The 57,671-nt window shown below is 40.2% G+C and carries 53 protein-coding genes (2 of these 53 cut by a window edge); 38 read left to right on the top strand and 15 right to left on the bottom strand.

The features are described 5' to 3' along the window. On the bottom strand, positions 1-148 hold the beginning of the coding sequence (gene betI / locus MSG95_RS06790; protein WP_004703204.1) for a transcriptional regulator BetI. Its footprint begins 476 nt before the window's first position; 148 of the gene's 624 nt are visible here — the first part of the coding sequence; it begins with the start codon at positions 146-148; its stop codon lies off the left edge, out of view. 264 nt (positions 149-412) lie between these two features. On the opposite strand from betI, the gene MSG95_RS06785 reads away from it, so the two are divergent. The 4 genes from MSG95_RS06785 (at position 413) to MSG95_RS06770 (ending at position 5,620) form a co-directional block, all read left to right on the top strand. Continuing rightward, on the top strand, positions 413-2,035 hold the full coding sequence (locus MSG95_RS06785; protein ID WP_324624927.1) for a BCCT family transporter: 1,623 nt from the start codon (positions 413-415) through the stop codon (positions 2,033-2,035). Positions 2,036-2,152: 117 nt separating this feature from the next. After that, positions 2,153-4,219, top strand: coding sequence for a choline transporter (locus MSG95_RS06780; protein WP_324624926.1), 2,067 nt, complete (start codon positions 2,153-2,155; stop codon positions 4,217-4,219). Between the two features lie 11 nt (positions 4,220-4,230). Next, positions 4,231-4,845 carry a MarC family protein gene (locus MSG95_RS06775; protein WP_004703201.1) on the top strand — a complete coding sequence of 205 codons (615 nt, stop codon included), beginning with the start codon at positions 4,231-4,233 and terminating at the stop codon, positions 4,843-4,845. Between the two features lie 259 nt (positions 4,846-5,104). Next, positions 5,105-5,620, top strand: a complete 516-nt coding sequence (locus tag MSG95_RS06770; protein ID WP_004703199.1) for an acyl-CoA thioesterase — start codon at positions 5,105-5,107, stop codon at positions 5,618-5,620. Positions 5,621-5,747: 127 nt separating this feature from the next. Here MSG95_RS06770 and MSG95_RS06765 read toward each other — a convergent pair whose 3' ends face one another. After that, positions 5,748-5,942, bottom strand: a complete 195-nt coding sequence (locus MSG95_RS06765) for a hypothetical protein (protein WP_324624737.1) — start codon at positions 5,940-5,942, stop codon at positions 5,748-5,750. Between the two features lie 501 nt (positions 5,943-6,443). On the opposite strand from MSG95_RS06765, the gene MSG95_RS06760 reads away from it, so the two are divergent. Further along, positions 6,444-7,442, top strand: coding sequence for a GTP-binding protein (locus tag MSG95_RS06760; RefSeq protein WP_324624736.1), 999 nt, complete (start codon positions 6,444-6,446; stop codon positions 7,440-7,442). A 42-nt stretch (positions 7,443-7,484) separates the two neighbouring features. Here the strand turns inward: MSG95_RS06760 and dctA are convergent, their stop codons facing one another. Then, entirely contained in the window at positions 7,485-8,747 is a 1,263-nt protein-coding gene (gene dctA / locus MSG95_RS06755; protein ID WP_039254131.1) for a C4-dicarboxylate transporter DctA, read from the bottom strand. A 190-nt stretch (positions 8,748-8,937) separates the two neighbouring features. Here dctA and MSG95_RS06750 point away from each other — a divergent pair, with 190 nt between their 5' ends. The 5 genes from MSG95_RS06750 (at position 8,938) to pgaD (ending at position 13,904) form a co-directional block, all read left to right on the top strand. Next, a complete protein-coding gene (locus tag MSG95_RS06750) occupies positions 8,938-9,468 on the top strand; it encodes a YaeQ family protein (RefSeq protein WP_039254128.1) in 531 nt (176 codons plus the stop codon). Between the two features lie 87 nt (positions 9,469-9,555). Further along, positions 9,556-9,897: an FKBP-type peptidyl-prolyl cis-trans isomerase gene (locus MSG95_RS06745; RefSeq protein WP_004703189.1), complete on the top strand. Its 342-nt coding sequence runs from the start codon at positions 9,556-9,558 to the stop codon at positions 9,895-9,897. A gap of 236 nt (positions 9,898-10,133) precedes the next feature. Beyond that, entirely contained in the window at positions 10,134-12,128 is a 1,995-nt protein-coding gene (pgaB, locus tag MSG95_RS06740) for a poly-beta-1,6-N-acetyl-D-glucosamine N-deacetylase PgaB (protein WP_324624735.1), read from the top strand. 13 nt (positions 12,129-12,141) lie between these two features. Continuing rightward, positions 12,142-13,398 carry a poly-beta-1,6-N-acetyl-D-glucosamine synthase gene (pgaC, locus tag MSG95_RS06735; protein WP_004703185.1) on the top strand — a complete coding sequence of 419 codons (1,257 nt, stop codon included), beginning with the start codon at positions 12,142-12,144 and terminating at the stop codon, positions 13,396-13,398. Positions 13,399-13,484: 86 nt separating this feature from the next. Then, positions 13,485-13,904 (top strand): poly-beta-1,6-N-acetyl-D-glucosamine biosynthesis protein PgaD, encoded by a 420-nt coding sequence (pgaD, locus tag MSG95_RS06730; protein ID WP_324624734.1) that lies wholly within the window; start codon positions 13,485-13,487, stop codon positions 13,902-13,904. 103 nt (positions 13,905-14,007) lie between these two features. Here the strand turns inward: pgaD and MSG95_RS06725 are convergent, their stop codons facing one another. After that, positions 14,008-14,796 carry a crotonase/enoyl-CoA hydratase family protein gene (locus tag MSG95_RS06725; protein WP_324624733.1) on the bottom strand — a complete coding sequence of 263 codons (789 nt, stop codon included), beginning with the start codon at positions 14,794-14,796 and terminating at the stop codon, positions 14,008-14,010. 158 nt (positions 14,797-14,954) lie between these two features. Then, positions 14,955-15,899, bottom strand: coding sequence for a DMT family transporter (locus MSG95_RS06720; RefSeq protein ID WP_191010964.1), 945 nt, complete (start codon positions 15,897-15,899; stop codon positions 14,955-14,957). 406 nt (positions 15,900-16,305) lie between these two features. Between MSG95_RS06720 and pnuC the strand changes: the two genes are divergently transcribed. Genes pnuC through MSG95_RS06700 form a run of 4 tightly spaced genes read left to right on the top strand, consistent with a single transcriptional unit; the run spans position 16,306 to position 18,353 of the window. After that, the gene (gene pnuC / locus MSG95_RS06715) at positions 16,306-16,896 is read left to right on the top strand and encodes a nicotinamide riboside transporter PnuC (RefSeq protein ID WP_288101780.1); all 591 of its coding nucleotides are present in this window, start codon (positions 16,306-16,308) and stop codon (positions 16,894-16,896) included. Positions 16,897-16,942: 46 nt separating this feature from the next. Continuing rightward, entirely contained in the window at positions 16,943-17,542 is a 600-nt protein-coding gene (locus tag MSG95_RS06710) for a hypothetical protein (protein WP_324624732.1), read from the top strand. A 21-nt stretch (positions 17,543-17,563) separates the two neighbouring features. After that, positions 17,564-18,031, top strand: a complete 468-nt coding sequence (locus MSG95_RS06705) for a hypothetical protein (RefSeq protein WP_324624731.1) — start codon at positions 17,564-17,566, stop codon at positions 18,029-18,031. Between the two features lie 22 nt (positions 18,032-18,053). Beyond that, positions 18,054-18,353 (top strand): hypothetical protein, encoded by a 300-nt coding sequence (locus MSG95_RS06700; RefSeq protein ID WP_151684662.1) that lies wholly within the window; start codon positions 18,054-18,056, stop codon positions 18,351-18,353. A gap of 42 nt (positions 18,354-18,395) precedes the next feature. Here the strand turns inward: MSG95_RS06700 and MSG95_RS06695 are convergent, their stop codons facing one another. After that, positions 18,396-19,208: an IclR family transcriptional regulator gene (locus MSG95_RS06695; RefSeq protein ID WP_324624730.1), complete on the bottom strand. Its 813-nt coding sequence runs from the start codon at positions 19,206-19,208 to the stop codon at positions 18,396-18,398. A gap of 273 nt (positions 19,209-19,481) precedes the next feature. Between MSG95_RS06695 and MSG95_RS06690 the strand changes: the two genes are divergently transcribed. The 14 genes from MSG95_RS06690 to MSG95_RS06625 all read left to right on the top strand — a co-directional run bounded on the left by MSG95_RS06690 (position 19,482) and on the right by MSG95_RS06625 (position 32,938). After that, a complete protein-coding gene (locus MSG95_RS06690; protein WP_000118513.1) occupies positions 19,482-19,787 on the top strand; it encodes a non-heme iron oxygenase ferredoxin subunit in 306 nt (101 codons plus the stop codon). A gap of 27 nt (positions 19,788-19,814) precedes the next feature. After that, the gene (locus MSG95_RS06685; protein WP_049065224.1) at positions 19,815-20,114 is read left to right on the top strand and encodes a recombinase-like helix-turn-helix domain-containing protein; all 300 of its coding nucleotides are present in this window, start codon (positions 19,815-19,817) and stop codon (positions 20,112-20,114) included. A gap of 16 nt (positions 20,115-20,130) precedes the next feature. Next, complete coding sequence (locus tag MSG95_RS06680; protein ID WP_004703167.1) at positions 20,131-21,198, top strand: aromatic ring-hydroxylating oxygenase subunit alpha; 1,068 nt, start codon at positions 20,131-20,133, stop codon at positions 21,196-21,198. Next, positions 21,191-21,955 (top strand): SDR family oxidoreductase, encoded by a 765-nt coding sequence (locus MSG95_RS06675; RefSeq protein WP_192836544.1) that lies wholly within the window; start codon positions 21,191-21,193, stop codon positions 21,953-21,955. Before MSG95_RS06680 ends, MSG95_RS06675 begins: the two co-directional genes overlap by 8 nt. Before the next feature lie 11 nt (positions 21,956-21,966). Further along, positions 21,967-22,896 (top strand): VOC family protein, encoded by a 930-nt coding sequence (locus MSG95_RS06670; RefSeq protein WP_324644996.1) that lies wholly within the window; start codon positions 21,967-21,969, stop codon positions 22,894-22,896. Positions 22,897-22,924: 28 nt separating this feature from the next. Further along, positions 22,925-24,136, top strand: coding sequence for an NAD(P)/FAD-dependent oxidoreductase (locus tag MSG95_RS06665; RefSeq protein WP_324624728.1), 1,212 nt, complete (start codon positions 22,925-22,927; stop codon positions 24,134-24,136). A gap of 42 nt (positions 24,137-24,178) precedes the next feature. Next, the gene (locus MSG95_RS06660; protein WP_019456954.1) at positions 24,179-25,402 is read left to right on the top strand and encodes an MFS transporter; all 1,224 of its coding nucleotides are present in this window, start codon (positions 24,179-24,181) and stop codon (positions 25,400-25,402) included. Between the two features lie 23 nt (positions 25,403-25,425). Then, entirely contained in the window at positions 25,426-25,947 is a 522-nt protein-coding gene (locus MSG95_RS06655) for a cupin domain-containing protein (protein ID WP_019456955.1), read from the top strand. Positions 25,948-25,983: 36 nt separating this feature from the next. After that, complete coding sequence (locus MSG95_RS06650; protein ID WP_324624727.1) at positions 25,984-26,808, top strand: alpha/beta hydrolase; 825 nt, start codon at positions 25,984-25,986, stop codon at positions 26,806-26,808. A gap of 15 nt (positions 26,809-26,823) precedes the next feature. Continuing rightward, positions 26,824-27,618 (top strand): SDR family oxidoreductase, encoded by a 795-nt coding sequence (locus MSG95_RS06645; protein WP_324624726.1) that lies wholly within the window; start codon positions 26,824-26,826, stop codon positions 27,616-27,618. A 15-nt stretch (positions 27,619-27,633) separates the two neighbouring features. Next, positions 27,634-28,425, top strand: a complete 792-nt coding sequence (locus MSG95_RS06640; RefSeq protein WP_191000569.1) for an aspartate dehydrogenase — start codon at positions 27,634-27,636, stop codon at positions 28,423-28,425. A gap of 13 nt (positions 28,426-28,438) precedes the next feature. Further along, positions 28,439-29,905 carry an aldehyde dehydrogenase gene (locus tag MSG95_RS06635; protein WP_324624725.1) on the top strand — a complete coding sequence of 489 codons (1,467 nt, stop codon included), beginning with the start codon at positions 28,439-28,441 and terminating at the stop codon, positions 29,903-29,905. Between the two features lie 40 nt (positions 29,906-29,945). Further along, positions 29,946-31,586, top strand: a complete 1,641-nt coding sequence (locus tag MSG95_RS06630) for a thiamine pyrophosphate-binding protein (RefSeq protein ID WP_324624724.1) — start codon at positions 29,946-29,948, stop codon at positions 31,584-31,586. Positions 31,587-31,741: 155 nt separating this feature from the next. After that, positions 31,742-32,938, top strand: a complete 1,197-nt coding sequence (locus MSG95_RS06625; RefSeq protein ID WP_324644994.1) for a hypothetical protein — start codon at positions 31,742-31,744, stop codon at positions 32,936-32,938. 61 nt (positions 32,939-32,999) lie between these two features. Here MSG95_RS06625 and MSG95_RS06620 read toward each other — a convergent pair whose 3' ends face one another. Further along, positions 33,000-34,298, bottom strand: coding sequence for an MFS transporter (locus MSG95_RS06620; RefSeq protein WP_324624722.1), 1,299 nt, complete (start codon positions 34,296-34,298; stop codon positions 33,000-33,002). Positions 34,299-34,535: 237 nt separating this feature from the next. Between MSG95_RS06620 and def the strand changes: the two genes are divergently transcribed. Both def and MSG95_RS06610 read left to right on the top strand, forming a co-directional pair. Next, positions 34,536-35,018, top strand: a complete 483-nt coding sequence (gene def / locus MSG95_RS06615; protein WP_100290610.1) for a peptide deformylase — start codon at positions 34,536-34,538, stop codon at positions 35,016-35,018. 178 nt (positions 35,019-35,196) lie between these two features. Beyond that, positions 35,197-36,519 (top strand): glutaminase, encoded by a 1,323-nt coding sequence (locus MSG95_RS06610; protein WP_100290611.1) that lies wholly within the window; start codon positions 35,197-35,199, stop codon positions 36,517-36,519. On the opposite strand, the gene MSG95_RS06605 is transcribed toward MSG95_RS06610, so the two are convergent. Then, entirely contained in the window at positions 36,486-37,274 is a 789-nt protein-coding gene (locus MSG95_RS06605; protein WP_077170099.1) for an AraC family transcriptional regulator, read from the bottom strand. The genes MSG95_RS06610 and MSG95_RS06605 overlap by 34 nt on opposite strands. Positions 37,275-37,379: 105 nt before the next feature. On the opposite strand from MSG95_RS06605, the gene MSG95_RS06600 reads away from it, so the two are divergent. After that, entirely contained in the window at positions 37,380-38,600 is a 1,221-nt protein-coding gene (locus MSG95_RS06600; protein ID WP_324624721.1) for an MFS transporter, read from the top strand. A 68-nt stretch (positions 38,601-38,668) separates the two neighbouring features. Here MSG95_RS06600 and MSG95_RS06595 read toward each other — a convergent pair whose 3' ends face one another. Then, entirely contained in the window at positions 38,669-39,814 is a 1,146-nt protein-coding gene (locus tag MSG95_RS06595; RefSeq protein WP_324624720.1) for an aldose epimerase family protein, read from the bottom strand. A 192-nt stretch (positions 39,815-40,006) separates the two neighbouring features. On the opposite strand from MSG95_RS06595, the gene MSG95_RS06590 reads away from it, so the two are divergent. Further along, positions 40,007-40,453, top strand: a complete 447-nt coding sequence (locus MSG95_RS06590; RefSeq protein ID WP_324624719.1) for a hypothetical protein — start codon at positions 40,007-40,009, stop codon at positions 40,451-40,453. Positions 40,454-40,467: 14 nt separating this feature from the next. Here the strand turns inward: MSG95_RS06590 and MSG95_RS06585 are convergent, their stop codons facing one another. Continuing rightward, the gene (locus tag MSG95_RS06585; RefSeq protein ID WP_081037658.1) at positions 40,468-41,343 is read right to left on the bottom strand and encodes a LysR substrate-binding domain-containing protein; all 876 of its coding nucleotides are present in this window, start codon (positions 41,341-41,343) and stop codon (positions 40,468-40,470) included. A gap of 184 nt (positions 41,344-41,527) precedes the next feature. On the opposite strand from MSG95_RS06585, the gene MSG95_RS06580 reads away from it, so the two are divergent. From MSG95_RS06580 to MSG95_RS06565, 4 genes are all read left to right on the top strand, one after another. Further along, on the top strand, positions 41,528-42,277 hold the full coding sequence (locus MSG95_RS06580) for an SDR family NAD(P)-dependent oxidoreductase (RefSeq protein ID WP_174744430.1): 750 nt from the start codon (positions 41,528-41,530) through the stop codon (positions 42,275-42,277). A 77-nt stretch (positions 42,278-42,354) separates the two neighbouring features. Further along, positions 42,355-43,656, top strand: a complete 1,302-nt coding sequence (locus MSG95_RS06575) for an MFS transporter (protein ID WP_324624738.1) — start codon at positions 42,355-42,357, stop codon at positions 43,654-43,656. Between the two features lie 20 nt (positions 43,657-43,676). Beyond that, the gene (locus tag MSG95_RS06570) at positions 43,677-44,522 is read left to right on the top strand and encodes a transketolase (protein WP_239967642.1); all 846 of its coding nucleotides are present in this window, start codon (positions 43,677-43,679) and stop codon (positions 44,520-44,522) included. Positions 44,523-44,532: 10 nt separating this feature from the next. Beyond that, the gene (locus MSG95_RS06565; protein WP_324624718.1) at positions 44,533-45,537 is read left to right on the top strand and encodes a transketolase family protein; all 1,005 of its coding nucleotides are present in this window, start codon (positions 44,533-44,535) and stop codon (positions 45,535-45,537) included. Positions 45,538-45,616: 79 nt separating this feature from the next. On the opposite strand, the gene metH is transcribed toward MSG95_RS06565, so the two are convergent. Continuing rightward, positions 45,617-49,303: a methionine synthase gene (gene metH / locus MSG95_RS06560; protein ID WP_324624717.1), complete on the bottom strand. Its 3,687-nt coding sequence runs from the start codon at positions 49,301-49,303 to the stop codon at positions 45,617-45,619. A gap of 465 nt (positions 49,304-49,768) precedes the next feature. On the opposite strand from metH, the gene MSG95_RS06555 reads away from it, so the two are divergent. After that, positions 49,769-51,400 carry an inorganic phosphate transporter gene (locus tag MSG95_RS06555; protein ID WP_004703132.1) on the top strand — a complete coding sequence of 544 codons (1,632 nt, stop codon included), beginning with the start codon at positions 49,769-49,771 and terminating at the stop codon, positions 51,398-51,400. A gap of 162 nt (positions 51,401-51,562) precedes the next feature. Beyond that, complete coding sequence (locus MSG95_RS06550) at positions 51,563-52,897, top strand: D-serine ammonia-lyase (protein ID WP_324624716.1); 1,335 nt, start codon at positions 51,563-51,565, stop codon at positions 52,895-52,897. Between the two features lie 46 nt (positions 52,898-52,943). On the opposite strand, the gene MSG95_RS06545 is transcribed toward MSG95_RS06550, so the two are convergent. From MSG95_RS06545 to MSG95_RS06530, 4 genes are all read right to left on the bottom strand, one after another. Then, positions 52,944-54,491 (bottom strand): hypothetical protein, encoded by a 1,548-nt coding sequence (locus tag MSG95_RS06545; RefSeq protein ID WP_324624715.1) that lies wholly within the window; start codon positions 54,489-54,491, stop codon positions 52,944-52,946. 540 nt (positions 54,492-55,031) lie between these two features. Continuing rightward, entirely contained in the window at positions 55,032-55,196 is a 165-nt protein-coding gene (locus MSG95_RS06540; protein ID WP_077163536.1) for a hypothetical protein, read from the bottom strand. Between the two features lie 116 nt (positions 55,197-55,312). Next, the gene (locus MSG95_RS06535; protein ID WP_213033540.1) at positions 55,313-56,320 is read right to left on the bottom strand and encodes a formylglycine-generating enzyme family protein; all 1,008 of its coding nucleotides are present in this window, start codon (positions 56,318-56,320) and stop codon (positions 55,313-55,315) included. Continuing rightward, a protein-coding gene (locus MSG95_RS06530) for an arylsulfatase (protein ID WP_077164795.1) crosses the window boundary here: on the bottom strand, positions 56,317-57,671 show its 3' portion. Its footprint extends 322 nt past the window's final position; only the last 1,355 of its 1,677 coding nucleotides appear in the window; its start codon lies off the right edge, out of view; the stop codon is at positions 56,317-56,319. The genes MSG95_RS06535 and MSG95_RS06530 overlap by 4 nt, the downstream gene beginning before the upstream one ends.

The raw sequence follows: 57,671 nt of genomic DNA, 5'->3' as shown, positions 1-57,671 counted from the left end.
GGCTAACAATGCCGGTCGACAGCTCGGCTTTTTTTGCAATTTGTGCAATGGTGGTATTGGATAACCCCACTTCATAAATTACGTCTAGTGCAGCGTTCATAATCTCTTCACGGCGCACATGCTCTGGTTTTACTCTGCGTTTTGTCATGATTTTCCACATCAGCACTTTTATGGGTGCTTTAAATTCAGCATGTTAACTTGCAGAGCATCATAGCACTTTTTTTATCATACTTGTTATTGATTGAACGTTCAATCAATAACAAGTATGATGTGTAAAAATCAATGAATTTTTGAATCTGACTTCGGGGAAGAAGAGATAGAATCGAAAGTTCTTAGGGATAGGATGATGCGCATAAGTCCAGTACTTATCACGTTATTTTAGAAAAATACACCGATTGCAAGGAGCAATAAGATGGTGTTGAAAAGTGATAAATATTCTTCAGACCATATTCGGTTAAATCGTTTCGTATTTTGGAGTTCGGCAGTCAGTATCGGTATTTTTGGCCTGTTATTTGTACTGTTTCCGCAAAAAAGTCAGTTTTGGCTGACCTATGTACAAGAGCAAGTAAACCACTTTTTCGGGTGGTATTACATGTTGGTGATTGTGCTGTGTTTAGGCTTTGTGGCTTGGCTTGCCTTCTCAAAAGTAGGGCAGATTCCTTTAGGAAAAGACCATGACAAACCTGAGTTTGGCTATTTGGCTTGGACCTCAATGCTGTTTTCAGCAGGGATTGGTATTGCGCTACTTTATTATGGTGTTGCTGAACCTGTTGACCATTTTTTAAGGCCACCCGAAGGTGAGGCAGGAACCATTCAGGCTGCTCGAAATGCCATGACCTATAGCTTTTTGCACTGGGGTATTCATGGCTGGGTGCTTTACGCTTTGCTCGGTGTGACTTTAGGTTACTTTGCTTTTAGACAAGATTTACCGCTTGCATTGCGCTCGGCTCTCTATCCAATTTTCGGAGAGCGGGTTCATGGCTTGGTGGGGGATTTTGTCGATGGCTTTGGTATTTTAGCGACTGTCATTTCGCTCGTGACCAACTTAGGTATTGGTGCTTTAGTGTTGGTTTCAGGTATTTGTTATTTAATTCCTGAAATACCGCATAGCTCTGCAACCTTAATTACAGCTGTTCTCGTTATGATGAGTGTTGCGACCATCACAACAGTAGTTGGTATTGAAAAAGGTCTGGCATGGTTATCGCGTATTAATTTGCGTTTGCTCTATGCTTTACTTTTATTTGTATTTTTAACAGGACCGACTAACCATTTGTTAAATGGCCTTGTGCAAAATACGGGCGATTACCTTAATAATTTTATGGGTAAAAGTTTTGATATGTATTTATACAACCAAAAAGCCAGTGGCTGGTTCGGTTCATGGACTGTGTTTTATTGGGCATGGTGGATTGCTTGGGCACCTTTTGTAGGAATGTTTATTGCCCGCATTTCGAAAGGCCGAACCATTCGTGAAGTGGTGTTGGGTGTATGTCTGATTCCACTCGGCTTTACACTGGCTTGGATTTCAGTTTTTGGAAACACTGCAATTTACTTAATTCTCAATCAAAAACATAAAGTTTTAGGAGATATGGTTTTAAGTGATCCAGCATTGTCATTATTTAAATTACTCGAATATCTCCCGTTTAATCCGTATATTGCGGGGATTGTTGTTGTAATTTGTTTCGTTTTATTTTTGACCCCTGTTGGCTCTGGTACACTAATGATCGCCAATTTGTCCTCGAAAGGGGGCACCAGTGATAGTGATTCACCGATCTGGTTACGCATCTTTTGGTCTGTGGTCATCACCATTGTCAGTATCGGTTTACTCTTAGCCGGTAGTTTCAACTCCATGCAAAGTGCAGTGGTGTTATGTGGTTTACCATTTTCTGTAATTATTTTGCTTTATATGTTTGGTTTAGCCAAAGCCTTAAAGCAAGATGAGTTTGACCCGAATGTTGCGAAAAAGCAGTTAGCTATTTCAAAAGACATTTCTATTCCATCGAATTGTGACCAGAACAAAGTAACCGAGGTTTCATAATCTTGGTTCATCACATTTATTTATATTTTTTTGCGTTCAAAGCAGTCTTTTCATTATGGTTAAATAGTGAAAAGACTAAATTGAATATTTTATTTTCTTCTATTCCTTGAGGATTGTATGGCAACAGATAATCCAAGAGCAGTTGATGATTTAACATTATCTAAATCTAAAAAAGACCCGCTTAATCGTGTGGTTTTTTATATTTCAGCTCTAATTATTTTAATCTTTTCTCTCGTTACTTTTTTGTTTAACGATTTTGCAAATCGAACAATTAACACCGTACTTGCGTGGGTAACGTCAACTTTCGGCTGGTATTACTTACTGGCTGCAACACTGTATATGGTGTTTGTTATTTTCATTGCCTGTTCCAGATATGGTGAAATTAAACTTGGCCCTAAACACTCAAAGCCTGAGTTTAGTCTACTGAGTTGGTCTGCCATGCTGTTTTCAGCAGGTATTGGTATCGATTTAATGTTCTTCTCGGTGGCCGAGCCATTATCTCATTATATGCAACCGCCTGTTGGCGTAGGCCAGACCTATGAAGCTGCACGCCAAAGTATGGTGTGGACTCTATTTCACTATGGTTTGACCGGATGGTGTATGTATGCCTTGATTGGTATGGCACTTGGCTATTTCAGTTATCGCTATAACTTACCGCTGACCATTCGTTCCGCACTTTACCCGATTTTCGGGAACAGGATTAATGGGGCCATTGGCCATAGTGTGGATACTGCCGCAGTCATCGGGACAATTTTTGGTATTGCGACCACCTGCGGGATTGGCGTAGTACAGCTGAACTATGGTTTACATGTTTTATTAGGACTGCCAGAGAATATCTGGATGCAGTTTGCACTGATTGCCATTGCAGTGGGTATTAGTATTATTTCAGTGACATCTGGGGTGAATAAGGGCCTTCGGATTTTGTCCGAAATCAATATTTATGTATCAATTGGTCTTTTGCTGTTTATTTTGTTCTTAGGTAATACCGAGTTTTTACTTAATGCTTTGGTACAAAATATTGGCGACTATTTAACTCGATTCCCGACCTTAGCACTTCAAAGTTTTGCTTTTGAGCAACCTAAAGATTGGATGAGCAGTTGGACCTTGTTCTTCTGGGCATGGTGGATTGCTTGGTCTCCATTTGTAGGACTCTTTTTGGCACGTATCTCAAGAGGGCGTACCATTCGGGAGTTCGTGTGCGGGACTTTAATTATTCCTTTATTATTTACCTTAACGTGGTTATCCATTTTTGGTAATAGCGCATTGCACAGCGTGATTTTTGAAGGTAACCAAACTTTGGCTGCAACGGTACTATCAAATCCTGCCCATGGTTTTTATGACCTGTTAGCGCAGTATCCGGGTTTTACCTTTATTGCTTCAATCGCAACGGTGACAGGTCTTTTATTCTATGTGACTTCTGCCGATTCAGGGGCATTAGTTTTGGGTAATTTCACGACCAAGCTCACCCATATTGATAATGATGCACCACGTTGGTTAAGCGTGTTCTGGGCAATTGCCATTGGCTTATTAACTCTTGCTATGCTGATGACCAACGGGATTACTACTTTGCAAAATGCCACCATTATTATGGGACTACCGTTTAGTTTTGTGATGTTCCTAGTCATGGCAGGTCTTTATAAGTCACTCAGACTTGAGGACTACAGGCACGCGAGCCGGAGTATGAACGCGGCACCTGTGGTAGGTAACGTCGATATTCTGAACTGGAAAAAGCGTTTGACCCGAGTGATGCACCATCCGGGAACGACTGAAACTAAACGTATGTTAGATGATGTTTGTTATCCGGCGGTTCAAGCCGTGGCTGATGAGCTGATTAAGCAAGGCATGAATGTCGATGTACAGCAAACGCCTCTTGAAGATGAAGAAGCGCTTTATCACCTCGATATCACCATTCATTTGGAAGAAGAGCAAAACTTCGTTTATCAGATCTGGCCAGTTCGTTATACCGCGCCTAACTTTAGTCAGCGTGTAAAACGAGGCAAGCAGTTCTATTACCGTCTCGAAACCTATCTTTATGAAGGTTCTCAAGACAACGACCTTGTTGGTTACAGTAAAGAACAGGTCATTAATGACATTTTAGATAAATATGAAAGACATATGACCTTCTTACATATCAATCGTATTAGCCCTGGAAATCGACCATTGTTCCCAGATCCACAAGCTTAAGAGGAAAATGCATGGCTTCTCCTTATCTACATTCTTTTGCTTTATTTTTCTCATTGCTCAATCCATTTTTAATGAGCATTTATATGATTGGCCTAATCCGCCATTCAGAAGCTAAGGTGTTTAATAAAGCACTGATTCAGGGAAGTTTGATTGCTTTTATTGTATTCATGCTGTTTGCATGGGGCGGTGAAACAATTTTTAGTAAATATCTGAATGTACGTTTTGAAGCCTTTCAGATTTTTGGCGGCCTGATCTTTTTGGTGATTGGTTATCGTTATGTGTTTCAGGGTGCCGATACCATTGGTGAAATGCGCGGTGCTCCTGAGCATTTAGCTGGAACCATCGCTATGCCATTTATGATTGGGCCAGGTACTATTAGTGCTGCTGTTGTCACAGGCATAGAAATGTCAATTGGTGAAGCAGCCCTAGTGATTGCCTTTACGTTGTTTTTAACCTGTAGTATTTTGATTTTGATGAAATTTTCACATGATCATTTACGCTATAAACATGCCAAACATATCGACCGCTATTTTGATATTGTTGGGCGTTTATCAGCGTTATTAATCGGTACGATCGCTATTGATATGATTATCAATGGTGTGACAGGTGTGATTAATAAAGTTTAGCAAGTATCGATCAACATCGTGCTATGCCATTTAATCTTGAAAAATGGCATAGCACTTTTTTATTATTTTTAATTTCTTAATCAATTTTTTATTTAAGAAAAACTAAAAAATAATTAAAAATAATAGATTAAAAAAACTTCGTTCAAAAAAAGAATAAACAATATTAAAAAATACGATGCTATGTTGTGGATTTAAGCATGTTTTTTTTGTGAATTATCAACCATAATGTTTCTGAGCTTGTTTGAGACAGAGTTGAGTCATGCCTACATTAGATGAAATGACAACCGTAACTGATGATCAGTCAGAATTAACCATGTCAGTTTTAATGACCCCTGATATGGCAAATTTTTCAGGTAATGTTCATGGTGGAACAATTCTTAAGCTGTTAGACCAAGTCGCCTATGCTTGTGCAAGCCGTTATTCGGGCAGCTATGTGGTCACTTTGTCTGTAGATAAAGTGAATTTTAAAGAACCGATTTATGTAGGTGAGTTAGTTACCTTCTTGGCAAGTGTGAACCATGTAGGCCGTACTTCAATGGAAGTTGGTATTCGTGTTGAAGCACAAAATATTCAAAAGCGCACTGTTCGCCATACCAATAGCTGTTATTTCACAATGGTTTCTGTTGATGAGCATGGTAAACCACGCGAAGTTCCTCAATTGAAGCTAGATACCGAGTGGAAACGCTGTCGATTTGAAGCGGCAGAGCATCGTAAGGTTTTGCGCCTACAAGAAAATCATAATCCTTCTTGTAGCATGTATAAGAAAACGTCTTAATCAGATCGAATTAAAAAAAGATCGAACCGCAGCATGGTTCGATCTTTTTTTCATCACTGAAATTTAACGTCCTGTTTCATTTCAGCAAAATTATCTCTGAGCTTGGAGGAGAGTACAGAGATAATAATTATTGAGCAGCAGGAGCGGCTTCAGAAGCTGAACCTACAGCGTCAGATGCAGCATTTGCAGTGTTGGCTTGTTCTTGAGTTGAAACTACAACTTTATCTTCTGGAGCATGAACCTTGTCATGTTTAGAAGCAGCGAAAGTTGAAGCAGCAGTTAAAGCTAGAGTAGTAGCAAGTAAAGCTTTAGCTAATTTCATTTTATGGCATCCTTAAAATTCATTAAACAATAAATTAAACCTAATCGTTCTTACCAACATGAACCCTGTATGGCTGAATGATTAAGCTAGGACACATGCTAAGCCGAGCTTTGGATTGCATCAATTAACTTAACAATCTATTACGGCTATCTTAACAATATGAAATATACGGGCCGTTTATGTGCGTCTACTGTAAAATTACCGCGCTGGTTGAACGTTTAAAATGTGAAAAAATATTTCATGTTGAATAAAAAAAAGTCAGGTTGGTTACGTAAACAAAACACTCTGGAATGAATTATGAATGCCTTAAAATAGAATATTCCGTTTGATAATAAATTATTTAAAGTAAATTTAGATAAGTAATGAGACTTTATTCTCATATTTAATGTTTTTACCCACTTTTTAAAAAGATGACGCCAAAAAGAAAAATCATTTTCATGCCACTTAAACAGTGATATACCTTTCCTAGTTTTTTTTGAACCTTGTTGATTTGAGTTGCTTGTGAAACTGATTCCCCAAAAAACTGTTCCTACCCATATTATTTCAGGATTTTTAGGGGCAGGGAAAACCACATTATTACAGCATTTATTAAGTCAGAAACCCAAAGATGAAGTGTGGGCGGTCTTAATGAATGAGTTTGGGCAAATTGGAGTCGACCAACAACTTTTACCGCAAGAACAAGGCTATGCCATAAAAGAATTATTAGGTGGGTGTTTATGTTGTAGTAGCCAACTCCCCATGCATATTGCTTTGGCTCGTTTGCTAAGTGAACAAAAACCAGACCGACTCTTTATTGAACCTACAGGGCTTGGACATCCTTCGCAACTGTTTGATCAGTTAACAGAACCTCATTGGCAAAACAGCTTGGCTATGCGTGCATTAGTCACGGTTGTCGATGGTAGCCGTTTGCATGACACCAATTGGGTTAAACAAAATCTTTATGAGGATCAGTTAAAAGCCGCGCAAATTGTGGTGGTTTCTCATGCTGATACGATGTCTTTTGAAGATGAACAAGCATTAGACCAATTGAAAGAAGAGTATCAACCTTATCAACAACAATGGTTAACGACAGGGCATGGTCAACTCGAACTAGCACAAATTGATGTTGCTGCTCGTTTAACAGCGCGCTCTATACAACCTTTACTTAAGCTTCAAAAGCAGATGAGTGAAGCTGAAGTAGCAAAAGAAATTCGCCAATTACCTTATCACTATGTTGAGTCAGCGCAGGGATATACTGTTGCAGGCTGGAAATTACCTAAGCGTTGGAAATTCGAATTTTATGCTTTGCTCGATTTACTCTGCGCACAGCAAGACTGGCTGCGTATTAAGGGAATTTTTCATACAGATCAGGGGTGGAAGACCTTTAACTTTAATCCTGAACAGTTTAATTATAAGTCTGGTGAAGAGGGCATTGATAACCGTATTGAAATCATTAGCCAACATGAACATGACTGGCTGACATTTGAAACTGAATTATTAGATTGTAGAATTGATGAATAGAGAACATTGAAAAGATAGCTCAATGTTCTCAGAAATCTTCATCTATTTTTTAATGTCGAGTACAGCTTTAGCTTGGGCATGATCAATATCTTTTTCCCAATGGGCAATCACTACGGTCGCAACACAGTTACCAATTAAGTTGGTACAGGCACGAATAATCCCAATAAACCAATCTACAGACAGTAAAAGTACTAGGCCAATTGCAGGTAAGCTTGGAATAACTGAAAGTGTAGCCGCAAGAATAACTAAAGCTGACCCCGGAATACCATGCGCACCTTTAGAGGTAATCAGTGAAACCAGTAAAATAGCTAATAAGTCATGCATGGAGAGATCGATATTGCAGGCCTGCGCAATAAAAATCACTCCTAATGTTAAATAAATGGAAAAGCCATCTAAGTTAAAAGAATAACCGGTTGGAATGACTAGACCGACTGTTGAGTCTTTTATGCCTAGGTTCTTAAGCTTCTTCATGACTTGAGGAAGAACTGAGTCGGAAGAGGCAGTACCTAAAACAATGGCAAGTTCATCTTTAAAATAGCCTACAAATTTGAAAATGTTCAGGCCAGCAAGCTTTAGAATTAAACCTAGAACAATGACAACAAATAAAATGCAGGTTGCATAAAAGAGTAAAACTAAATAACCGAGTTGTAGGAGTGAGTCTGATCCAAATTTTGCAGTGGTATAGGCAACTGAACCGAATACCCCAATTGGAGCTAAGCGAATGATTAGCCCCATAATTTTAAAGAATACTTCAGAGAAAGCTTCAAGTGCCTGACGTACTAGCTCTGCTAAATGTTTAGGAATTAAAAGTAGCGATACGCCAAATAAAATCGCGATGAGTAAAACTTGTAAAATATCGCCGTTGGCAAAAGCGCTAGTAAATGTTTTTGGAATAATATTAAGAAGAAAATCTGAACCTGTATGCATGTCGTGAGCACGTTCGGTATAGGTACTTAAATCTTTAGCATCTAAATGGCTAATATCAATATTCATACCGACGCCCGGTTTAAAGACATAAGCAACAATAATTCCCAAAATTAAAGCAATACTTGTGACTACTTCAAAATAGAGAATCGTTTTTGCACCGACTTTGCCCATTTTTTTAATATCGTTTGCACCATAAATTCCCAGTACTACGACACAAAATACAATTGGTGCAATCAACATTTTAATCAGTGAAATAAAACCATCACCAAGGGGTTTTAAAGCTAGAGAGAAGTCATGAAAAGCAAGTCCTACTGCAATACCGAGGAAGAGAGCGCAGAGAACTTGTAGGAATAAACTACGTTTAAGTTTTTGCCACATAAGTCATCAAATCAAAAGAGAGGAATACAAACCCTTTAAAGCAAAAAGCCCGCCAACTTGGAAAGCGCTTGGATGTTTTGGAAGAAGATGCAAATTTAGAGTGAAAGAAGTTTTGTGTTACTGCGTTTTTTCTATAATTTTTTAATTGAAATCGAGTATTCTTAGCGCCAAATTTTTGGACATATTAACCATGGCGCTTAAAGCAACAATTTATAAGGCAGACTTGAATATTGCCAATATGGATGACCATATCTATGGCGATTATCAATTGACGCTTGCATTGCATCCTTCAGAAACTTTAGAACGGTTAATGGTTCGTGTTATGGCATTTGCACGTTTTGCAAGTGACAGTCTTGAATTTACTAAAGACCTTTTTGAAACTGATGAGCCTGCACTTTGGCAAAAAGACTTAACAGGTCAGTTAGAAAATTGGATTGAAGTCGGTTTACCTTCTGAAGATAAAGTGAAAAAAGCCAGTGCTCGTTGTAAAGCTGTAGCAATTGTTGCGTATGGTTCACAGGTCGAAGACTGGTGGAAGAGAAACAGTAAAATTAAAACATTAAGTAATGTCCAAGTTTGGCAAATTGCACCTGAAAGTACAGCAGAGTTAGAACAGCTTTGTGAACGTACGATGCAGTTACAGTTAAACGTTATGGACTCTGAGTGGACTTTACTGGGCGAAAATGGCCAAGCAAATGTAGTGTGGACCCAATTACAGTAAAATTGGAAAGCGCAACAAAATTTACAAAACTAGTTGCTAGACTAAAGATTGAGTCTGGGCTTTGAATTTAAATGAAACGGAAATGTTATGATCACTGAATTAGAAATTATCGATTTAAAAGTAGGCGAAGGTAAGGAAGCGGTTAAAGGTGCCTTAATTACCACTCACTATACAGGTTGGTTAGAGGACGGTACTAAATTCGACTCTTCAATTGACCGCGGAAATTATTTCGAATGCGTCATTGGAACAGGCCGTGTGATTAAAGGTTGGGACCAAGGCATCATGGGAATGAAAGTTGGTGGAAAACGTAAACTTATTGTTCCTGCGCATTTGGCTTATGGTGAACGCAAAATGGGCAAAGTTATTCCGGCGAACTCAAATTTGATTTTTGAAATTGAGTTATTTGACGTAAAAACTCGCGATGAATGAAATCAAAATTTTACCGTTTGATTTTGTTATATAAGCTTTAAATATAAATATATTCGTTATTTATATTTTAGCTTTTTGAATATTTAAGATTATTTTCAGTTTATTTGATTATAAAGGTGAACTGAAAAACTGTTCATTTTGGGCAGTTTAAACTTAAGGGCTAAATAGACGTCGGTTTTAGTTCTTAAGTTTAAATTTCACATAAATAATCTATATTGCTATTGAGACGCTATTTCATGATTACCCGCTTTGCATCTCCTTTGTTGAATCTAACGCTTGGCTTGGCTTTAGCAGGCTTGTCAGGTATGGCATTAGCTGCTCCTCCTAAAATAGATGCTTCAGAACTTACTGTTATTGGCTATCATGAAATTACCGATACTAAGAATGCCTTAATTCCTCAATATGCGGTGACTACGAAACAATTTAGTGAGCATATCGATTGGCTGCAAAAAAACGGTTTCCATTTTATTACTGTAGACCAGCTAATTCGCGCTCATCAGGGTAAAGTTGCACTGCCAAGCAAACCGGTTTTATTAACTGTAGATGATGGTTATCAGACTTTTTATCAAAATGCTTATCCAGTGATTAAGGCTAAGAAAATACCAGTAGTACTTGCTGTTGTTGGTTCATGGTTAGAGCCAAAAGAAAATCAGAAGGTCGATTTTTCTGGTGAAGAAATTTCACGTGATAAAATCTTAAGCTGGCCTGAACTTAAAGAGATGCAAGATAGCGGTTTTGTTGAAATTGCAAGCCATAGCTATCACTTACACCGTGGTATTAATGGTAATCCACAAGGAAACTCTGAACCTGCGGCCACCACACGTTTTTATGATGATAAAACTAAAACATATGAAAACGACAGCCAGTATCAGACTCGAATCTATAATGATTTAAAAAAGAATAATCAGTTGCTCAAACAACATGGTATACGTTCGCCACGTATTATGGTTTGGCCATACGGTCGCTATAATATGCAAACGGTTCAGATTGCTAAAAAGCTTGGTATGCCAATTACCATTACACTTGATGATGGGGCAGATCATGCTAAACAATCACTACAGAATATGAGCCGTATTTTGGTAGAAGGCGGAATGAGTACCAATGATTTGGCTCAAGAGATTAAAAACCGTGAATTAAACTTAACGGATAACAATCGCCCACAAAAAATTATGCATGTTGATCTCGACTATATTTATGATCCAGATCCGAAACAACAAGAGCGTAATTTAGGTAATCTACTCGACCGTATTAATGCGATGGGCGTAAACACGGTTTATTTACAAGCTTTCTCTGATGCAGATGCTAATGGTTCTGCCGATATGGTATACTTCCCAAATCGACATATTCCTATGCGTGCTGATCTATTCAACCGTGTTGCATGGCAAATTCAAACACGTACGCCTGTAAGCCGTATTTATGCGTGGATGCCTTTATTGGCATGGGAACTACCAAAAACTGATCCTGTATCAAAAGATTTGGTTGTAACCCAGCAGGATAAAACGAGTGAGCATCTCAATATGGGATACATTCGTTTAAGTCCTTTTTCACCTGAAGCGCGTCAAACTATCCGTGAAATATATGAAGATTTAGCGAAGTCATCGTCTTTCAATGGAATTTTATTCCATGACGATGTGACTCTGTCTGATTATGAAGATGCAAGCCCAGATGCCTTAAAAGCTTATGCGAAACAAGGTTTACCAACAGACTTGGCAAAAATTCGTGAAAATGACGAAGATTTGCAGAAGTGGACTGCATATAAAACAAGATATTTAGATGATTTTGCGATGGAGCTTGTTGGTGAGGTTCGTCAGTATGAGCCATTCCTGCTTACAGCACGTAATTTATATGCACAAGTGGCTTTAAAACCATATGCGGAAAATTGGTACTCTCAGTCACTTGAAGAGTCATTAAACCGTTATGATTTTACTGCTATTATGGCGATGCCTTATATGGAGCAAGTGAAGAACCAAGATCAATTCTATAAAGATATGGTTGATCGTGTGAAACAGTATCCAAATGGCATTAAGAAAACAGTTTTTGAGCTACAAGCAACGAACTGGCGTAATAACGAAAAGGTACCTTCAACTGAAATGGCTGCGACAATTCACTCTCTCTATGAACAAGGTGCAATGCATGTTGCATATTATCCAGATGACCCAATTAAAGATCATCCGGACGTGAACGTGATGCATAAAGCATTTGCTGAAAAGTCATCTCGTCTTGTGCCGTAGACGAGGCTGAAACATGACAATCTTTGCTGCAATATGGTCGCAGGCTCTAAAGTTCGTTTTTTATTATCCATTGTTTATGTCATATCTATGGATGATTGGTGCGATCATTTTCTATTGGAAAGAACGTAAGGCTCCACCTTACGATCAACCGGCTCCATTAGAAAGCTATCCGAAAGTTGCTGTACTTATTCCTTGCTTTAACGAGGGTGATAATGCAGAGGAAACCATTAGTCACGCTTTAAAATTGGATTACCCTAATTTTGAAGTCATTGCGATTAACGATGGTAGTTCGGATAATACGGGTGAAGTCCTAGATCGTTTAGCTGAACAATACGAAAAACTTCGTGTTGTTCACCTTGCACAAAACCAAGGTAAAGCAATGGGCCTACAGGCTGGTAGCCTCATGACCGATGCCGAGTTTTTAATTGGTATTGATGGCGATGCTTTGCTTGACCCGCATGCAGCAAAATGGATGATTCGTCATTTTCTTCAGAATCCAACAGTTGCAGCCGTAACTGGAAACCCACGTATTCGTACGCGTTCAACTTTGTTAGGACGTATTCAAGTCGGTGAGTTTTCTTCGATTGTGGGAATGATTAAACGTGCGCAGCGTACATTTGGTCGTTTGTTTACGGTGTCTGGTGTAATTACGGCTTTCCGTAAAAGTGCTGTTCACCAAGTCGATTATTGGTCACCAAATATGTTGACCGAAGACATCGATATTACTTGGAAATTGCAACGTGCAGGCTGGGATATTCGTTTTGAACCGAATGCCTTGGTCTGGATTTTAATGCCTGAAACATTAAACGGATTGTGGAAACAGCGTTTACGTTGGGCAATGGGTGGGGCACAGGTATTAATTAAAAATATTGATGTGTTCACCAAACCAAAATTGAATTTTTTATGGCCTTTAATGTTTGAGCTTTGCTTAACTTTAGTCTGGTCATATTTAATGCTGGCAATGGCTTTATTGTGGTTGGTACATTTTATTTTCCCAGTCCCTGCATTAGCCGTTGTGAGTTCCCCATTTTTACCGTATGGTACAGGTATTTTATTGGGGGCAACCTGTCTAATTCAGTTTGCTTTAAGCAAATGGATGGATAGTCGTTATGAACCGAATCTAGGAAAAAACTATTTCTGGATGATTTGGTATCCATTGGTCTTTTGGCTAATCACCATTTCGGCAACCATTGTGGCATTTCCAAAAGTCTTACGACGTGGAGATGAGAAACGAGCACGTTGGGTGAGCCCGGATCGGGGCATTCGTTAGATGAAATGCAAGAGTCATGAGATTTTAAAGATCGTGCTGTATTGATGTCTGGGGAAAACCGCAGCACTTCGTTAGGTAAAAGAGAAATGAAGACAAATTCGTTGATTATTGATTTACGTCGTCAATTACCGTGGCACAAGCGCTATGTTTCTACAACAAGCACAGCCATGATGTGGGGCGGTTGGTTGTTGTTGTGGCGTCCTTTCGTGTTTGTATGGTTATTGGTTGAACTACAAAAAACACATTTGGTACACCGTTTATTTAGTGCCTTTGGTGTGGGAATTGAGCATGGCTTTACAGCACTCATTGCTTGTGCAATTGGTTTGTTGCTATGGAGTCATATTTTGCCTGAACGCCGTGTGGGTGGTGATGAACTTGACATGAAGCAGACAGATGATTATGCACGCTACTTTGATATACCTGAGCAAGAAATTGAGCAGGGACGTAGCCAAAAAATTACGATAGTTCACCACGATGAATTTGGTAAAATTGTTAGAGTTGAATAAGCCAAATTAATTCAAGAAAGCCCACATTATGTGGGCTTTCTTTTTATATATGTTTTTAGAGAGTAATAAGTTTTAAATCTTGAAAGCTATGTCTGAGTAGGCTTTATTTACCTTTGAAAACAGGTGGACGCTTTTGTAGCATGGCAAAGACACCTTCTCGAACATCTTCTGTGGTCAGCAAAGGCTGTAAATGAGTTTGCAATTGATCAAAAGCAACCTCATAGCCTTCATTAATAGCTTCACGTGCAGAGGCAAGAGTGGCTTTGACAGCAAGTGGGGCCGCCTGGGAAATATGTTCCGCAAGTTCTATCGCACGGTTAAGCTCCGTCCCTTCAGGGCATATTTCTGTAATCAGATTCATATCAAATGCTGCTTTTGCATCAAAAGGGTCACCTGTAAGCAAATAGCGCATCGCTTTGGCCCAACCTGCTGCCTGAGTAAAGCGAGCAGTCGCGCCGCCAAAAGGTAAGATGCCACGTTGGACTTCCATTTGTGCAAATTGAGTATTTTCACTTGCAATTGCAAGATCTGCATTAAGAAATAGTTCGATACCCGCGGTATAACAGTAGCCCTGTACAGCTACAATTAATGGTTTACTCAGTTTTCGGCCAACTGTACCCCATGGGTTAATTTCTTCATCATTAAAATCGAACACGCCTGTAGCAAGCTTAGGTTGTAACTCAACCAAATCTAAACCCGCCGTAAAATGATCGCCATGAGCAAAAATAATCGCACAGCGCAGAGCATCATTATTTTCATATTCTGTAAGCGCTAGAGATAAATCTTTAATGAGGTGGCTATCAAAGGCATTGCGTTTTGCTGCCCGATCTAAACCAATTAAAAAAATATGTCCGCGAGTTTCACGGCTGACTTTTCCTTCTTGATTTGACATATTGTCGTGCTCTTTATTTGTGTTTCATTATCTTTTAAACAATCATTTAAAAACGATCAAATACAATTTGTTGATGACTTGGTAAGTGAAAATAAAAGCATGCTGTCAATACTCGTCAAAAGTCAACCTGACGTATAGATGTATCAGGTTGAGCAAGTTTATGCAGAGCGCCGTGAATACATTAATAGCCCTAGACATAACAGGGTTAAACCTAAAACAAGATGTGAGCTAAGTTGTTCATGGTTGAACCATGTTCCCCAAAAGGTGGCTAAAACAGGGGTGATAATTGTAATAAGTAGTACCGTCGTCGGTTGGAGTACCTTAATGAGTTGATAATAAAAAATCATGGCAAGTACAGAAGAAAAGACAGCACTATAGAAGACCGCGAGTGAAATTTTCAGACTTGGAAGTTCAGTTGGAAGATGTGACCAGAAGAAAGGCAATAAGCATGCGTAACCTACCCACGAGACAAGGCTAGAACCCGTCATTTGTATAATGGGGTGAATATGCGCTCCGACAGATTTTACGGCAAAAGTCGACAATACATAAAACAGCATAGCGATTAGCTCTAGCATAATACCAATACTGTTGAGCTGAAAACCTGATGAAGATAGCCCTAATGTAAAACTCATCCCGACAAGCGCAATACCGAGACCAAGCCACTGCCATGATGAAAAACGCTCACGCCCTAATACAAAAGAACTGACAAGCCCAGATACTAACGGAGAGGTGCCGTAAATAATTGAAATAATGGCTGATGGAACTTTATCTGCACCCATGTAGCAAAAAGCCATGGAACCAAATAAACCAATGGCTCCTGCACAGTAGCTTAAAACCGCTTTTTTACTAAAGATCAGTTTTAAACGGAAAAACTTTAGACATAGTAAAGCAATCGGAATAGCGATGCTAAAGCGAAGGAATAATCCCCATGCCCAGTGAAGTTCTTGTACTGTCCAGACGGCGGCGAGTGGTGTAAGCGACCAAATAATAATGACCGCAATAAATTGGCCGGCTGTAGCGAGTCGAGTCGGAGATGAAGGTAATGCTACAGCCGGCTGAATCTGCGGGCTGGACGTACTCTGTTGTTCAAATAAAGGCTTCATATAAAGCTCCATAAATTGATGTTTTGTAGGATGAACGGGCATAAAAAAAGCCGCTTTTTATGGCGGCTTTTTAAGAAAAATCAGAGGAAATATTATGTAAGTAACTTCTTGATTTTTTTATTCAAAGCGCCAAATTGTCTGAAATAAGGGCGTCGGCAATCGACCACACAGAGCATCATCTCTGAGGCGTGGAATTGACGCGCTAGACAATAATGGGCTTTAGATAAAAACATGATAAGTATATTAAAAATATAGATGATATTTTTATAACATATAAACAGAAAAGTACAAATGAGATTCAAGCGTGGAATATAGATTTTTTGAATACGTTAAATTAGTTGTTTGCTTAGCCCCATATTTTTCTCATAATACCTCGTCAAATTGATCTCAATAAGCAGCTGCTCTTATGTCACCTTTAGAAATCTTTGCGGTCTTAATTAGTCTAATTGGAGTCGGATTAACTGTAATTCGCAATATGTGGTGCTGGCTGTTTAATTTCTTTGCCTTTGTTCTATACGCCTATTTGTTTTATGAATTTAAGCTTTATGGTGAAACGATTTTGCAGTTCTTTTTTATGGCTGTAAATTTTTATGGTTTTTACTATTGGCTCAAAGGAAAGCAGCAAGATCACGACATTCGAATTGAACCTATCGCAGTTCAAACCGCTATCATTCAAATGATCATTGCTGCGGTAGGTGGCTTACTGTTTGGTTTGATACTTAAAAACTTTACCGATGCAGCAGTGCCTATGCTCGACTCACAGCTTGCCGCATTTAGTTTGCTTGCAACTTATTGGACGAGTCGAAAACATATTGCAACTTGGATACTTTGGGTATTTGTCGACATTATTTATGTGGGTATGTTTATTTATAAAGATCTGTTTTTAACTTCTGCCTTATATGCAGCCTTTGTGTTAATGGCAGCTTATGGTTGGTATCAATGGGAGAAGGTTAAAAGAAAGCAGGTTGATCATATAGACTTGAAAAAAACGATTTAATGTATGAGAAAATATTAAAACAATAATCCTGTTTGGAAATTATTTGATGACTCATACTTTAAAAAAGCTTTTATTTTGTTTATTTCTTTTTGCTGGTTATGCAAATGCTCAGGTTAATGCTATTCCTTTAAACCAGCTCAGTAAATTACCTGATTCATGTCAGAAAGATGAACCTGTTGAAAATAATAAATTAGTTATACAGACGGCACAGATAAAAATACAAAGCTATTCTTGCTTTAAGCCTGATATAGCTGATGCGCTAGGCTATAACGTATTTGCTATCAATTTAGATAAAAATAAAACCTATTATTTTAAAGCGCAAACTCAGGATATATCTTCAATAGCTGGTCAGAACATACATAAAATTGATTCTGAAACCTTTGCAATAGACAACTATCAAGAGCGTGGCGGAAATTTCATTATTTTTTGGGTAGCGGATTGGTCAAATATTTATACACAAGATATTTCTTATTATACGGATGATGAAACTTCCATAGATAGTTTTATTAAAGACAACCAGATTTATTTACAGAAGAAAAAATATTTGAATAATACCAAAACTAAAAAAGTTGGAGCTCCCTTAATCATTATGAAAGACAAACAAAAAGGTTTGATTATTAATAAGACTAAGGCACAAAACTTTTAAATCATTAATTTCTGGATTTTTATGAAAAATTTAACTCACATATTTTTATTTTGTATTGGCTTTTTAGTAGCAACGACCTCTTATGCGCAAGTAAATATTAAACCTTTATGGCATGGTAAAGTATTGAACAGTTTTGATATTCCTTTAAATAATTTGAAAAAGCCAAAGCAGGTTATTAAAGGTGAGGCTGATGAATGCAATGGTGGTTATTTCCCAGATCAATGGGTATATGAAGATGGAGTGGTACTCTCTACGGGTTCTTTAGATAAGGTATATGTAAGCCAGCAAAATGGTCTAAAGTATGGTTCCCGATTATTTAATCATTTAACTTCTGAGAATGAGTTTAAAAAGTTTTTTGGTAAGCAGATAGTTATGTCTGAAAATCATACTTACTCTATCTTTCCTTGGAAAGGGAGTAATGATGGCTTACATTTTCATTTCCGTAATGGAAAATTACATTACTATACGCACTCTATTGATGACTGCTAGTAATTAACTTTTAAGAATAACCATGATCCTGAATTTAGTCATATATAAACAGCAACAGTTTGATGCAGTGGCCCAAAAAATTATGGCTGAACCCACAAAATATATAGATTTTAATTCGGTGTCAGATTTTTATAAGGTTGCATGGCTCAAGGATTTTCCGCAAGGTACTCAGGTCTCTGCGACAGGTTTAGATGATGGAGCCGAAGAGTTTTATGCAGTGGTGCAATTTAAACAGCAGTACTTAAAGTTTGATATTAAAGAAAATTATTCAACACTGTGTTTTCAGGATATGAATGGTGAAATTTTTAAGCGTGATTTTTAATTGAAGAAATAAGAGTAAAAAAGCGACTTAACGTCGCTTTTTTTAATAGATAAATTTTGAAATTTTATCTGCCGTTGCGATGACCAGAGCGGCGATATCTTCTTTAAAGGTTTTTTCATCATAAGTGGTAATTGGACAGCTCACCGAAAGGACCGCCACCATTTTTCCATTAGATTGTTTGAAAATAGGAGCACCACAAGCAGCCATATCATGATTGTAATGACCCCAGCTCACCATCGATTTTTGGGTTTTTACATAATTTAGTTTTTGTAAGAGTGCTTTCAAGTTAGTTGGGGTAAGTTCTGAGAAACTATCCCACTCATTGAAATTACGATAGCGTTGTCGTACTTCTGCCTCTGGTAAATCTGACAATAACATTTGACCAATAACGGTAGCATGGGCTGGCCAGCGAGTACCTAAACTAATATTGCTGGTAAAAGTACCCATTGATTGAACGTTATTTACAAAAACAATATGTGTACCTTCCAAAACAGTCAGATGTACTGCGAGTTTGGTCTGATCACGTAGTTCTTTCATTAAAGGAGTGGATAAGTCGAGTAATGAAAGCTTCGATAAACTGTTAAAACCAAGCTCCATAACTTTTGAGTCAAGCGCATAAGTTTTTTGGGATGCTTTCCTTAAATAGCCAGAAGCTTCGAGTGTATAAATAAGACGAAATGCACTAGAACGGTTCACTTCCAAAATTTCGGCAATTTCTGTAATCGTCATTTCTTGTGCTTGTTGATTAAATGCTTGCAAGATGGCTAAACCACGCACAAGCCCTGGTACTAAATATCGATCATCATTTTTTGTCGTTTCTGATTCTTGCAAATCTTCTTCAATCTCTAGGCTCATTTGTGTTGTTTTCCTATAAATAAAAAAGGGTTCGAATTGGGGCATTATGCTTTATTTTAGAACTATTGTAATTATAAAGATCACATAAAACATTTTTTATATTTAAAACAAAGTTTTCTTTTTGAAACGTAACAAATTATTTAAAATTAATTAATAGAATGATTTTTATCATTATTTTTACTTTGACAAAAATTAACCAAGAGTATTATTCTTTGCTTGTGTTTTGGAAATGAAATTAAGTTTTGTATATAAAACAAAATGAGGACGCAAAGTATGAGTTGGATCTCAGTTTGTCAGCAGGGTGACGTTAGCGAAGATGAGCCGAAGGCTATCGAAGTTGAAGGAAAAAAAATTGGCGTATTTTTTGTCGATGAAAATTACTTCGCTATCGAAAATGTTTGCCCTCATGCGTATGCCTTATTAACGGAAGGATTTATCGAAGATCAAACTGTTGAATGTCCATTGCACGAAGCAATTTTTGACATTCAGACAGGTGAGCTAAAAAGTGGGCCCGGGTGTAGAAACCTATGTACGTACCCAGTTCGTGTTGAAGGACAGGATATTCAAATTCAACTCTAGTCCTCACATGTACAAGGAAGCAGAACAATGAAGACATTTAATGAAAAGTTAGCAAGCTGGATTCATGCAACGCCAGCAACTGAAGCAGGTATCAACAATATTCAAATTCCTGGTCAATCTGAATTGTTGGTTTGGCAGACACGTTATAAAGAACCGACTCTCTACGAGCAAGATTTTGTAAAGAACTTGATTCAAGCATTCTCTGCGGGTGCAACAGCGCTAGATGATGTTGTTACTGCACTTAATCAACAGGGTTTCCGCTGTGAATCTGGTGATGAATGGACTTCTGCAAGCTTTACAGAAGAAATGCAACGTTTAGGTTATTGATTCAGGGAAGAATAAAATGAACGCAATCGTATCAACTTCACAAAGTGCTGAAGAATATTTAGAACTTGGTTTACGTGACCAATGGCATCCAGTTTTGGCAAGTTGGGAAGTCGCTGCTAATCCGGTCGGAATTACCCGTTTAGGCGAAAACATTGTGGTTTGGCGTGATGCTGAAGGGCAGGTTCATGCACTTGAAGATCGCTGTCCGCATCGCGGCGCTCGTCTTTCCCTCGGTTGGAACTTGGGTGACCGAGTTGCTTGTTGGTATCACGGTGTTGAAGTTCGTGCTGATGGTGTGGTTGCCGATGTGCCAGCAGTTCATGAATGTCCAATGACTGGAACTAAATGCTTAAAGAACTATCCAGTAATTGAGCAGCATGGTGCAATCTTCATCTGGTTTGGTATTGATGCAAATGAACAACCGGCACCGCTTGAGTTTCCAGAGCAACTTGCAAGTGAAGAGTGGAGTGCGTTCCTTTGCCAAGCAGACTGGAAAGTAAACCATCAATACGCGATTGATAACGTGATGGACCCAATGCATGGTAGTTATTTACATGCGACATCGCACTCGATGGCAGATGGTGATCGTACCGCAGAGATGAAACATCGCACGACCGATAATGGTTTTATTTTTGAAAAAGAAGGTCAATTAGGCGTGAACTTCGACTGGGTTGAATATGGTTCAACAGGTGCGAGTTGGTTACGACTTTCAATTCCATACCGTAAACAATTTGGCCCAGGTGGTGAGTTCTGGATTGTGGGCTATGCAACGCCAATTGATGCCAACAATACCCGTGTATTTTTCTGGCGCTGCCGTAAGGTGAGTGGTTGGCAACGTAATGTATGGCGCTTCTTATATCGCAATCACTTAGAACAATTGCATTGGGATGTATTGGAACAAGACCGAATTATTTTAGAAAATCTTGCGCCAAATGCACGTGAACAAGAATTCCTCTATCAACACGATGTTGGCCTTGCTCGTTTACGCCGTTTAATGAAAAAAGAAGCTGAGAAGCAATTAAAGAAAATTGCTGCGCTAAATGCATCAAACCGTATTGAGATGCAGGAAGAAGCTCATGGCTAATGTAGCGTTGTTGCAAGGCAAAAAAGTTTTAGTGACTGGTGCTGCACGTGGTTTAGGCCGAGATTTTGCTCAAGCGATTGCCGAGGCTGGTGCTGAGGTTGTAATGGCAGATATTTTATCTGACTTGGTGCAACAAGAAGCACAAGCTTTGCAAAAACAAGGACTAAATGTTCATGCTGTCACCGTTGACCTTGCCAATGCAGACTCTATTGAAAATGCGGTTGCAAAAAGCGTGGAAGTATTAAAAGGACTAGATGGCCTTGTGAACTGTGCGGCACTAGCAACCAATGTCGGTGGAAAAAATATGATTGATTACGATCCTGAACTTTGGGATCGGGTCATGAATATTAATGTGAAAGGTACATGGCTCATCAGTAAGGCATGTGTTCCCCATTTAAAACAATCGGCTGCTGGCAAAATTATTAATGTTGCTTCCGATACAGCACTTTGGGGCGCACCGAACCTAATGGCTTATGTGGCAAGTAAAGGTGCAATTGTTGCCATGACGCGTTCAATGGCAAGAGAGTTGGGACAGTCCAATATCTGTGTCAACACATTGTCACCGGGACTTACTCTGGTTGAAGCAACCGAGTATGTGCCTCAAGAACGTCACGATTTATATGTCAACGGAAGAGCGATTCAACGTCAGCAACTTCCACAAGATTTAAATGGAACAGCATTGTATCTACTGTCGGATTTGTCCTCTTTTGTGACAGGTCAAAATATTCCGGTCAATGGCGGTTTTGTCTTTAACTAAGGAGTAGTCAAATGATTACAGGGATCGAGATTTTAAAGTTTGGAGTTGAAGATAGAGCCGCTTCAAACAAGTTTTTGGCAGATTTTGGTTTAAGCAAAAGTACTTCGGATATTGAAGGCACAGATTTATACCAAACTCAAAATGGCAGCAAGATTTATCTATTTAATTGTGATGATGACCGTTTGCCACCAGCGATTGAACAAGGCTCAACTTTACGTGAAGTCACGTGGGGTGTTGAAAGCACACAAGACCTCGAAGACTTAGCAGCACGTTTGGCCGATGTAGAAGGTTTTAAACGTTCTGAAAGTACAGTTCAGTGTCTTGACCCAAATGGCATGACGATTCGTTTTGAACAAAGTTTTGTTAAAGAAGTACCTGAACTTAAAACGGAAGGTATTAACCAATACGGCAACATTCAACGTGTTAATGCAGCAAGTCCTGTCTATGAAAAAGGTCAGCCTGTTGCGATTGGGCATGTAGTGTTCTTCACACCAGATTTGGCAACGACTGAAAATTTCTATATTGAAAAAGTTGGCTTTCATTTATCGGATGCCTATAAAAATCGTGGTGCATTCTTACGTTGCCGCGGTGAAGGTTATCACCATGATTTATTCTTGCTGAGTGTTCCAAATAAACCTGCTGGCTTAAATCACGTTGCGTTTGTAGTACGTGATATCCATGAGGTGATTGGGGGCGGTTTAAATATGAATCGTTCGGAATGGTCAACCTTTATTGGACCGGGACGTCACCCAATTTCTTCTGCTTATTTCTGGTACGTCAACTCACCATTGGGTGGTGCATTTGAATATTACACCAACGATGATTATTTGACAGAAGAATGGCAGCCACGTGTAGAAGAGCATCGTCTAGAGCTTTTCACCGAATGGGCGATTGAAGGTGGTCTTGATGACACAACCCGCCGTCAGGTGAAGCCTGTTTAACAGGTATGGCTGAACAAGGAAGATGGCTATGGAAAAGATCGTAATTGTAGGTGCTGGACAGGCAGCGGGTTGGGCAGTAAGTACCTTACGCCAAAACGGTTATGTGGGCGAAATTCACGTCGTTTCAAATGAAGACCAAGTGTTTTACGAGCGTCCACCACTGTCTAAGCAAGTCCTTTCAAAAGAAGCTACTTATGAAAGTTTGAATCTGTTCTCACCTGAACAGGTTCAAGAGTTCAACGTTCAATGGCATAAACCAGAAATTGCGACAAAAGTCGATCGTGAGCAAAAACAGGTTCATTTAGAAAGTGGCCAAGTTTTACCGTATGACAAATTGCTGATTGCAACCGGAAGCCGTGCACGTATACCAGTCAATACATGGCAGTTCATTCCAAATGTTGTGACCTTACGTAATGTCTATGACTGTGAACGTTTGGCTGAAATTTTAAAGAATGCAAAGAATGTCGCTGTGATTGGCGGCGGCTGGATTGGTTTAGAAATTGCTGCAACTGCACGTAAGCAAGGTAAAGAGGTACATGTTTTTGAATATGGCGACCGTTTATGTGCAAGAAGTGTGAGTCCGGAAGTTTCTGCATTTTTAAAAAATATGCATGAAACACAAGGCACAAAAATTCATTTAGACAGCAAAAGCCTTCATTTGGTTGAAGCACCAGATCGCAAAGTTGAAGTGGTAAATCATCCTCAACATAGCCAGTTATTTGACTGTGTTGTGGTAGGTGCTGGTGCTGAAATTGCCAAAGAGTTAGGTGTGCACGCTGGTCTCGATGTGAAAGATGGCATTGTGGTGAATTGTTTTGGGCAAACCTCAGATCAAAACATTTATGCCGCAGGTGATGTCGCAATTCATCCGAGCTTGGGTTATTGCATTCAGTCTTGGGCAAATGCACAAAATCAAGCGATTGCAGCAGCAAAATCAATGCTCGGAATTGATACTGAATATACCGATATTCCATGGCTCTGGTCTGATCAGTACCACTTCAATATTCAGATTTTAGGTACGTATCAACCAGATAGAACCAAAGAAGTAGTGATTCGCCAAGGTGGTGAGGATCAGGTGAGTTATTTATATCTCGACCATGAAAATCGTTTGCTCAACATGATTGCCATTAATGATTCGAAGCTGATCAAACTGGCAAAACGTTGGATGCAAGCCAACACCATTTTAGATCCAAAACTATTAGTAGATGCCGAATTTAATGTCATGAAGTTAAAACCGTAAGCATTAAATCTGGTTCTCATTACCAAATCGAAGGAATGACGCATGAGTAATGAAGAAAAAAGTGGATTGAAGCATTGGGTGCCTGCTTTTGTCCTTATGGTGTGTGTGGTACTGGCATTTTTCGACAAGATTAGTATTGCGGTTTTATTTTCAGATCCTCATTTTCAAACTGCAATGGGAATTGCTGAAGATAAGGCCAAGCTTGGATGGCTCATGACAAGTTTCTTGCTTGCTTATGGCTTTTCATCGGTCTTTCTAAGCTTCTTGGGTGACATTTTTAATCCAAAGAAAATGCTGTTCTGGAGCGTGACCTCTTGGGGTTTACTCATGTTTTGCATGGGCTTCACCACCAGTTATTCAGGCATGTTGATTTTACGTGTACTGCTTGGTTTGGCAGAAGGTCCGTTATTTGCCTTGGCGTATACCATTGTTAAGCAGACTTATACAGACCGTCAGCAAGCACGTGCTTCTACTATGTTTTTGCTTGGAACTCCGATAGGTGCATTCCTTGGATTCCCAATCACGGCAAATGTTTTAGCTCACCACGACTGGCACACCACTTTTTTTGTGATGGCTGCGCTAACCCTAATTGCCATTTTCAGTATTGTTTTTGGTTTGCGTAACTTACAGCTCAAGAAAACTGTCGAAATTGAGGGCGAGAGTAAACGTACCAATTTCAAAGGCCACATTGCCAATACTAAATTGTTGCTCAGCAACAGCGCGTTCTGGCTGGTTTGCCTCTTTAACATTGCATTAATGACTTATTTGTGGGGCTTAAACAGCTGGGTTCCTTCTTATCTTATGCAAGACAAAGGATTCAATCTCAAAGAGTTTGGGATGTATTCAAGCTTTCCATTCATTGCCATGTTAATTGGCGAAATCATCGGTGCGTTTTTATCTGACAAATTAGGCCGCCGAGCAATTCAAGTCTTTAGCGGTTTATTACTCGCGGGCATCTTCATGTATGTGATGGTCATTATGACTCAACCATTATTGATTATTGCTGCCATGTCTTTAAGTGCGATGGCGTGGGGTTTTGGAGTAGCAGCTGTATTTGCTTTGCTTGCCCGAGTAACCACCTCAAATGTAGGGGCGACTGCGGGTGGAATATTTAACGGTTTAGGTAATTTTGCAAGTGCAATTGCGCCTGTTCTTATCGGTTACATCGTGATGCAAACACATAGTTTTAATTTAGGAATTAGCTTCTTGGCTGCTGTCGCTGTCATTGGGTCGTTGTTCTTGGTTCCTCTTTTAAAACGTTATTAATTCACTGTATAGGAGTTTAAAAAATGACTACACAACAATTCGAATCGTGGGCACAACCAGAGGGTGCTTCTTTAGAAGATTGGTTAAATACACGTATTGCTCGCTTTGAGACACGCAAATACGACTTCGATGCTTTGAAGTTCCAAGCAGATTACGACCCGAAGTATCGCCGTGCACAAATGCGTTACATGGGTACGGGTGCAACAGGTGTTGCAAATGACGGTAACACCGTTCCAGCAGAAAACTTCACATTTTCCACAATGGTTTTGCCTGCGCAGTGTGAAGGTCCTTTGCACATTCACCACGACGTTGAAGAAGTGTTCTTTATGCTTCGCGGCGAAATTGATTTGTTCATTGAGCACAACGGCGAAAAATTTGAGACCCGTTTAAAAGAGCGTGACCTGATTTCAATTCCACCGGGAATCTACCGTGGTCTATTTAACCCAGGTCAAGAAGATGCCTTGATGTGTGTGATGTTGGGAACAGGTAAACCAACCATTCCGAACTATCCACCAGAGCATCCATTGTCTCAAATCAAACGTTAATTGTTTGATGAAGTGAATGAAAGGAAAGAATTGAAAATGATGACACTCATTGAAAAGTTAGCAGAATTTCCGGTGAAAACCATCACTATTCAAGGCCAGCAACAAGCTTATCGGGAAGCCGGTCAGGGTGAGTACCTTGTGCTGTTGCATGGCATTAGTTCAGGTTCTGCTTCATGGGTAAACCAACTTGAAGTGTTGTCTCATCATTTTCATGTCATCGCCTGGGACGCACCGGGCTATGGCAAATCAGATGAACTTTTAACTGATCAACCCAATGCTACCGATTACGCAAAGCGTTTGGCAGCGTTATTCAATACTTTAAAAATTGAAAAAGCAATTGTGGTAGGACACTCATTAGGTGCCTTACAGGCGAGTGCATTTGCTGCACTTTACCCAGAGCGAGTGAAGCACTTAGTTGTTGCTAACTTGGCTCAAGGCTACCAACGCCACGATGAAGAAACACAAATTCAGGTTTTTGAAAAAAGACCAAAAATGTTGAAAGAACTAGGCGCCAAAGGCATGGCCGAAAGCCGTGGACCTCATTTGATTTATAAACAAGAGCCACAAGCTTTAGCCTTAGTTTCAGAGGTGATGCAGCAGTTGACCCAACAGGGTTTCACCCATGCATCGTACTTACTCGCATATGACGAAATACGTAATTACTTAACCCATTTAAAAGTCCCATGCACAGTGATTGCAGGGCAGCAAGATCAAATCACTCCTGCGTTAGGTATACAAGAGCTTGCTCAGGAATTGCAGTTGGAACAGCGCTTCATCATAGAAGATGCAGGGCATTTAAGTTATGTCGATCAACCGCAAGCATTTAACCAAATTATGTTGACGATTCAGGAACAATCGTAAGAGAGATTAAGGATTATGAGCTTCCAAGTTGAAGGAAAAGTTGCAGTTGTTACCGGTGGCTCATCTGGGATTGGGCTGGCTGCTGTTGAAATACTGGTTGCAGAGGGTGCAAAAGTTGCTTGGTGTGGTCGCGATGAAGAACGTTTAAATGCTTCTAAGCACTATATTTTAGAAAAATATCCGCATGCCAACATTTTTACCAAAGCATGTAATGTGTTGAAAAAAGAAGAAGTTCAGCAATTTGCTAAAGACGTCAAACTCAATTTGGGCAATGTAGACATGCTCATTAACAATGCTGGGCAAGGCCGTGTTTCAAGTTTTGAAAACACACAAGATGAAGACTGGATGAAAGAAATCGAGCTGAAATATTTCAGTGTTTTACATCCGGTACGGGCTTTTCTTGACGACTTAAAAAAGTCGGCAAATGCCTCAATTACCAATGTGAACTCATTACTGGCATTGCAACCAGAACCACACATGATTGCGACTTCATCTGCACGCGCTGCACTGTTGAATTTAACCCATTCGTTGGCGCATGAATTTACTCAATATGGCGTTCGTGTGAACTCGATTTTACTCGGAATGGTTGAATCTGCGCAGTGGAAACGCCGTTATGAAACCCGTTCAGATTTAAATCTGTCATGGGAAGAGTGGACAGGCAATATCGCAAAAAATCGCGGTATCCCAATGCAACGTTTAGGTCGTCCAGAAGAACCTGCACGTGCTTTAGTTTTCTTGGCATCACCATTGGCATCTTACACCACAGGTTCGGCCATAGATGTCTCAGGTGGTTTTAACAAACATTTATAAATATCAGGTGCTGTCATGAAAAAGTTGATGATGATTGGTTTTGGCGCAATGGCAGCAGAAGTGTATGCCCACTTGCCTCAAGATCTGCAACTCAAATGGATTGTAGTGCCATCTCGCAGTATTGAAAAAGTGCAGTCACAAGTCTCTTCCGAGATTCAGGTGATTTCAGATATTGAGCAATGTGATGGTACGCCAGACTATGTCATTGAGGTGGCAGGTCAAGCAGCAGTGAAAGAGCATGCTCAAAAAGTTTTAGCGAAAGGCTGGACCATTGGTCTGATTTCGGTGGGTACTTTGGCTGATAACGAGTTTCTGATTCAGCTTAAACAAACTGCCGAAAAAAATGATGCCCATCTGCATTTACTGGCAGGGGCTATCGCAGGTATTGACGGTATTTCTGCGGCCAAAGAAGGTGGTTTGCAAAAGGTCACTTACAAAGGCTGTAAAAGTCCAAAAAGCTGGAAGGGCAGTTATGCAGAGCAATTGGTCGATTTAGACCATGTGGCTGAAGCTACAGTCTTTTTTACAGGAACTGCCCGTGAAGCTGCGACAAAATTTCCAGCCAATGCCAACGTTGCAGCAACCATTGCACTTGCAGGGCTTGGAATGGATGAAACCATGGTTGAGTTAACTGTTGATCCAACCATCAACAAAAACAAACACACCATTGTGGCAGAAGGTGGCTTTGGGCAAATGACCATTGAACTGGTGGGCGTGCCGTTGCCAAGTAACCCGAAAACATCAACTTTGGCTGCGCTTAGCGTGATTCGTGCTTGTCGCAACAGTGTAGAAGCAATACAGATTTAAGAAGGATTTGATCATGGCAAAGGAAATTTATATTGCAGGTGAATGGCGTTTAGGCCGTGGTGCAGTCATTCAAAGCCTGTTTCCGGCAGATCAGTCGGTTAACGCTGAGCTTTCAACAGCAACGCTTGAAGATGTAAATGAAGCAATTGAAAAAGCAGATCAGGCTTGGCGTCAACCGAGCTGGAGAAACAGTTTGCCGCATGAGCGTGCACGTATTCTCTATAAAGTTGCAGACATTATTGAGGCGCGTGTAGATGAATTATCGAAACTGCAAACCCGAGATAATGGGAAGCCTTTAACCGAAACTCGTGGCTTGGTGATGAGCGCTGCGGCGACTGCGCGTTATATTGCGGCGGCTTGTGAAACGCTAAACGATGAACTCACCACTCAGCGTGCTCCAGACTTTATGACTATGAGTGTGCATGAACCTGTAGGCGTTGTGGCAGCAATTACCCCTTGGAACTCTCCAATTGCGAGTGAAGTTCAAAAGCTTGCTCCAGCTTTGGCAGCAGGAAATGCCGTGGTGTTAAAACCAGCAGAAGCAACTTCACTGATCGCTTTAGAGCTTGCCAAAATTTTTGAAGAAGCAGGTTTACCAAAAGGCTTACTCAGTGTGTTAGTTGGCCGCGGTTCTGTGATTGGTGATGCAATTGCTCAACATCCATTGGTTCGTAAAATCTCTTTTACGGGTGGAACAACCACGGGTCGTCATTTGGCACATATTGCCGCAGATAAACTGATTACCACTTCGCTTGAGTTAGGAGGAAAGTCACCAACCATCGTTTTGCCAGATGCAGATGTCGAACTGGCTGCTAAAGGTGTGGCTTACGGTATTTTTAGCTCGGCAGGCCAAGCGTGTATCGCAGGTTCTCGCTTGTTTATTCATAGCAGCCTTTACGATCAGTTTTTAACGCGTTTGGTTGAAATTACCAAAGGCTTACGTGTCGGCCATCCAGAACAGGCGGGTGTGCATTTAGGGCCATTGGTCAATGACAAACATTTGCAATCCGTCGACCGCTATGTGCAGCTTGCTAAAAGTGAGGGTGGTCAGGTTCTGATTGGTGGTGAAGCGCTTACCACTGGTGACTATGCCAAAGGAAGTTATTACTTACCGACCATTATCACGGGCTTAAATAACAGTGCTCAAACCTGTCAGGAAGAAATTTTTGGCCCTGTTTTAGTCGTTATGAAATATGACAACGAACAAGATTTAATTGCCCAAGCCAATGACAGTTGTTTTGGTCTTGCAGCAGGCATCTGGACTGAAAGCTATCGCAAAGCTTGGTGCATTGCACGTGCCTTAGAAGTGGGAACGGTATGGATTAATACCTACAAAAAATTCTCGATTAGTGCGCCGTTTGGTGGCTTTAAAGACAGTGGAATCGGACGCGAAAAAGGCCGTTTGGGCATTTTATCGTACATGCAACAAAAGAGTATTTATATGGGGCTAAATGAACAGCCTAACCCTTGGTGCGATTAATAAATTCAAGGACTGAAAAAACAAATTTTGAGGAAAAGACATGACTGAACGTGTAAATGTAGGCGAAGCAATCGCAAGAGTTTTAGAAGCGCACCAAGTTGATAGTATTTATGGTGTTATTTCCATCCACAATTTACCTATTGCCGATGCAGTTGGGCGCCGTGAAAAAATGCGCTTTGTCGCAGCCCGTGGTGAAGCGGGTGCAGTCACCATGGCAGATGCACACTCACGGTTTAAAGGCCTAGGTGTAGCGTTAACCAGTACGGGTGCTGGTGCAGGTAATGCGGTAGGTTCACTGATTGAGGCAATGAATGCAGGTAGTCCTGTATTGCATTTAACGGGTCAAGTTGAGCGTGAATATCTTGACCGTGATGCAAGTTTCATCCATGAAACCAAAGACCAACTTACATTCTTGCGTGCATCAAGCAAAGCAGCGTTCCGTATTACCAGCCCAGACAATGCTGTTGGCGTGATTCGTGAAGCCATCCGTGTAGCAACTACAGTTCCAATGGGACCAGTAAGTGTTGAGCTACCAATTGATGTACAAGCAGCAGAAATTGATTTGCCACTTAATCTTGGGCCAGTCAAAGCGCTTGAGTTACCACAGGCAGAGCAAGCAGAAATTGATCTTCTTGTCAGTGAAATCAAAAAAGCAAAACGTCCAATTTTCTGGATTGGCGGTGGAACTTTAAATAGCATTGCAGAAGTGAAAGCAATTGCAGATTTAGGTATTCCGGTTGTTTCATCGACTCATGCTCGTGGGGTGTTGGCAGATGATCATCCACGTAGTTTAGGTGCTTTCCATAACTCGGCAGGTGTTGAGCAGTTATTAAAAGGTGCTGACTTAATGGTTGTGGTGGGTTCTCGTTTACGTAGTAATGAAACAAAAACTTATTCGGTTGAGTTCCCTGAAAATATTATTCAGGTAGATGCCAACCCAGTGGCTCAGCAACGTAATTACAAAATCCGCAACTTCATTTGTGGCGATGCCAAAGATGTCTTAACACGTGTATTAGAACAGCTTAAAGGAAGCTCAAAAGTTGATGCCGATTACGATGCTGCTGTAGTAGCTGCTAAGCAGGCTGCAATTGATGCACTGCGTAAACAAATCGACCAATATGCTTTAATTTGTGATCACTTACGTGCAGCTTTACCTCAAGACGGCATTTTTGTACGAGACATCACCATGTCGGGTAGTACATGGGGGAGTCGTTTATTTCCTGTACAAGCACCAAACCAAAACATCCACTCACTTGCGGGTGCAATTGGGTTAGGCCTTGCAACAGCAATCGGCGCTTCAATTGCTAACCCTGACAAAAAAGTAATTGGTTTAGTCGGCGATGGCGGCTTAATGCTTGGCATTGGTGAAATTGCAACCATGGTGCAAGAAAACACCAATATGGTCTTAATGATTATGAATGACGGTGGTTATGGCGTAATGCGTGGCATTCAAAATAATTACTTCGGTGGCCGCCAGTATTTCAATGAACTGCATACACCTGACTACAAACTCCTTGGCGAATCAATGGGTGTGAAAAGCTGGAAAGTCGGTAGTGCAGATGAGTTTAAAACGGTTATTCAAGAGGCTGTCGCTTTTGAAGGACCAACTGTGATTGAGCTCGATATGAACTCGATTGGACCATTAAACTTCGCGGGTCCACCGCAAAAGAAACTGTATTAACCAGTTTGGATGGTTTAGTACATATGCGATGGGAGCTGCTAAGCCATCCTTTTTTTAGATAAATTTTTTTGTCTAAAAAACAATAAAAACGAAGTTTTACAGGTAAAACAAATAAAGTTCCAGCAGGACGCTGGAACTCAATAAAGGATGTAGAGATGAAAAAGACTTCATTGATCATGGCATTCATTGCACCGTTTACGCTGGGGGTAAGCGTCAATGCTTTTGCAAAAGATTCATTACTTGAGTGGAAAAGTGATGATGGAACTGAGTCATTAAAGTTAGGTGGGGTGGTTCGGTTAAATCAACGTTATGAAGATTGGGAAGGACCAAACCGTGGTTTTGGTAAGCTTTATTTCGACGTGTTCAGGGTTGATCTGAAAGGTAAGTTTGATGATGCCTACATCAATGCCAGCTATCTGTTTCAAGATCAACAGAAAACGTCTATTGAAAAAGCCTATGTGGGTTACAACTTAAATGCCAATAACAGCATTGAAGCAGGTCTGGTTTATAAACCATTTACGATTTATCCCTATCCGCAAAATGGTTGGACCTATCACATTCCATTCTTTTTAGGATATGGCAACAATATTGCGCCGGGACTTAACTGGAATTATCATGACAAAGATTGGGATGTAAAACTCGGCTATTACCCGCAAATGCTTGAGACCAATTTGCGCTATTCACCTGAAAGTGCAACTTATGATGACTTAGCTGGAAACGCATTTCCACCTCAAAAAGCCTATCAAAATGAAAAGCGCAATCAGGTGAATACCCGTATTGTGCGCAAGTTAGAAACTGATTTTGGTAAGCAAGAGTTTGGCGTATCGGGTGCAATAGCACAGTTGCATAACAAAGTGACCGATAAAGACGGTAAATATTATGCAGTCGGTTTGCATACTGAAAACAACTACAATCGCTTTAATTTACAAAGTTCTGTTATTCATTATCAATACGATGCGAAAAATCCAGATGGTGTAAATAATGATATGACTTTAATGGGCGCGAACGGGCTTACACCAGCCTATTTCATTGCTTCGGAAGGGACGATCGCCAGTTTAAACCTTGCCTATACGTTGCCTGTCACCAATATGGGTAAGCTAAAATCCATTAAGTTTTATAATGACTATAGTTACCTTGATAAAAAACGCGATGATTGGGCAGCTTCTCAAATGAACACCACAGGGATGATGTTTATTGCTTCACCATTTATGGTCTGGGCAGATTATACATGGGGTAAAAACTCCAACATTATTGGTGGCTCTACAAACTCAACGGGTTATACCTCTGCCACTTCGCTAAACAGTGATAAATGGCTATACCGCATTAACTTTAATATCGGCTTTACTTTCTAAAGTGAATAGCAATAAAAAACCACGCAATCGGCGTGGTTTTTTATTTAATAATTTAAAGCGTTTAATATCTGTTTTTTTCAAACTTATTCCAAAACACAAAGGCAGTCACAAAGGCCAAAATGGTCAGCGCGAAAATATAATACATCGCACCAATATCACTATATTGACTGAGCCAATGAACGAGAGGCAGTGTCATACCGCCAACAATGGCATAAGACAAATTATAAGAAAATGAAATGCCAGAGAAGCGAACAGGCGCGGGGAACATCTTAACCATACTGCTCGACACCATGCCAACCGTACCTGAGCATAGGCCCAACAACATATATAAACCAAAAATGGTTGAATGTGCGGCATGTCCTAAACTGTTATAAAAAACTGCTGCTGTGAGTGCCACGGCAAGCGCACCGACCATCATCACTTTGCCACAGCCAAAACGGTCAGCAAAATAGCCTGCCAAAATACAGCCAACCATTTGCATGACAATGGCTGCACTTTGCATTTCAAAAGTCTGTGCGCGCTCAAAACCAAATGAGCCAATCAACAAATTTGGCATGGCTAAAATCACTACCACCACACAGCCCGTTAAAAACCATGTAAATAACATGCCAATTGCAACGGCTGTTTTATGCGTTTTTAAGACTTGTTTTATAGGCATTTCTTTTGAAATTTCTTTACGAGCCTGCATGGCTTTAAACACAGGCGTTTCTTTTAAATAAGTCCGTAAATAAAGTGCAACTAGACCAAAAATACCACCTGCAATGAAAGGAATACGCCATGCCCAGTCATGGATTTGTCCTTCACTAAAATTCAATGAAATCCATAAAGACATCAGCGCGCCTAGTAAAATTCCTAGAGACAGTCCGGCAGTGAGTAAACCATTTGCCAGCCCAATTTTTCTTTCTGGAACATGTTCTGACACAAAGGTCCATGCGGCTGGAATTTCACCTCCAATTGCAATCCCTTGTACCACTCGCATAAGTAATAAAAGTAGGGGGGCCAAATACCCAATATTTTCAAAGGTGGGCAATATCCCGATAAACAGGGTAGGCAGCGCCATAAGTAAAATAGAAAGTGAAAATAGTTTTTTGCGTCCGACCAAGTCACCAAAGTGGGCCATAACCACCCCACCCAAAGGCCTAAAAAAGTAACCTGCTGCAAAAATACCGTAAGTGTTCAGCATGGCCCAAAATGGGCTGAGTGTGCTGGGGAAAAATAGGTCGGAAATGATTTTGGCGTAAAACACATAAATCACAAAATCATAAAACTCTAAAGCGCCACCCAATGAAGAAAGGGCAAGGGTTCGTTTATCTTCTTTATTAAGATAGTTCGCATCCTGCAAAGTTAAGTCCTGATCCATTTTTTTACTTAATTGTTGTAATTGAAGTTTGGATATTAATGGAAAAGTGAAGTAAAAGTAAATGGAGGAAATTTGTTCTATAGGTGATGGTAAATTGGTCTACCTAAGAAAAGCAAAAAAGCTTTAAAACAAAAAACTCATTAGATGAAACAAAAACAGATGTAGGAATGACTTTTCTTTTGAGCTGTTCAGCTACACAATAAAACTCGTCATATTAAGTTTAATGAGATTCAAACGATGAGTGTAGTTTTACCAGTCGCAAAGCGTGGTGAAGATATTTTGAAACTGATTGCTGCTCCAGTCTCGGCAAATGAGTTAAACAGTGATTGGCTTTATCAGCTTGCCGCTGCTATGCAAGCAACCATGCTTGAGCGTAATGGGGTAGGGATTGCTGCACCGCAAGTTTATATCTCTAAACGCGTCATTATTGTGGCATCGCGACCAAATCCACGCTATCCAGATGCGCCTGAAATGGATGCTGTGGTGATGGTAAATCCTGAAATTTTAGAATTTTCGAATGAAACACTTTTGGGTGAAGAAGGTTGTTTAAGTGTGCCTGATGAGCGTGGACAAGTTGAACGTGCAGAAATGGTCAAGGTCAAATACTTAACGCTTAAGGGGGAGGCTGTTGAAACAATTTTTCATGGTTTTCCAGCTCGCATTGTTCAACATGAAGTCGATCATTTAAATGGAATCTTATTTGTAGAAAGAATAAGCTAATCTTCAGTTTAAAGTTTTGAAAAATCTATAATGAGCTTGAAATGAATAAGACATAGCAATTACAATACTTATAGCGTGATATTTAAATCATTACAAAAGATATAATTTTAATATTATCAGCAGGTTGTGCTGAAATTTTGCGCGATGTTGTGAATCTCCTCATTTAAGGTTACTGACCATGAAAACCCCTCTCCCAGAATATTTGGCAAATGTTATAGAAGCCTGTGACATCGACAACAGTGGTCATCTCGCCGATTATATTCCTGAGTTGGCAAATGCAAACCCAGATCGATTAGCTTTAGCAATGTCTACGGTAGATGGCGAAATTTATTCGGTTGGTGATGATGATGTCGAATTCACTATACAGTCGATTTCTAAACCTTTTGTATATGCTTATGTTTTACAACAGCTTGGCATTGATGCAGTACTTACTAAAGTAGGGGTAGAGCCTTCGGGTGAAGCCTTCAATGAAATTTCATTAGGTAAAGACGGACGTCCGAAAAACCCGATGATTAACTCTGGCGCAATTACTGTACATTCTTTGATTCAGGTCAAGCATGGTTTACATAGTGCAGAAATTCTACGCCGTTTTATGAGTGAGCTTGCAGGGCGTGAATTAAGTTTTGATGAGTCTGTTTATGATTCGGAAGTTAAAACTGCCTACCGTAATCTTTCGATCGGTTATATGTTGCGAACTGTTGGGATTTTGGAAACTGACCCTGTAGATATCGTGAATGGCTATATTCGCCAATGTGCGATCATGGTTACAGTTAAAGACTTGGTACGTATGGGCAGTGTACTTGCCAATGGTGGGGTCGACCCTAAAACTGGAAAGCGCTTATTAAACCGGTCTGTGGTTAGACAAGTGCTCAGTGTCATGATGAGCTGTGGTATGTATGATGCCGCAGGTGACTGGCTGTCGACTGTAGGTATTCCTGCTAAGAGTGGTGTAGCAGGCGGTATTTTAGGTGTGCTGCCGGGTCAGGTCAGTATTGCTGCTTTTTCACCTCGTTTAGATGAGCATGGGCATAGTATTCGAGGTATCGATATTTTAGAGCGATTATCTCGTGATATGGGATTACATCTCATGGAAGGTACACCTTCTGCACAAACGATTGTACAAAGCCATTACCGTACAGGAAAAGATGCTTCATTAAGTGTATATGTGCTTCGCGGTGTATTGAAATTTACTGAAGCTGAAATGTTGTTGCGCATTTTACAAGACGAGACAACTGACCAAAGCACAATCGTCATTGATTTAACCCAGATTTCACTGATTCATGATGTGGGTAAACGTATGTTCTTAGAAGGGGTAGATCGTCTGATTGATGATGGTCATACGCTTGTTCTAGTCGACCCTGAACAAAGATTAGATCATGCCAGAACAGCGAAAGATCGTGAGCTTCATGTCTACCACGATTTTGATGATTTGCTCGAAAAGCATGAGATCCGCACTAAAAAAAAGACTTATAGCGACATCGCGGCACTTCTAAACTGCTGAGGTGTTTTTCCTAGGTGTCGCTTAAACATCGCACTGAACGCGCTGGGGTTTGTATACCCCAGTGATTCTGAAATTTGAGCAATAGATTCACCATTCGCAATTTTACTTAACGCAAGTGCAATATGCATTTGTTGCAACCATGCCCGATACGACAGCCCTGTTTCTTTTTGGAACATGCGCATTAGAGTTCTAGAACTCGTACCAATTTCATCAGCCCAATCTGTCAAATCTTTTGAATGGTCAGGAGTATGTAATAACTCTTGGCAAATTTTTAATAACCGTTTGTCTTTCGGCCACGGAATCTGAATAGGCAACAAATTGGCACGATGAATTTCTTCAAAAATCAAAATTTGTAAAGAACGGGAAAGTTCTTGAGATGTCGCTGTATTTGGCGTGTCTTCTCGCTCAATTTCATTTAAACGAATCAAAAGCTCATGCAACAGATTGCTTACCCGAATAATAAAGCAATGCTGACCCATTAGAGCGGCTGCATTTACTTCAACCAACGCCGTATTTAACTTTACGTGACTCAGTGAAATCACGCTGTGCTCTACATGGGCAGGAATCCATAATGCACACATGGGCGGCACAATCCAGACATGATTAGGCGTAAACACCTGAATGTTGCCTGTGGATGCATACAGAAACTGCGCACGTGTATGTGTATGGGTAGGCGTGATTTCTCGGTAAGCATGCTCAGAAGATAGCCCAATCACAAGTTCAGACAAATCAGACTGAATAAGAGAATCGGACATAAACTATCCTAAAAATTGTCACTTATACAATGATTATTGGAAGATAACTTTATAAGCGACAATTTACAATAAGCATCTTACTTAGAATATTGGAGTTTTTCAGGTATGACGTCTTCAATACAATTGAAAGATGGTATTGCCAATACCGTTGCAAATGATCAGCCTCAAGGAATGATTATTAAAATTGTAGGCGCTGTGGCAGTCGCACATTTACTGAATGATTTAATTCAAGCCGTGCTACCCGCTATTTATCCAATGCTAAAAGCAAACTTTTCGCTGAGTTTTGCGGAGGTTGGCCTGATTTCGTTTGTATATCAAATTACAGGTTCACTGCTCCAGCCTTGGATTGGACTTTATACCGATAAACATCCAAAACCCTATCTTCTTCCGCTCGGAATGGTCGTCACATTCTGCGGCATTATCTTATTAGCATTTTCACCTAGTTTTGCTGTGTTGTTATGTGCGTCGGCGCTAATTGGGGTCGGGTCTGCAACATTTCATCCTGAAGCTTCACGGGTGGCGCGGATGGCATCGGGTGGGCGCTTTGGTACGGCTCAATCGACTTTTCAGGTGGGCGGAAACACGGGTACTGCCATTGGCCCATTATTAGCAGCGTTATTAATTATTCCGTTTGGGCAGCATGCTGTTGCGGGCTTAGTGGTATTTGCACTTTTGGCAATTTGGGTTTTATTTGGTGTAAGTCGTTGGACGGTAAGTCATGCAAAAAGTCAGGTGGTTGCACGTGTTACTCAAGCACAGAGTAAATTGCATGGCCGTAAGCTCATTATTGCTTTGAGCACAATTAGTGTGTTGATGTTTGCTAAATTTACCTACATTGCCAGCATTAGTAACTACTTTACCTTTTACTTAATTCAAAAGTTCCATATTAGTATTCAGACCGCTCAGTTGCATTTGTTTGCATTCTTGGCTGCTGTTGCTTTAGGTACATTTGCAGGTGGTCCAATTGGTGACAAAATTGGCCGTAAAGCGGTGATCTGGGTTTCATTTATTGGTATGGCGCCGTTCGCATTAATGATGCCGTATGCAAACTTATTCTGGACAACAGTTTTCTCAATTATTGCAGGTTTGGTATTGTCATCGGCCTTTGCAGCGATGGTGGTGTATGCGCAAGAAGCTGTTCCGGGACGTGTCGGCATGATTGCAGGCTTAATGTTTGGTCTTATGTTTGGGGTAAGTGGTATTGCCGCAGCTGGGCTAGGGCATTTAGCAGATATTAACGGCATTGAATGGGTATTTGGTTTATGTTCATTCTTGCCATTACTTGGGTTTGCTACCGCATTTTTACCAAACACAAAAGTTAAATAAATGAAAAGACTCTCAGTCATATTCAGCTGAGAGTCTTTTTTAAATAAATATAGTGTCAATTCACAATACTATTTTTGAACACCAAATTTAAATACAGTGACACTGTTATAAGTTTGATTTGGGTTCAAACGTGTAGAAGGGAAGGATGGTTGATTCGGACTATCTGGAAAATGCTGTGTTTCTAATGCTAACGCATCTGCTTGTCGATAGAGGACGCCATTTGCACCAGCAACATTTCCGAGTAAATGATTGGCTGTATACATTTGAACGCTTGGTTCAGTGGTTAAAACCTGCATGGTTCGTTTAGATTTTGGATCAACCACAACAGCTGCAAGATTTAATTTCCCTTGAGACTTTTGATTAATTACCCAAGTTTGGTCATAACCATATCCATAGGCCAATTGCTGATGATTCGCTCGAATATCTTTTACGATTGCTTTAGGCGTCCGAAAATCAAAAGGTGTACCTGCAACTGAAGTAATTTCACCTGTTGGTAAAGAGTTTTGATCGGTTACCAATATACGGTCTGCATTGAGTTGTACCACATGATCGAGTACACCATAAGGATTGTTCCCAGCGCCTGACAAATTGAAATAACTGTGGTTGGTGAGGTTAACGACTGTAGGCTGATCAGTTTTGGCTTTATATTCAATTTGGAATTCATTTCGATCTGAAAGACTATAGATCACTTCTACATCTAACTTTCCGGGAAAACCTTGATCACCATTTGGACTGGTTAACTTAAGCGAAGCTTTAACGGTTTCACCTTTGGAAACGAGGGGTTTAACTTGCCAAACACGTTTATCAAAACCCGGATTCCCGCTATGTAATGAATTCGGCCCATTATTTTTTTCAAGGTTATACGTTTTTCCATCTAAGCTAAATTTAGCATTACCAATCCGGTTCGCATAACGACCAATTAATCCGCCAAAATGAATGCCTTCCTTGGTATCAGTGACTTCATAGCCTTTTAGGTCATCGAAGCCCAAAACGATATTATTTTGTTTACCTTGTGCATCGGGAGTCAAAATCTGGGTAATTACACCACCGAAACTGATAAAAGAAACTGAGACTCCCTTATTATTGCTCATGGTGTATAAATCAACTTTTTGACCGTCTTGAGTCGTACCATAGGGTTTTACATTTAATGTTGCTGCATTTGCAAGTTGTGCAAAGCTATAAACCGTAACACCTAAAATTGCTAATTTTTTCATGCTTATACTCTATTTTTTAATAATTGGACTGGATGAATATAAGAGTGATTTTTCGTCTTTTTAAAGAGGTTTTTATTATATATAGTGTTAATAATAATCGAGTAGTTAATGCTAAGTATTGAACAAACTCACACAGCTTAAGACTATGAACAAAATCACTCGATTAGTAAAATTCAACGGTAAGCTATTATTATGAATCATCCCGACTCGGTTTTAAAATTTTCGCTTGGTCTTAATGGCCTGTCATTCGACATAGACAACCAGCACATTCAAATTGAGCAGGGCTTGAGTTTTGTTGATGCAAAAAGTATGAGTCATGGTGTTATTGATGAGCTGGCTATCGAAAAGATGATTTATTTCATTGAAGAGATCATCGAGTCACAGCCACTTAGAAATCTAAAGATAAGTGGTGTAGCTGTTACGTCTGATACCGCCATGGCACAACTCAGTGAGTTATTTTTTAGTGCTAAAAAGCAAATCAGCCGTATTGAGCTTGAATATGGATTTAATAGTTTTATTGAGCGTTTGAGCTACTACACAAGCCAAGTGGCTCCAAATCAGCTTTATATTTTTACCTACTTTGTATTTGTTCGAGAGATGATGCATCACTTAAGAGTTGAGCAAATTCAGATCCTTTAAGAAATCACTTTTTTTCAATCTGCCAACTCATCATGAATCCAGTTTAAAAAAAGCTCAATTTTAGGAATAAATTGATGCGTTCGCGGATACACCAAATGATGAGCAGAAATAGGAATTGATAATTCATCTGCGAAAACTCTAACTAATTTCCCAGATTCCAAATAATTTTGAGTAAGCAAATTACTCTCCAAAACAAAACCTAGTCCATGTGTAGCTGCTTCAAGTGACATATAAGAGCGGTCAAAACTCAAAGTGTAGGGAAACTCAGGAATGCTTAAACCCTGATGGGCAAACCATTGGGGCCAAGTAACTAAAGTTGAACGCGATAAAATCAGTTCTTTCTTTAATAAATCTTGAGGTTTATTTACTGGACTACGTTCAAGTAGCTTAGGAGATGCAAGTACTTCTAGTTTTTCATTACGAATCGTTCTGATTTCTACCCCTGTCCAGTTGGGCAAACCGTGACGGATATCAATATCGATCTTGTCGCGGGTAAAGTGTAAATTTTCATAAGAACATGACAAGTTGACCTGAATCATGGGGAACTTTTCTTTAAATGACTCGAGGCGAGGGAGCAACCAAAGCAAACCAAAACTTGGGGATGAATGAATATATAAACTGTCTTTCGGGCTTTTATCGGCAGCTTTTTCCGTGGCTAACATGAGGTTATGCAAAATGGTGGTGACATCTTGAAAATAGCGCTCACCAGAAGGGGTCAGCGTCACACCACGCGCACCACGAATAAATAAACTCTGCCCAATCATTTCTTCAAGCTTAGCAATTTGATGACTCACTGCTGAAGGCGTGAGATTCAAATGCTCGGCTGCCTTGGCAACATTGCCGAAACGGGCGGTTTGTTCAAAAGCCTGTAATGTTTTAATTGAGGGCATTTGGTTGAAATTGTTTTCACTGCTATCCATGAAATGATCCATTTTTATCCCTAAAACTTATTTGAAAATAGCACAGGCATGAATTTTTTTCATGTCTTATTGAATTTGAGCTGATTGCTGGGCTTTGTGAAAAAAGAGATTCTAAGTCAGAACTCAGGAAATAAAGCGTAAAAGAGGATTGAACATGTTACTACAAGGAAAAGTGGCATTAATTACGGGTGCAGCATCAGAACGTGGAATTGGGCGAGCAACCGCAGAAATCTTTGCACAACAGGGTGCCAAAGTCATTATTGTTGATTTAGATCTTGCTCAAAGCCAAAACGCTGCAAAAGCGCTTGGTGAAGGACATTTAGGTCTTGCTGCAAACGTTGCGAACGAAGAACAGGTCAAAGTAGCTGTTGAACAAGCACTACAGCACTATGGCAAGATTGATATTTTAATTAACAATGCTGGTATTACTCAGCCAGTTAAAACCCTCGATATTCAGCGCAGTGACTATGACCGTATTTTAGATGTCAGCCTGCGCGGAACACTGATTATGTCGCAAGCTGTTATTCCATCTATGAAAGCAAACGGTGGTGGAAGTATTGTCTGTCTATCTTCAGTTTCAGCACAACGCGGTGGTGGTATTTTTGGCGGGCCACACTATAGCGCTGCCAAAGCAGGCGTGTTAGGTCTGGCAAAAGCGATGGCCCGTGAGTTTGGTGCTGATCAGATTCGTGTAAATTCTCTTACTCCAGGTCTAATTCAGACTGATATTACTGGCGGTTTAATGAATGATAACCGTCGTCACGACATTTTGGCAGGTATTCCACTTGGCCGCTTAGGTAAAGCGCAAGATGTTGCAAATGCAGCATTATTTTTGGCAAGTGATCTGTCAGCTTACTTAACTGGCGTAACACTCGATGTAAATGGTGGCATGCTGATTCATTAACGCTTGTCATTTAAAAACTAAAAATAGAATGATGGTCACAAGAGGATACTGTGGCCAAATGTAAAGGGATTCGCATGATGGATACAGTATTTTCATCTGAAGTAGATACAACGATTCGTAAATCGGCGTATCGAAAAATTGCATTTCGGCTCATGCCATTTTTAATGCTTTGTTATTTTTGTGCCTATTTAGATCGAGTAAATGTGGGTTTTGCCAAACTCCAAATGATGAGCGATTTACAGTTTAGTGAAGCTGTATATGGACTAGGTGCAGGGATTTTCTTTATTGGTTATTTTCTTTGTGAAGTGCCAAGCAACATCGTACTCCATAAGGTAGGGGCAAGACGTTGGATTGCCCGAATCATGATTACATGGGGCATTTTGTCAGGCTGTTTTGCTTTTGTTCAAACCGAATGGCAATTTTACACCTTACGTTTTTTATTGGGTGTCGCCGAAGCTGGACTAGCTCCGGGTTTGTTGCTCTACCTCACTTATTGGTTTCCATCTTACCGCCGTGCACGCATGACCGTACTTTGGTTTATCGCGATTCCAATTTCAGGAATGATTGGTGGACCACTTTCAGGCTTAATCATGGACCGAATGAGCGGCGTACATGGCTGGTTTGGGTGGCAGTGGATGTTTGTAATTGAAGCCATTCCTACTGTACTTGTTGGCCTGCTTGTACTGGCTGTTTTAAAAGATTCAGTTCAAGACGCCAACTGGTTAACCCAAGACGAAAAGAACTTGGTGAAGCAAGAACTTGCTCAGGATAACCAGCACAAAGAAGGTCATGCTAGCGTCAAAGAGTTCATTGTAGATAAACGTTTATGGCTACTGGCAGGCATTTACTTTTGTGTCGTGATGGGGCAATACGCCATTACATTTTGGCTACCAACTCTCATTCGTAACTCGGGCATTAGTGATAACTGGCATATCGGTTTGCTCACCAGTCTGCCTTATATGTGCGCCATTGTGGTCATGATTTTGGCAGGGCGTAGTGGTGACCATTTCCAAGAACGCCGCTGGCACTTAATTATCCCGATGTGTGCAGGCGCTATAGCACTCACATTTGCGACCTTATTCGCTTCAAATCTAACGCTCTCTTTAATTTGCCTTTGCATCGCAGCTTCAGGTGTGCTGACGGCATCTTCTTTATTTTGGATGTTACCGACCAACTTTTTAGGTGGTGTTTCCGCTGCGGCAGGTATTGCAGCCGTCAATAGCTTCGCCAACCTCGCAGGCTTTTGCTCACCTTATCTAATTGGTTGGATCACCACCAACACTGGTTCAAATGCAATCGGCATGTTCTTAATCACGGCAGTATTAATTTTCGGTGCCAGTCTGGTTCTGCGTGTTCCAGCAAAACTGGTCAATCGTTAATAAGGAAATAGTAAATGACAATGTTAAATATTGATAAAGCAGGCCAAATTGCCGAGTTGCAACAACGTGCCTACCACATTCGCCAACATGCTTTACGTATGGGGCAAGTACAAGGTCAAGGTTATGTCGGACAAGCTTTAGGTGCCGCAGATCTACTGGCCGTATCTTATTTCCATGCAATGAAATATCAGCCAGAAAACCCTGAGTGGGAAGGCCGTGACCGTTTTTATCTCTCTATTGGGCACTATGCGATTGCACTTTATGCAGCCTTAATTGAAGCAAAAATTATCCCGCTTGAAGAACTTGAAACTTATGGAGCTGATGACAGTCGTCTACCAATGTCGGGCATGGCTTCATATACACCGGGCATGGAAATTACCGGTGGTTCATTGGGACATGGTCTTGGAATTGCGGTCGGTGCATGTCTAGGGCTAAAACAGAAAAAATCAGATGCTTTTGTATATAACTTACTGTCCGATGGAGAGCTAAATGAAGGCTCAACATGGGAGGCTGTGATGTCTGCTTCTCATTGGAAATTAGATAACTTGATTGCGATTATTGATGTGAATAATCAGCAGGCAGATGGGCACTCAAGCGAAATTTTAGCGTTTGAACCAATTGTTGATCGTTGGCAGTCATTTGGTTGGTACACCCAACGCGTAGATGGCAATGACGTGGAAGCTTTACTTACAGCATTCGACCAAGCACGAAACCATGAGGGAACATGCCCACGTGTCATTATTTGTGACACCAAGATGGGTAAGGGCGTGTCGTTCTTGGAAAGCCGCGAAAAAACACACTTCATTCGTGTTGATGAACATGAATGGGATGACGCTTTAAATATTTTGACCCACTACGGACAGTAAGGAATATACCATGAGCCAGTTAGCCAATCCCCCTAAGAAAAAACTAACCACTTCGGCAATGATTGCTTCTATTGCTGCCGAGGGGCAACCGACCAAACCAGCTCCATTTGGCCATGCACTCAATGCCTTGGCAAAAGAGCGTGACGATATCGTAGGTTTATCAGCAGATTTATCAAAATATACTGACCTACATATTTTTGCTAAAGAAAACCCAGACAAGTTTTTCCAAATGGGTATGGCAGAACAACTTTTGATGAGTGCAGCAGCAGGACTTGCTCGTGAAGGATTTGTTCCTTTTGCAACAACTTATGCCGTGTTTGCATCACGCCGTGCCTATGACTTTATTTGTATGGCCATTGCAGAAGATAACCTCAATGTCAAAATTGTCGCGGCACTCCCGGGTTTAACCACGGGCTACGGCCCAAGTCATCAGGCAACGGATGATATTGCAATTTTCCGTGCTATGCCGAACTTGATGGTCATTGACCCATGTGATGCCTTAGAAATCGAACAAGCGATTCCACAAATTGCCGCTCATAATGGCCCTGTATATATGCGTTTATTACGTGGGCAGGTTCCATTAGTACTCGATAAATACAATTACCAGTTTAAATTGGGTAAGGCACAGGTGATTAAGCCGGGTAAAGACTTACTCATCATTTCGACTGGTTTATTGACCATGCGTGCGCTTGAGGCAGCGGAAGAGCTTGAAAAAGAGGGCATTGAGGTTTCAGTGTTGCATGTACCTACGATTAAACCTTTAGATGAACAAACCATTCTGGATGAAGTCGCAAAAGGTGGCCGTCCTGTTTTAACTGCTGAAAATCATTCAGTCATTGGCGGCTTAGGCGAAGCTGTCGGCTCACTACTTCTAAGAAATGGGCAACATCCTTGTTTTGACATGATTGGTTTACCAGATGCATTTTTAGATGCAGGGGCATTACCCACTTTACATGATCGCTATGGTATTTCAACTGAAGCAGTTAAAGAGAAGATTAAGTCACATTTGAAGTAAAAAGACTAAACTCTAGAATTGAAAAGGGCGTGATGGAATTTCCTTCACGCCCTATTTTTAATCAGGGTGATTGAAAAACTTAAGCAATCGAATCATCTAAATTCGGCGCTAACCAACGCTTCGCTTCATCCAGTGTCCAACCTTTACGTTTTGCATAATCTTCAAGTTGGTCTTGAGAGATTTTGCCCACGTTAAAGTATTCGCTTTGTGGATGTGAATAATAGAAACCACTTACCGAAGATGGTGGCATCATTGCAAAGTGTTCAGTCAGTTTAGTACCGATTTTGTCGGTAGAACCTAACCAATCAAATAACACTGCCTTTTCAGAGTGCTCTGGGCAAGCAGGGTAGCCCGGTGCAGGGCGAATACCGACATATTTCTCTTTAATTAACTCTTCATTACTGAGTTGTTCATCAGCTTTATAACCCCAGAACTCTTTACGAATGCGTTCATGTAAGTGTTCTGCAAAAGCTTCAGCAAAACGGTCAGCCAATGATTGAACCAAGATTGCAGAGTAGTCATCACCTTTGGCTTTGTATTCATTCGCCAATTCTTCTGCACCAAAAATCGATACAGTGAATCCGCCTAAGTAATCTTGTTGCTCACGGTCATTACGAATGTAATCTGCCAAAGACAAGTTTGGTTTACCTGTCACTTTGTCAGATTGCTGACGTAAGTGCTCAAAAGTATGTGTAACATTTTGACCAGCTTCATCAAATACGCTGACGGTGTCTGCGTCAGTGCGCTGTGCTGGGAACATACCAAATACAGCACGAGCATCAAAACGGTTGTTGTCGATAATATCTTTCAACATTGCTTGAGCTTGGTTGTAAAGGTCAGTTGCCGCTTCACCCACCACTTCATCTTCTAAAATTTTCGGGAATTTACCTGCCAAGCTCCAAGAAATGAAGAATGGTGTCCAGTCAAAATATTCTACAAGGGTTGCAAGCGGGTAGTTGGTGAGGACTTGTGTTCCCAAAAGATTTGGTTTTGGTGGTACATAGCTCTCATCAATTTTAAAACCATTTTCAACCGACTCTTTATAAGTCAGTTTGGCCGCTTTTGGTTGTTTGTTGGCTAAACGTTCACGAATTTTGGCATATTCAGCACGATGCTCTGCAATAAAGTTTCCACGCATTTCTTTAGAAAGGAGGGTCGTTGCAACACCTACAGCACGTGAAGCATCAGCCACATAAATCACCGCATCGTTTTGATACTGAGGATCAATTTTTACTGCTGTGTGTGCTTTAGAAGTAGTCGCGCCACCAATCAATAAAGGAATGTTAAAACCCTTACGCTGCATTTCTTTCGCAACAAATACCATCTCATCCAAAGATGGCGTAATCAGACCAGACAAGCCAATGATGTCACATTTTTCATCAATTGCAGTTTGCAAGATTTTCTCGCAAGGTACCATCACGCCAAGGTCAACAATGTCGTAACCATTACAGCCAAGTACTACGCCAACAATATTCTTACCAATATCGTGTACGTCGCCCTTAACAGTTGCCATGAGGACTTTACCTTTAGATTGGCTGCCTGTTTTTTCAGCTTCAATGTACGGGTTGAGCCAAGCCACAGCTTGCTTCATAACACGTGCAGATTTCACAACCTGAGGTAAGAACATTTTGCCTGAACCGAACAAGTCACCAACCACGTTCATACCATCCATCAAAGCGCCTTCGATTACATCTAAAGGACGTTTAGCTTTGAGGCGCGCTTCTTCTGTATCTTGATCAATATAAGTGGTAATACCTTTAACCAACGCATATTCAAGACGTTTTTCGACTGACTCATTACGCCATTCAAGGTTTTCAGCTTCTTTGGCAGCACCACCTTGTCCGCGATATTTTTCAGCGACTTCAAGCAATTTCTCAGTCGCAGCTTGACCAGACTCACCTTGGTTTTGGTTTAAGATGACATCTTCAACTGCTTCTTTTAGCTCGGCTGGAATATCATCATAAATGGCCATTTGACCGGCATTTACAATACCCATGGTCATGCCTTGCTTGATGGCATGGTACAAGAAGACAGAGTGAATGGCTTCACGAACAGGCTCGTTACCGCGGAACGAGAATGAAACGTTCGACACGCCACCAGAAATCATGGCGTGTGGTAAGTTTTGTTTAATCCAACCTGTGGCCTCAATGAAATCGACGCCATAGTTGTTGTGTTCTTCAATACCTGTTGCTACAGCAAATACGTTCGGGTCAAAAATAATATCTTCAGCAGGGAAGCCAACATCATTAACCAAGACATCATAAGAACGTTTACAGATTTCACGTTTACGTTCAGCAGTGTCGGCCTGACCTGTTTCATCAAAGGCCATCACAATAATGGCAGCACCATATTGACGGCACAGGCAAGCTTTTTCGACAAACTCGTCATAACCTTCTTTTAATGAAATCGAGTTAACAACGGGTTTACCTTGTACGCATTTTAAGCCAGCTTCAATGATTTCCCATTTTGATGAGTCAATCATGATTGGCACACGTGAAATATCTGGCTCAGATGCCACAAGGTTTAAGAAATGTACCATCGCATTTTGCGAATCGAGCATCCCTTCATCCATGTTAATGTCGATAATCTGAGCGCCAGCTTCCACTTGTTGCTGTGCAACCTCTAAAGCTTCGGAAAAATTTTCTTCACGGATTAAACGTAAGAATTTTTTCGAACCAGTAACGTTAGTACGTTCACCCACGTTCACGAACAATGAGTCATCATAAATATTAAATGGTTCTAAACCACTCAAACGACAAGCAGGAACTGTTTCAGGTACTTGGCGAGGTGCAATGTCTTTTACTGCATTGGCAATGGCGCGAATATGATCAGGTGTGGTACCACAGCAACCACCAGTAATATTAATTAAGCCGCTTTCTGCAAATTCTTTTAAGAATGCAGCAGTTTGTTCTGGTGTTTCATCATATTCACCAAAAGCGTTTGGTAAGCCCGCATTTGGGTGTGCTGAAACAAACGTATCTGCGACATCGGAAATGGTTTTTACGTGAGGACGCATTGCATCTGCACCAAGCGCACAGTTAAAACCAATTGATAGTAAGTCACCATGACGTACAGAGTTCCAGAACGCTTCGGCAGTTTGACCTGTTAAGGTACGGCCCGATGCATCGGTAATGGTCCCTGAAATCATGATTGGTAATTCATGACCAATTTGTTTAAAGACTTCTTTTACCGCAAAAATTGCCGCTTTACAGTTTAAGGTATCAAATACGGTTTCAATCAGAATGATATCTGCACCGCCTTCAATCAGCGCATGAGTCGCTTCAATATAGTTTTCTTTTAGCTCATCAAAGGTAATGTTACGAAAAGCAGGGTCATTTACATTTGGTGAAATTGAACAAGTACGCGAAGTTGGCCCAAGTACACCTGCTACAAAACGCGGCTTGTCTGGAGTTGAATACTTTTCACAAGCTGCTTTGGCTAAACGTGCTGCTTCACGGTTAATCTCTGGAACAAGATCTTCCATGTGGTAGTCAGACATTGAAACACGCGTACCGTTAAAGCTATTGGTTTCAATAATATCTGCACCAGCATCAAGATAAGCTTCATGAATGCCTTGAATGATTTGAGGTTGTGTCAAAACTAAAAGGTCGTTGTTGCCTTTTAAGTCATGTGCCCAATCGGCAAAACGCTCACCACGGTAGTCGGCTTCTTCTAACTTATGGCGCTGGATCATCGTTCCCATGGCACCATCAATAATCAGAATGCGTTTAGCAAGAAGCGCTTTTAGGGTGGCAAGCGTAGACATAGAAAACCCCGATCTTTTATATGAATTTAAAAATGCGGCGCTATTGTAACAGAATAGCAGCACAAATGATGACCTACGAAGGTCACGAGTCGATGAGTAAAAAATTAGTAAAAAGAGTCGGTTTTATGACAAAAATGAAAGAATTTTCATGAAATATTCATCAAATGATCATGATATTGAAATATTTCATGCCCAATATGCCGAAATATTACAGTTGCTTTGTATGAAAAATAAACATATGGGTCATTTTATTTATTTTTTTGCTGTAAAAATAAGCACAAAAGGAGCTTATAAATAATGATTTAAACTATTGTATTTTAATGAAAAAATAAAAAATAGCGAGGAAAGGTGCATCAAATGAGGTCAAAATATAAAAAATTGACTTCATCAGGCGGCTCTTTGTCATATAATTGTCATAATTTAATTTAAGAATACAGAGGATTTTATTATCCTCTTACCGTCTGCATGAATTCTAATCTACCCCCTGTTTCGGATTCAAAACTTGCGGCAAACCTGCAAGCAAAATCGACGAATGTACACGTCCCAACACCGAAATTTTTTATGCCGGTGTTTCTGACGATTATTGTTGCAACACTTATTTATATTGGGTTTCAGGTTAGTGCTGATTTAGCGCATGTTCCACCTTTGAGCCTTTATTCGGTTATTCTTTTATCTACTGCGCTTTTCATTGCATTGGGCTTTGAATTTGTAAATGGTTTCCACGACACTGCCAATGCAGTTGCAACGGTCATTTATACAAATGCATTGCCGGCACCAGTTGCAGTCATGTGGGCTGGTTTTTGTAATTTCCTTGGGGTAATGGTCGCAAGTGGTGCTGTTGCTTATGGCATCATTGCATTGCTTCCTGTTGAACTTATCATGAATATGGGTAGCGGTGCTGGCTTTGCAATGGTATTTGCATTGTTAATCGCTGCAATTCTTTGGAACCTTGGTACTTGGTTCTTAGGAATCCCAGCTTCTAGCTCTCACACCTTGATTGGTTCAATCTTGGGCGTGGGTATTATGAACCATCTATTGAGTGCATCAACTGGCGTAACGACCAGTGGTGTAGATATGGATCAGGTGATTAAAGTAGGTAAGGCATTATTATTTTCACCTTTAATTGGTTTTGCTTTTGCAGCAATCTTATTCTTGTTGGTTAAAACTATTTTTAAACGCCAATTAGAATTATTTCAGCCACCTGAAGGTAATAAGCCACCTCCAGCAATCATTCGTGCAATTTTAATCTTTACCTGTACAGGTGTAAGTTTTGCACACGGTTCAAATGACGGCCAAAAAGGTATGGGACTCATCATGCTCATTTTGGTTGGTTTAGTACCATTAGCTTATTCAATCAATAAAAACCTAGATACACAACAGGTTCAGTCATTCCACCAGCTTTCTTCTCAAACTGCTGTTTTGTTAAACCATAATCAGCAAGAATTGACTGATGAAAAAGCGCGTGAAGTTTTAACTAAATATATTCAAACCAAGCAACAAACACCTGAAGTTGTACCTGCATTGGCAAGTATGACTGACCATTTAGGTGCTCGTGTTTCTAGCTATCGCGACTTAAAGGATATTCCTGAAGCTGCGATTAGTGAAATTCGTAATGACATGTATTTAAGCACAACCACGTTTAAACGTTTGGACAAAGCAGATGCTTTACCAAAAATGGATGATTCACAGAAAAAGCTTGTGAAAGATTATCGTGGTAGCTTGGATTCATTCTTACAGTACATTCCAAACTGGGTTAAAGTTGCAGTTGCATTAGCGCTTGGTCTTGGCACTATGGTCGGTTGGAAACGCATTGTGGTAACTGTAGGTGAGCGTATTGGTAAGAACCATATGACTTATGGTCAAGGAATGTCTGCTGAGCTTATTGCAATGAGTACAATTGCAGCAGCAGATGGTTTAGGTATGCCAGTTTCAACTACACATGTTTTAAACAGTGCTGTTGCAGGTACCATGGTTGCAAATAAATCAGGTCTAAACTTTAATACTGTTAAAACAATCTTATCAGCTTGGATATTTACTTTACCTGCGACTATCTGTTTGTCAGGTGGTTTATATTGGTTGTTCTTAAAGTTCATTTAAGTTGTCTGTTTAAATCTAAAAAGCCACTATGATTAGTGGCTTTTTTATTGGCATATTTAAAAAAAGATCGCTTTTTTCAGATAAATTCAGTAAAGAATGAATGATTATTGCAAATACTTATTGCTGTGTGACTAGCTCAAAAAATTGATGAAAGGATATAGGATGAAAACGGTTCAACTTGATCAGCTAAAACAACAATTCCCACTCATTCAAACATTACAAAATTACCAAGAAACATTTTGGTTTAACCCGAATCGTTATCCTTTAAAAGATGCACTCGCGAAAGTTGGTCTTAGCGAGCAAGATGTAAAAGACGCCGAGGCTAGGCTAGACCGTTTTGCTCCTTACTTGGCAAAAGTCTTTCCTGAAACTCAAACGCAACACGGAAAAATTGAATCCGAGTTAGTTGAAATTGCAAATATGCAACATGCCCTATCTGTAAAAGAGCAAAAGGAACTTACAGGCAGCCTTTGGCTTAAAAAAGATAGTCATTTACCGATTTCAGGTTCAATTAAAGCACGTGGTGGTATTTATGAAGTCTTGGCTCATGCTGAAAAACTAGCAATTGAGGCAGGGCTTCTTAAGTTAGAAGACGATTACAGTAAACTCGACCAAGATGCATTTCGGACATTTTTTTCCAAATATCAAATTGCAGTAGGCTCTACAGGTAATCTTGGTTTATCTATTGGTATTATGAGTGCGAAGCTCGGCTTTAGAGTGACAGTGCATATGTCTGCCGACGCAAGGCAATGGAAAAAGGATAAATTGCGTTCATTGGGTGTTAACGTGGTTGAGTATGACAGTGATTATGGGGTTGCTGTAGAGCAGGGACGTAAAGCTGCAGAACAAGATCCAAATTGCTTTTTTATTGACGATGAAAATTCAACGACATTATTTTTAGGTTATGCCGTTGCGGGGTTACGTTTAAAACAGCAGTGTGAGCAAAAGCAGATTAAAGTCGATGCCGAACATCCATTATTTGTTTATTTACCTTGTGGCGTAGGTGGTGGTCCCGGTGGCGTGAGTTTTGGGCTTAAACTTGCTTTTGGCGAGCATGTACATTGTATCTTTGCAGAACCCACGCATTCACCTTGTATGTTATTGGGTGTGCATACAGGACTGCACGATGAGATTTCAGTAAATGATATTGGTTTAGATAACATTACTGCTGCAGATGGGTTAGCTGTTGGTCGTGCTTCTGGATTCGTAGGGCGAGCTATGGAACAGTTAATTGATGGTTACTACACGATTCATGATGAACGTTTATATGAGCTGATTGCACTTTTAAATCAAACGGAAAATATTCAAGTTGAGCCTTCAGCATCGGCTGGCATGATGGGGTCATATTATGTGCAAACTACTCCTGATTATTTAGCTTTGCATCAATTGTCGGCAGAGAAGTTAAAGCAGGCAACACATGTGGTTTGGGCAACTGGTGGCGGTATGGTGCCACCAGATGAAATGCAAAAATATTTGACACATAGTCAAAACAAATAACTGAAGTTAAAAAAAGCCCAATTCGAAAATTGGGCTTTTAATTTCATTATTTTTTAGAGAATTTCTTAAAAGGAAGTTTCTCTGCTGCAAAACCGTAAATAGCAGCAAAAGGGAGAGCTGTACGGGCTAAATAAGCCACACGCCATAAACCACCGTGATTGGCACCTTCCATCATTAATTCTAGAGGATGATCAAGTACAGTTTCTGGGTTTGCTACAGAGGACTCACTTCTTAAGTCATGAATCCATAGCGCTGCCATAATCGCATTGGTCGTTTCAGGGCTGAATGCTTCAACATCAAAAAGTTCAGCACCATTAAATGCTGCTTTAAGTAGTGGGTTTTTGGTCACCGAGTGAGTTGTGGTAGACGGAGCAATATTAATACTTACACGTTGGCCTTGATGACGATCAAGTGTTGCACGCCATTGTTGAATGCGTTTTGCCAAAGCATAGTTTGGTCCTTGTTCAACTACTAAGCAGTCTGCAATGCCATAAGTTTTACCATTCTCACTGGTAATTAAATCTTGATAAGGCGCTTGGAAAAAACGTTTAAGTGAAAGAGCAGAAACCCCTTTCGCAGCCATTTTCTGTAGTTGTGAACGAGATTTAAATTTCTCTTGAGCTGCTTCTGCAACTTCTTGAGGTACTGCGTAAACATCGGTTGGAGTACACATAAACATTAAGCTGGTATCTGATTTATGTTCACTCACATATTGCATAATACTGTCCATTGCCATTGAAACACGGACATGTTTTTCACCGTCTAAATACGCAATAGCAGCTAAATCTAACTTTTGTGGAAATTGAACTAACCACTGTGCAATTTCTGGAAGTTGAGTCAGTAAATTGGCACCTAATTTATCTCTTAACTCTGAGGCTTTTGCTGATGAGTCAACTGATTCAATCGTAGGGGCAATAAGCGTTGCATTTCCATTTTTAATCGTATTTAAGATTTTGCCCCATACTCGTGAATTTGGTAAGTCTATTGCAATAATATTAGCTTTCCATTTTGCCAGCCAAGGTAAGGGACCCGCTTCTGATGCTGCACCAAACAACACCATAGTACGGTCTGATAAATCAAACCATTCAGGATGTGCGATAGCTTCACGCAATGCGTTTGCATGGCTTGGTTCAATAATTCCTGCATTTTCCCATTTTTGAATTTGGTCAAGGAGACTTTGTCCACTGAGTTTCTGACCTTTATATGGAACATACCATTCCGGTGCCGATTCACTTTCGCCTTTGAACTTTACTGTATTTAAAGGTGCAGATGCAGGAATGCGAAGAGCATCTTTTAAAAGGTAATGTTTGCCATCTCTAAAAAAATCAAAAAGATGATGTGCCTTATGTAACCCTTGTTTTGCAATGGTGATTGGATTGTTGTTATTAGAAAGTCCATGCTGAACAAGCGATTTAAAGTATGTTGGATAATTTTTCCGCCAGTTTTTTTCAGTCAAAATCTGTTGAGCAGTTTTATTATCTACAATAGATAAAGCTTCTGACAAAATCTCTTGGCCTGTGCGAGAAGTACTTTGCTTTTTTGTTGAAGCGTGTATTGGAAATTGTAGACCTTCTACTTGACTCTGACTGGACATAAAATATCTCACTTGTACGGTATCATTAATATACAGGTGTATACATTATCTATGCCAACGTAAAGAAACGAGTGGCAATAACTGACAAAATGAAAATTAAATTATTTATGTGATAGAGGTAGTTTGAGTGAATTTTTATGATAATTCGATCTCATTTTTACCTCATTTTTTTTCACATTTCTAGAACATTTTTATGGACTTACGTTACATAAATGATTATTTTGTATAGAGCGAATTCATCAGGTCTAAACTGAAGATAAAATGTTCAAAATGTATCAATAAAAAAGATACGATGATGATTAAAAAACTAGACTTTTTTATTAAACGATAAGACTAGTGAAACGGAATAAGAAAGAATTGGGGTGAAACTAGATGGAAGACAACGTAAGATTGTCTTTTAAAAATCTTGGGGATATGGTGATTTTTTTGCACCATAATTTTCTAGTTTCGCCCCATCTAATTTTGGGTGAAACCCTTCACGTGAGCTGTAAGTCATCTTGCTAAAGGGCAAGGTCAATTCGTTACAGTCTACCTAAATCTTTAGCAACGGCCTTTCTTAGCTTGTCCTGGTGGACAGAAGTCTCCTGGATGTCCGTAATGTGGTGAATCTGGATCGACCACAACACTGCCAGCTGGGGTATAAACTGCACAAGCAGATAGTGATAGTGTGAAAATTGCAGCTGCACAAACTAGTAATGTTTTCATATTGTTCTCACTTTTTATCATTCTCCCTTTTACTATCTACTATAAAAATTATTAGATGGTTTTTTGATCTACTTTTGGTTGAGAAATATCAACAACTACACACTAGTTTTAACTTGTTAAGGTGTACGTAAAATTGTTCTAAAACCAACATGTGTAGCAGCTAAATCAAAATCTTGAGGGTAACGGCTACTATTTCGATAACGTGAACAATAATTTTCAGCACACAAAAATGAGCCTCCTTTAATGACATATTGGGTACTGCTCATTTCTTTTTGTCTTAAATCAGAATAATTACCCATATGCTGATCATGTGCGCCTTGGTAGGGAGAGGATGTCCATTCCCAAACATTTCCAATCATATCGAATAGTTTAAAGCTATTAGGGTTAAAACAGCCAACAGGAGCAATACCAGTAAAATTATCTTGATTCAAATTTTCAAAAGGAAATGCACCTTGCCAGTAATTTGCTTGGGGATGCTGATGCTCATCGGTAGGTGCTTGGTGTAAAGGCGTGTCGGTCTGTGAGTTTGCTTTAGCGGCGTATTCCCATTCAAGTTCTGTTGGTAAATCATGTCCTAGCCAAACTGCATAATGCTCAGCATCATTTTTTGTCACGTAGCGTACAGGTTCATGAGGGTTGGGAAGTGCGCCATTTTGGCCATTTGGGGTCTTCCATGTATATCCAGATTTGAGTTGCCACCATTGCTGTGGGTGATGAGGGTCTGGTGAAAAAACAGCAGCCTGTTTTTGTGTTTCAGCATCGGTAATATAACCCGTGGCTTTTACAAAACTTGAGAACTGAGCGACAGTAACTTCAGTTTGATCAATCCAGAAACCTTTAACTTCGCGCTGTTTTTTCCCAAAATTAAGCTCATCAGGATAAGCTTTTTCAGAGCCAAAATTAAAATGTCCATCTGGAATGAACACCATTCCAGCCGTTGTATTTTTAAGCCAATCTGCAGGAAGGCCTGTATAGCTTTTACACTGTTCAATAGAACCCAAAGCAGCCGATGGGGTGGCTTGCTTTGGTACAATTTTTTTCGTGTCAGAGCTATGTTCAGACTTACTACAGCCTGTGATGAATAACAAGCTGATTGTAGTGCTTAGAACCAGTTTCAATTTCATTTGGCGTTATATTCCTGTACGCCATTTTGTTCAGTGTATTTTTGATAAACCGAGAGCAACTCTTGTACTTTTGCTGGGTAAAGCTGCGCAATATTGTGATTTTCACCACGATCAGTGGCAATGTTATAGAGCTCCCAAGTACTCGTGCCTAATTCAGGGCGACCTTGAAGCGCAATTTTCCATTCGCCTTGTTTGGCATATTTACTGCCATGGAGTTCATCGGCAAAGCTGAAATTTGCTGGACGGATGGTTTGTGATTTATTTTCAAGTACAGATTTCCAAGAATAACCGCTCGGTGTATTAATGGTTCGACCTTTATATTGGCCCTGAGGGACTTGAATATGGGCATAATCTAATAAGGTTGGAAAAACGTCGAGTACAGATGCAAAGCTATGATTGGTTGCTTCTGCTTTTTTCTGATTTGGTAATTTCACAATAGCAGGGGCAGTCGTTGCACCTTCGCCAGCTGTATCTTTCCATAAGTGGAAAGGCGCCGCACTGACCTCGGCCCAACGTGGTCCAATATAGTGGTAGGAAGTAGGCGTACCTACGTTTGCTACAGAGTTATCAAAACCAGATTCACTACCATATCCACCACGAATAAAACCTTCTGCGCCATTGTCAGAAACAAAGAAAATTAAAGTATTTTCATAAAGATTATTTTGTTTTAGATATTGGATAATTCGGCCCACGTTGGCATCAAGATTTTCTACCATACCTGCGTAGATTTCCATTTTACGTGCTTCAAGTGCTTTTTGTTCAGCTGTTAACTCATCCCATTTTCCATATTTTTGTGGTGCGTTTTGGGTCGCAATTGGTTCTGCTGCTTCAAAGTTTGCCGGAATAATTCCAAGCTGTTTTTGGCGAGCTATACGTGCTTTACGAATAGCATCGTAGCCAACATCATAAACGCCATGATATTTGTCACGGTATTCTGCTGGAGCCTGTATAGGCCAGTGGGGTGCGGTGTAGGCAGCATAAGCAAAGAATGGTTTACCGCTATTTTTTCCTGATTCTAAGTAGCTCAGCAATTTGTCGGTAAAGTAGTTGGTCGAGAAGAAGTCATCAGGTAATGCTGAAACAGGAATAATTTGACCATCTTCAGTATAAGTCGAGTTGCGTTTAAAGGCACTTGGAGCTTGTTTAAAGTGATGATCTAGACCTTGTAATAAGGTAAATGAATGATCGAAACCTTTGGCATGTGCATTGGTTTCAGGGGTGAGTCCTAAATGCCACTTACCACTAATATACGTCCGATAACCATTGTCTTTGAGCACCTGAGCAATCGATAAAGAGCGTTCATTTAAATAGCCTTCATAGCCTGGCTGCCCTTTTAAATGGTCTGGTGTAA

The organism is Acinetobacter sp. IK23 (genome assembly GCF_035615275.1).
Taxonomy (GTDB): domain Bacteria; phylum Pseudomonadota; class Gammaproteobacteria; order Pseudomonadales; family Moraxellaceae; genus Acinetobacter; species Acinetobacter seifertii.
The sequence above is the reverse complement of the archived record's forward strand: the minus strand, read 5'-3'. Positions and strand labels throughout refer to the sequence as shown.

Excerpts from the sequence above, each read along its gene's own strand:
- MSG95_RS06595 (WP_324624720.1), bottom strand. The coding sequence starts at position 39,814 with ATGAAAAAATTAGCAATTTTAGGTGTTACGGTTTATAGCTTTGCACAA.
- MSG95_RS06765 (WP_324624737.1), bottom strand. The coding sequence starts at position 5,942 with ATGAAATTAGCTAAAGCTTTACTTGCTACTACTCTAGCTTTAACTGCT.
- MSG95_RS06770 (WP_004703199.1), top strand. The coding sequence starts at position 5,105 with ATGCCTACATTAGATGAAATGACAACCGTAACTGATGATCAGTCAGAA.
- MSG95_RS06675 (WP_192836544.1), top strand. The coding sequence starts at position 21,191 with ATGGCTAATGTAGCGTTGTTGCAAGGCAAAAAAGTTTTAGTGACTGGT.
- MSG95_RS06720 (WP_191010964.1), bottom strand. The coding sequence starts at position 15,899 with ATGAAGCCTTTATTTGAACAACAGAGTACGTCCAGCCCGCAGATTCAG.
- MSG95_RS06680 (WP_004703167.1), top strand. The coding sequence starts at position 20,131 with ATGAACGCAATCGTATCAACTTCACAAAGTGCTGAAGAATATTTAGAA.
- MSG95_RS06545 (WP_324624715.1), bottom strand. The coding sequence starts at position 54,491 with ATGTCCAGTCAGAGTCAAGTAGAAGGTCTACAATTTCCAATACACGCT.
- MSG95_RS06585 (WP_081037658.1), bottom strand. The coding sequence starts at position 41,343 with ATGCCCTCAATTAAAACATTACAGGCTTTTGAACAAACCGCCCGTTTC.
- MSG95_RS06705 (WP_324624731.1), top strand. The coding sequence starts at position 17,564 with ATGAAAAATTTAACTCACATATTTTTATTTTGTATTGGCTTTTTAGTA.
- MSG95_RS06750 (WP_039254128.1), top strand. The coding sequence starts at position 8,938 with ATGGCGCTTAAAGCAACAATTTATAAGGCAGACTTGAATATTGCCAAT.
- MSG95_RS06580 (WP_174744430.1), top strand. The coding sequence starts at position 41,528 with ATGTTACTACAAGGAAAAGTGGCATTAATTACGGGTGCAGCATCAGAA.
- metH (WP_324624717.1), bottom strand. The coding sequence starts at position 49,303 with ATGTCTACGCTTGCCACCCTAAAAGCGCTTCTTGCTAAACGCATTCTG.
- MSG95_RS06670 (WP_324644996.1), top strand. The coding sequence starts at position 21,967 with ATGATTACAGGGATCGAGATTTTAAAGTTTGGAGTTGAAGATAGAGCC.
- MSG95_RS06590 (WP_324624719.1), top strand. The coding sequence starts at position 40,007 with ATGAATCATCCCGACTCGGTTTTAAAATTTTCGCTTGGTCTTAATGGC.
- MSG95_RS06700 (WP_151684662.1), top strand. The coding sequence starts at position 18,054 with ATGATCCTGAATTTAGTCATATATAAACAGCAACAGTTTGATGCAGTG.
- MSG95_RS06725 (WP_324624733.1), bottom strand. The coding sequence starts at position 14,796 with ATGTCAAATCAAGAAGGAAAAGTCAGCCGTGAAACTCGCGGACATATT.
- MSG95_RS06570 (WP_239967642.1), top strand. The coding sequence starts at position 43,677 with ATGTTAAATATTGATAAAGCAGGCCAAATTGCCGAGTTGCAACAACGT.
- MSG95_RS06645 (WP_324624726.1), top strand. The coding sequence starts at position 26,824 with ATGAGCTTCCAAGTTGAAGGAAAAGTTGCAGTTGTTACCGGTGGCTCA.
- MSG95_RS06745 (WP_004703189.1), top strand. The coding sequence starts at position 9,556 with ATGATCACTGAATTAGAAATTATCGATTTAAAAGTAGGCGAAGGTAAG.
- MSG95_RS06575 (WP_324624738.1), top strand. The coding sequence starts at position 42,355 with ATGGATACAGTATTTTCATCTGAAGTAGATACAACGATTCGTAAATCG.
- MSG95_RS06710 (WP_324624732.1), top strand. The coding sequence starts at position 16,943 with ATGACTCATACTTTAAAAAAGCTTTTATTTTGTTTATTTCTTTTTGCT.
- MSG95_RS06665 (WP_324624728.1), top strand. The coding sequence starts at position 22,925 with ATGGAAAAGATCGTAATTGTAGGTGCTGGACAGGCAGCGGGTTGGGCA.
- MSG95_RS06610 (WP_100290611.1), top strand. The coding sequence starts at position 35,197 with ATGAAAACCCCTCTCCCAGAATATTTGGCAAATGTTATAGAAGCCTGT.
- MSG95_RS06695 (WP_324624730.1), bottom strand. The coding sequence starts at position 19,208 with ATGAGCCTAGAGATTGAAGAAGATTTGCAAGAATCAGAAACGACAAAA.
- pgaD (WP_324624734.1), top strand. The coding sequence starts at position 13,485 with ATGAAGACAAATTCGTTGATTATTGATTTACGTCGTCAATTACCGTGG.
- MSG95_RS06685 (WP_049065224.1), top strand. The coding sequence starts at position 19,815 with ATGAAGACATTTAATGAAAAGTTAGCAAGCTGGATTCATGCAACGCCA.
- MSG95_RS06635 (WP_324624725.1), top strand. The coding sequence starts at position 28,439 with ATGGCAAAGGAAATTTATATTGCAGGTGAATGGCGTTTAGGCCGTGGT.
- def (WP_100290610.1), top strand. The coding sequence starts at position 34,536 with ATGAGTGTAGTTTTACCAGTCGCAAAGCGTGGTGAAGATATTTTGAAA.
- MSG95_RS06655 (WP_019456955.1), top strand. The coding sequence starts at position 25,426 with ATGACTACACAACAATTCGAATCGTGGGCACAACCAGAGGGTGCTTCT.
- MSG95_RS06600 (WP_324624721.1), top strand. The coding sequence starts at position 37,380 with ATGACGTCTTCAATACAATTGAAAGATGGTATTGCCAATACCGTTGCA.
- MSG95_RS06785 (WP_324624927.1), top strand. The coding sequence starts at position 413 with ATGGTGTTGAAAAGTGATAAATATTCTTCAGACCATATTCGGTTAAAT.
- MSG95_RS06780 (WP_324624926.1), top strand. The coding sequence starts at position 2,153 with ATGGCAACAGATAATCCAAGAGCAGTTGATGATTTAACATTATCTAAA.
- MSG95_RS06550 (WP_324624716.1), top strand. The coding sequence starts at position 51,563 with ATGAAAACGGTTCAACTTGATCAGCTAAAACAACAATTCCCACTCATT.
- MSG95_RS06625 (WP_324644994.1), top strand. The coding sequence starts at position 31,742 with ATGAAAAAGACTTCATTGATCATGGCATTCATTGCACCGTTTACGCTG.
- MSG95_RS06565 (WP_324624718.1), top strand. The coding sequence starts at position 44,533 with ATGAGCCAGTTAGCCAATCCCCCTAAGAAAAAACTAACCACTTCGGCA.
- MSG95_RS06660 (WP_019456954.1), top strand. The coding sequence starts at position 24,179 with ATGAGTAATGAAGAAAAAAGTGGATTGAAGCATTGGGTGCCTGCTTTT.
- MSG95_RS06540 (WP_077163536.1), bottom strand. The coding sequence starts at position 55,196 with ATGAAAACATTACTAGTTTGTGCAGCTGCAATTTTCACACTATCACTA.
- MSG95_RS06690 (WP_000118513.1), top strand. The coding sequence starts at position 19,482 with ATGAGTTGGATCTCAGTTTGTCAGCAGGGTGACGTTAGCGAAGATGAG.
- MSG95_RS06630 (WP_324624724.1), top strand. The coding sequence starts at position 29,946 with ATGACTGAACGTGTAAATGTAGGCGAAGCAATCGCAAGAGTTTTAGAA.
- dctA (WP_039254131.1), bottom strand. The coding sequence starts at position 8,747 with ATGTGGCAAAAACTTAAACGTAGTTTATTCCTACAAGTTCTCTGCGCT.
- MSG95_RS06650 (WP_324624727.1), top strand. The coding sequence starts at position 25,984 with ATGATGACACTCATTGAAAAGTTAGCAGAATTTCCGGTGAAAACCATC.
- MSG95_RS06775 (WP_004703201.1), top strand. The coding sequence starts at position 4,231 with ATGGCTTCTCCTTATCTACATTCTTTTGCTTTATTTTTCTCATTGCTC.
- MSG95_RS06620 (WP_324624722.1), bottom strand. The coding sequence starts at position 34,298 with ATGGATCAGGACTTAACTTTGCAGGATGCGAACTATCTTAATAAAGAA.
- MSG95_RS06640 (WP_191000569.1), top strand. The coding sequence starts at position 27,634 with ATGAAAAAGTTGATGATGATTGGTTTTGGCGCAATGGCAGCAGAAGTG.
- MSG95_RS06555 (WP_004703132.1), top strand. The coding sequence starts at position 49,769 with ATGAATTCTAATCTACCCCCTGTTTCGGATTCAAAACTTGCGGCAAAC.
- MSG95_RS06605 (WP_077170099.1), bottom strand. The coding sequence starts at position 37,274 with ATGTCCGATTCTCTTATTCAGTCTGATTTGTCTGAACTTGTGATTGGG.
- MSG95_RS06535 (WP_213033540.1), bottom strand. The coding sequence starts at position 56,320 with ATGAAATTGAAACTGGTTCTAAGCACTACAATCAGCTTGTTATTCATC.
- pgaC (WP_004703185.1), top strand. The coding sequence starts at position 12,142 with ATGACAATCTTTGCTGCAATATGGTCGCAGGCTCTAAAGTTCGTTTTT.
- pnuC (WP_288101780.1), top strand. The coding sequence starts at position 16,306 with ATGTCACCTTTAGAAATCTTTGCGGTCTTAATTAGTCTAATTGGAGTC.
- pgaB (WP_324624735.1), top strand. The coding sequence starts at position 10,134 with ATGATTACCCGCTTTGCATCTCCTTTGTTGAATCTAACGCTTGGCTTG.